This is a genomic window from Chryseobacterium carnipullorum (assembly GCF_900142785.1).
GTDB lineage: Bacteria > Bacteroidota > Bacteroidia > Flavobacteriales > Weeksellaceae > Chryseobacterium > Chryseobacterium carnipullorum.
Genome location: NZ_FRCD01000020.1, coordinates 57,672 through 115,342, shown reverse-complemented (window position 1 = coordinate 115,342; position 57,671 = coordinate 57,672). Strand labels below are relative to the sequence as shown.

The window sequence follows — 57,671 nt, the reverse complement described above, 5'->3', positions numbered from 1 at the left end:
CAATGAGTGCCTGAGGAATGTCTGAAAGCTTGGCTCCTTCTATTTTAGCAATAGGCTGAGTCTGGTTATATCCCCAGATGATGGTTGTTGAAATGCCGTTTCTGGCGGTATACTGCTGCAGATTTCCCTTGTTGTCATATTGATCATAGCTGAGTTCTGTAGAACCTGTAACAGGGTTTTGCAGATCAAATGACAAGGCAGAAGTTGGAAATAAGTGGATTGAACTGTCATATTTTGTTTCGGATTTATTGATCACCTTACCGTTTTCTTTTATTTCTGTCGCCAATGGAATACCTATCATATGAGCATTAATGAGTTTTTGATTTCCCTTTTCATGAGCATAAGCATAACTTGTTTCATTTACTTTTGCATCTGAAAAAGTGATTTTCTGTCTTATTGGACTTAAATGTTTGTAAGTGGGATCATAAAAAAGCTCAGTAAGCTCAGAAATTTGTTGGTTGTTAAAATATGTTTTTGATAACGTTTTTTTCTGCTTTACCCATGTGGAAGAAATCTGATAACGATCTATATAATAATTCGCTCTATAGGAATTTGGCATACCTGTAATCATCACAAATAATGCATAGCTTTTAATCAGAATAAAATAAGGCATTATCACCAAATTGGGATAAGACGGATTATAATCATTAGAAAACTGATTAAAATAATTATCATATTCATACTCAGTGTCAATACTTTTAAGAAGAATACTGGATGAATTGTAATATTCTTTTTTGCTAGGCAATCCTAAAGTAAACTTATTATCAAAATAAGTAAACATAGAAGAGGATAAACCAATTGGATTTTGACCGTTGATGTTTAAATAAGTATCAACAACTTTATAGTTTTCCTGACCACCTAAATATTCTGTCTCAACTTTACTATAAACGATAGGTTTACCATTAATAGTACTGGTATTAAATTTTCCCGTATTGCTTACTACGACTATAGAGCAAACAGTATTTCCTTGGTCATTGATATTTTTTGCTACAGGAGATGAATAGGTATAATCAATATTATCCCCTACATATAAACCTGTTGATTTTCCATTTTCATCTTTATAATTATATTTAACACTACTCGCTATTAAGTTATTTTCATCTTTCTTTACTAGCTTTTTTATTCTTAATCCTCCAACTTTAAGATTTCCTTTTTTAAATTCTGTTTTCTTTTCAAACCATGCTAACTGAATCGAAGCAACATAATCATCTAAATTAATGGGAAATTGACTTGGTCGTTTAACTTTTCTGATTCTTATTTTATAGGATGATTTTTTATCAACTAAAGCAGTACCTGCACCAGTAAATGTAAAACTCGCTAAAATCACATTATTTGGATCAAGAATATCAGCTACAAAGTGAGAGCCTTGGGGTAATACATTTGAGTCATTAGGCGGATTTACCGCACTTTCAAAATTGGTTTCAAATAAAATTTTATCATCATATGGGCTTACAACGTTATTAACTTGAAATTCTGCCACATAATCTACATCACTCCACGTACCCGTATTTTTCTTTTCAAATTTAACAACTTCTGTTTCTCCATAATAATCATCATCTTCGTACTCAATTTCCATACTTCCTCCTGTAGGATACTGAATTTTCTTTAAACTTCCTGAAATTGCATATTCCAGATTAGGCTCTTTATTACTACCGTCACCATATATAACTCCTTTATAATAAGTACTCGGAATTCCTTTATTAGAATCACTTCCGTTATAAAATCCTAGATGATCTGTAGCATCTGAAAATCGGTTCGGTAAGTTATGTTGTTCATGATAAAATAATCTGTATTTTGATCCATCATTTACATTAATAACTTCTTTCAATCTTAATCTCTTTGATAAAGAGGCATCATATACATTAGGACCTTCATTTGTGTTCTCAGGAAAATAGTCTTTGATTAAATTAAATTTTGATATAATATTACCCCCATTTTTAACTGTAATTTCATTTAATGAGAGCCCATTGGTAATATCCTGTCTATCATTAGAATAATTAAATTCAATGCGTTGACTATCAAATTCAATACTATTTATTACACTCTCTCTAAAAACATAAGTAGTGGTGGTATATTCTCTATACACCTTACTTTCAATAATTCCTTGACAATTCTCTGAAATCTCCTGCCTTTTATTATTATTACTCAAATAATTATATTGGGTATTAGAATAATTAAATCTTATACTCTTCCCTGAAGGAAGCTCAATTTTATCAATTTTATAATCTGTTGTTAACAATCTATAATCTTCTGTTTCAGGAATAGATCCTCCAAGACTACGGGTTTGATTAGCTCCTGAAAACATGTATTTAATACCTTGGTCATCTGTAATTTCAAATAATCCCCCCTGCAGTGCAATCTTAATATTATTATAGGGAACTTGAATAACCTGACCTGTACTACTTAAATAAAATTCTCCAGAAAACTTACCTATAGAATATGAATATATATCTGGTTGGGAATCATATTTTTTTTTGGCTGTATTATTTGGATTCATCGCATCAAAACCTGTAATATATGAAGCAAGTCCGTTGTCTGTTTCATTATAATCTGGATGGAATGAGGACGGGTTAACATACGGAATCCAACCTCGGTCATCTCTTCCAAATATTTGTTTGGAAAGAGATATTCCCCCCATGGCTAAAGACCAACCTAAACCTACTTTTGTAGAGACTTCATTTACCCTAATTCCCGAAACATGATATTTTAAATCAACTGGAAGTTGATATTCACCTGTATTTATTGTATAAATAGGAATATTTACCCCTGCTGTTCCAGTAAAAGTTGCATTGGGAATATCTGTAAATTTTGATAACTGACTTGCATCAGGTGTTTTTGGTGTAATTTCAAATTTATTTATATTTGATGTTACGGATTGAGCAAAAACACTTATTGTTATTAAAGTTAATAATAAAAGTATTATCTGTTTTTTCATTATAGTTTCTATTTCTTTATCAATTTAGCATTCGCAGTTTTATTCATATCCGTCTTTATCGTCACCAGATAAGCCCCCTGAATCAGATTCTGGGTATTAATCTTCGTTACTTTATTCTTAGTCTTCAAACTCTGAAGCTGTCGTCCACCCATATCATACAATACAATATCAGCTTCTTTAAAATCAAAGCCAATTTCTACATAAGCATACTCTGATACGGGATTCGGATAGATCTTCATGTTTTGTTTCTCGATTAACTGATCGATTTGTTTGTCGCCAAGCTTCACAATTTTCCAGTTTTCTTTTCCCAATTCTTCTGCACTGGTTCCTGCCAGAATGATGGAACCGTCCCGGTTGAGTTTTAAGTCTGACAGTCTCTCCTCTTTCTGTCTCTTATCTCCTGTCACATGTTTTCTCCATTGCTCATTTCCGTCCTGATTCAGATACAACATCCAGAACGTTTCGTCATCTGTTTCAATCCTTCCTTCTGCCTGTGTATAACCTCCTAAGAGGATTCCTTTTGAAGATTTGTCATCTGCTGAATGTAGTACACTCATTCCCATCAGGATGTCTCTGTTTTTGAAATTGAAAGACTTCTGCCAGATCTCTTCACCTCTTTCGTTTAAAGAAATAAGCCATAGATCCGTTCCTTCTTCAATTCCGACGGTTTTATTGCCTGATCTTTCAGATCTTGATTCACCACCGATCAAAAATCCCGTTGAAGTCAAAGCCAATGTTCTGATATGATCATCACCCTTTCCTCCAAAGTTCTTTTCCCATTCTACTTTTCCATCTTTTGAAAGTTTTATGACCCAATAATCTCCCTCGCCAAAGTTTTCAGTTTTCTTGGGGCCTCCAATGTTACTTCTTGAATAGATTCCCAGCAAAGCACCTCCATCTTTCGTAGGAATCATTTTTTCTACTTCATCCAATCCTTTTCCCCCTAAAATCGATTGAGATAACTCTTTTCCATTCTTATCAAGTTTTACAATCAAAACATCCTTTGAACCATACCCGCTGGTTCCCTGAGGCTCTCGAAGCGAACTCTGTCTATTTCCGGCCACAAAAAATCCCAGATCAGTGGTTTGGATAACAGCTCTGGCTTCTTCGTCTGAAGAAGTTCCCAGGGTCTTTTGCCACAGCTCATCGCCGAATTCATTTAATCTAATCAACCAGATGTCTGATCCACCTTTTGATTCTTCTTTTTTATCAAGACCTTTTCCGGAATACGAAGTACCTGAAACTAAAAAACCTCCGTCCTGCGTAGCAACCGATGCTGATAAATAATCATGATTAGCTCCGGAGAAATATTTCTCCCAAACCTGTTCGCCTTGCTGATTGAGTTTAATGAAGTGAAAATCATACCCATTATTTTGTTTATTGCCTCCAGCCTGAAGCTTATCGCTTTGAATACTGCTTCCCGAAATAAGATATTGCTGATCAATGGTCGTAGTCACCTGGCTTAGAAAATCCTGTGTAGAAGATTGAATGTCTTTCTGCCACAATACTTCCTGCGCAGAAACTGTCAGAAAAGTGCATAGAATACATGCACCATAGTAGAATTTCTTCATCTGTTTGTGTATTTTGAGTTTATGTTAGTTTTAATAAAAGTTGCGCAAATTTAACGATTTTCAACACTCCTTTAATATCTCTTCAATGAGATTTAACCTTATTTTTGTCACTTGCCCGTGTGTTTTTATGCACTGTTAAGTATGACTATAACAAAGATATAATCGGTAGACGACAAATCAGGTCGTATTATTTTTTTAAAGTTTAGTTGATTTTAAAAGATCAATATAATATTTATTTTCATCTTGGAATCATAAACAAAAAATATCCTTTAAAGAGATTTTTGCAAAGAATTTTTTTTGCTGAAAAATGTAATGTTATACTTAATCAGGCACTTATATGATGGAATACATTTAAATTGAAAAGCTTAAATAGCGCTGAAAAGCGGCTGTTAATATCTAATTATTGATGGGAAATTTTTTTATTGGGTAAAAAAGTAGAATTGTTCTGCTTTCCGAGCAGGAAATTCCAATTGGAGAGAGCTACCGGAGCCATCTTCTGAGTAAGATCAAATAAAAAGCGGCTCCCTGGGAAGCCGCTTTTCTATAATTACTTGTTGATTTAATTAATTTTCCTGTCTCTTAATCAGGTTAAGAGCAGAGCCCGCCTTAAACCAATCAATCTGCTGATCGTTGTACGTATGGTTGGCCATAATGATATCTTTCGTTCCGTCTGCGTGAACAAATTCTAAAGTCAGTTGTTTTTCAGGAGCGAATTGATCAAGATCTAAGAAGTTAACGGTGTCATCTTCCTGGATTTTATCATAATCAGCTTCATTAGCGAAAGTAATTCCAAGCATACCCTGTTTTTTAAGGTTCGTCTCATGGATTCTCGCGAACGATTTTACCAGTACCGCTTTTACTCCAAGATGTCTTGGTTCCATTGCCGCGTGCTCTCTGGAAGAACCTTCACCGTAGTTTTGATCCCCAACAACAATAGAAGGGATTCCTGCGGCTTTGTATGCTCTCTGTACAGCAGGAACTTCACCGTATTCACCCGTTATTTCATTTTTAACGCGGTTGGTTTCCATATTATAGGCATTAACAGCTCCAATCAACATATTGTTTGAAATATTGTCAAGGTGTCCCCTGTATTTCAACCATGGTCCAGCCATAGAAATATGGTCAGTCGTACATTTTCCGAAAGCTTTGATCAATACCTTAGCTCCTTCGATGTTTTTACCGTCCCAAGCCGGGAATTCTTCCAACAACTGAAGTCTGTCTGAAGTAGGACTTACGTTCACCACTACTGAAGAACCATCTTCAGAAGGAGCCTGATATCCGTTGTCATCCACTGCGAAACCTCTTGCCGGAAGTTCAGAACCTTTAGGTTCATTCAGCTTCACCTGCTCACCGTTTTCTGCGGTTAATGTATCTGTAATCGGGTTAAAGTCTAATCTTCCCGAGATCGCTACTGCAGCTACCATTTCCGGAGAAGCTACAAAGGCGTGGGTATTTGGATTACCATCGGCTCTTTTGGCAAAGTTTCTGTTGAAAGAGTGGATAATCGAGTTTTTCTCTCCTTTATCAGCGCCTTCTCTGTCCCATTGTCCGATACAAGGTCCACAAGCGTTTGTAAAGATTCTTGTATTCTCAAATTTTCTGAAAGAATCTAAGAATCCGTCTCTTTCTGCTGTAAATTTTACTTGCTCAGAACCTGGATTAATCCCTAATATCGCTTTAGGCTTAACTCCTTTTGCTACCGCATCTTCTACGATGGAAGCCGCTCTTGATAAATCTTCATAAGAAGAGTTGGTACAAGAACCGATCAACGCCCATTCTACCTCTATCGGCCATCCGTTAGCTTCAGCTTTAGCTCTGAATTCAGCTACGGGTGTAGCCAGGTCCGGAGTGAAAGGTCCGTTTAAGTGTGGGGTAAGTTCAGAAAGGTTGATCTCAATTACCTGGTCAAAATACTGTTCAGGATTAGCATAGACTTCAGCATCACCTGTTAAGTGTTCCGCGATCCTGTCAGCAGCATCCACTACATCCTGTCTTCCGGTTGCAGCTAAATATCTTCTCATGGAATCATCATATCCGAAGGTAGAAGTAGTAGCTCCGATCTCAGCACCCATGTTACAGATGGTTCCTTTACCTGTTGCTGAAAGAGATTCTGCTCCTTCTCCGAAATATTCTACAATGCATCCTGTTCCTCCTTTTACGGTAAGGATACCTGCTACTTTCAGGATAACGTCTTTTGCGGATGTCCATCCGCTCATTTTGCCGGTTAATTTTATACCGATAAGCTTAGGCATTTTAAGCTCCCAGGCCATTCCGGCCATAACATCTACCGCATCAGCACCCCCTACACCAATGGCCACCATTCCTAATCCTCCTGCATTCACTGTATGGGAGTCAGTACCGATCATCATCCCTCCAGGAAATGCATAGTTCTCTAAAACAACCTGGTGGATAATACCCGCGCCTGGCTTCCAGAAACCAATTCCATATTTATCACAAACAGAACTCAAGAAGTTGAATACCTCAGAGTTTTTGTTGATCCCTTCCTGTAAATCGGATTCTGCACCTACTCTTGCCTGAATCAGGTGATCGGCATGAGCTGTGGATGGAACAGCTACTTTAGCTTTCCCGGCCTGCATAAATTGTAAAAGCGCCATTTGAGCAGTGGCGTCCTGCATCGCTACTCTGTCTGGTGCGAAATCTACATAGGAGTTGCCTCTTTCATGTGCTGAGGTAGCATTTCCTTCCCAAAGATGGGTGTAAAGGATTTTTTCTGAAAGGGTAAGAGGTTTTCCCACGATTTGTCTTGCCGCAGCAATTCTCTCAGGGTAACGCTCGTACACTTTTTTGATCATATCAATATCAAAAGTCATATCTTAATTTAATTTTTCTTTTTTTTTAATAGACTTTTTCCGTCAATATTTCATATCTACGACGGAAAATATTCTTAGTTACAGCAATCCATCAAATTCTGTTCCTTCAATCTATAAAAGGGATAATTACAATAAATAATCAGGATTTTCTATATCTATTTTATATCTATCAAGTTAAGAAAAAATAGAATTTCTTTTGTCTATTCTATTTAAAATAATTCTCAATCAGTCTTAAATAGAAAGGTTCTAAACAAAAAATGAAAGATTTTAAAACCCGCAGGATCAAAATCTTTCATTTATGTAATATGTAAAATAGCCCTGAGGCTTATCGTCAAACCCGGTTAATGACCAACCTGAACCAGCTCTTTAATAGGTGGAGCGAATTTAGTCAGGTCAATGCCTTCAACGGCAGCTTTGTATTCATCGATATTAGGAATTCTTCCAATGATGGCAGAAAGTACAACAACCGGAGTTGAAGCTAATAAAGATTCTCCTTTTTTACGTTCAGAATCTTCAACTACTCTTCCCTGGAAAAGACGGGTAGAAGTGGCCAATACCGTATCTCCCTTAGCTGCTTTCTCCTGGTTACCCATACAAAGGTTACAGCCAGGACGCTCAAGATACATCATGTTCTTGTACTCCACACGTGCTTCTCCTTTAGGAGCCTTATCGTCAAATTCGAAGCCGGAATATTTTTCTAAAAATTCCCAGTCTCCTTCCGCTTTTAATTCATCAATGATGTTATATGTTGGAGCCGCTACAACTAGAGGAGCGTTGAATTCTACTTTCCCGTGTTGCTTTTCAATATTTCTAAGCATTTGAGAAACGATTTTTAAATCTCCTTTGTGAACCATACAAGATCCAACAAAACCAAGATCTACTTTTTTCTCACCTCCATAGAAAGAAAGTGTTCTGATGGTATCGTGAGTATATCTCTTGGAAACATCATCATTGTTTACATCCGGGTCAGCAATCATAGGTTCTACGATGATATCAAGATCTACTACTACTTCAGCATAATATTTAGCATTGGCATCCGGAGTTAAAGCTGGCTTTTCACCTGATCTGATTTCAGCGATTCTCTTATTCGCTTTATCAATTAATCCCTGAAGAACCTGGTTGTGATTATCCATGCCCTTGTTGATCATAATCTGGATTCTGCCTTTTGCAATTTCCAAGGACTCAATAAGCGTTTCGTCTTCAGAAATGTTGATCGAAGCTTTTGCTTTCATTTCGGCAGTCCAGTCTGTAAAGGTAAATGCCTGGTCAGCAGGAAGTGTTCCGATGTGAACCTCAATGATTCTTCCCTGGAATACGTTCTCTCCGCCAAACTGCTTAAGCATCTGCGCTTGGGTAGCATGAACCACATCACGGAAATCCATGTGTTCTTTCATATCACCTTTAAACGTTACTTTTACAGATTCCGGGATTGGCATAGAGGCCTCACCTGTAGCCAATGCAAGAGCAACAGTTCCTGAGTCTGCTCCGAAAGCAACTCCTTTAGACATTCTTGTGTGTGAGTCACCACCAATGATGATGGCCCACTCGTCAATTGTAATATCGTTAAGAACTTTGTGAATCACGTCCGTCATCGCATGATATTCACCTTTCGGGTCACGGGCTGTGATCAAACCGAATTCGTTCATGAATTTCATTAATTTTGGAATATTAGCCTGCGCTTTTTTATCCCAAACTGAAGCGGTGTGACAACCTGATTGGTAAGCACCGTCAACAATTGGCGAAATGACCGTTGCCGCCATTGATTCAAGCTCCTGAGCAGTCATAAGACCTGTAGTATCCTGAGATCCAACGATGTTTACTTCTACTCGAACGTCAGAACCGGCGTGTAATACCTTTCCTGGGGTTGTTCCAACAGCATTTCTGTTAAATATTTTTTCTACTGCGGTAAGACCTTGTCCTTCGTGAGAAATTTCTTTGGAAGGAGCAAAAACAAGTGGTGTTTCTATTCCTAAAAGTTTCGCCGCAAATGTTTGTAGTTTTTTACCGAATACAATAGCATACGATCCGCCAGCTTTAATGAATTCCAATTTCTGAGGCGTGAATGCCTTGGCAATGTCAATCAGCTCCTGGTCGCCATTGTATAATTTTTTTGTTTTTGTATTGATGGTAAGCACGGTTCCTGTAGCTACTGAATAGGCTTCTTCAAGAATAGGTTCTCCTGCTTCGTTACGAATGGGCTCTCCATTCTCGTCCAGTTTTTTTACCCAGTTTTTAAGATCAAGACCGATCCCTCCGGTAACATCAACTGTAGTAAGGAAGATCGGAGAAATACCGTTGGTTCCTCCAACAATCGGAGCAATATTGACAAATGGAATATACGGGCTCGCTTGTTTACCGGTCCATAGAGCCACGTTGTTTACTCCTGACATTCTTGATGAGCCTACACCCATTGTTCCTTTTTCAGCAATAAGCATAACGCTGGCATCAGGGTGTTGAGCTTGTAAAGCTTTGATTTCTTCCTGTGCCTGAGGGGTGATCATGCATTTACCATGAAGCTCACGGTCTGATCGTGAGTGAGCCTGGTTACCAGGAGAAAGTAAATCTGTTGAGATATCACCTTCACCAGCGATGAACGTAACCACTTTTATTTCTTCAGCAATCTCAGGAAGCTGAGTGAAGAATTCAGCTTTTGCGTAGCTTTCAATGATTTCTTTTGCGATTTCGTTACCGCTATTGAATGCTTCCTTTAGACGATTGGTATCAGCGTCATAAAGGAAAACCTGTGTCTTAAGAACGTTTGCAGCTTCTTTAGCAATAGATGGATTATCACCTAAAGCCAGATCCAATAATACTTCAATAGAAGGACCTCCCTTCATGTGAGATAATAATTCAAAAGCAAAAGCCGGTGATATTTCTTCTACAACGGATTCACCTAGAATGATTTCCTTTAAAAATTGAGCTTTAACACCCGCTGCGGTTGTTGTTCCTGGTAAGGTATTGTAGATGAAAAATTGAAGAGAATCCGATCGATATTCATTACCTGAATCTTTAATTTGCGTGATAATTTCGCTTAATAATTCAGCACCATCAATTGGCTTCGGATGAAGCCCTTGGTTTTTTCTTTCTTCAATCTCTTTGATGTAATCCTTATAAATATTCATATAGAAGTCTTTTCAATATTAAAAGTAGATTAATATAAATCAGTATAATCTACGTTTTTTAAATGTGGGATCATATTTTGTCCCAAAGGTGAGTATAGAGGACTTTTAGAAAATGTAAGTGACTTACCTGTGATCTGTCCAGTCGAAAAACTTGCTATGGGTAACATTCGGACACTTTTTGATCCTGTTAATATCAAAAGTTATATCTCAAACGTTTTTAAACTTATCAAACACTTAAAATGTTCCCAAAATTACGAATTTTTAATATTTTATCAGGATGAAATTATTTAGATTCTTTATAAATATGAATTTGATAATTTCTATTTTTGGCCGTAGTTTTGCACACAAATGGTGAATATGAAAAATATCCTGAATTTTTTCTGCGTATTTATATCGATTTTCGTTTTTTCGCAGACGAAATCTTTGAAGAAACTCCCAGTTAAAAATGGCACAAAAACGACCGAAAAAAAAGAATTTGCAGACACTAAGCCAAATCCTGATCTGGTTATTGTTCATCAGGATCTTCCCGTGTTGATCCCCAAAAAGGAAAATGGGAAATTTGGATATGTCAATCAGAACGGAAAATTCATCATCAAGCCGGAATATCATATAGCGGTCTTTTTTTATGAAGACTGCAATCTACTGAATTCCCCCAATCAAAAAGTACAAAAATTTGGAACGGACGAATATGCAACGGTAGAAAAAGATATGATCTCTTACCGTGTGGACAAAAAAGGGAAAAGAGTGTATCAGTTTAAAGATGCAGATCTCGGAAAGTGCAAGTTTGGAGACTATAAACAACAGCTTTATCAGGCATATGTTTTAAATGGTTTTTACGGAGTCATTGAAAAAGCAAAATTCGTCAATGCAGCCGACTACAGAGATTACAAAATTTATCCCCAATACCAGTATTTATACATTATGGAAGGTGATGATATTGAAAACCCGATGATCGTTGCTTCTCATAATGACAGATTTGGTGTAATTGATGTCAATAATAAAGTGATTATTCCTTTTGAATATTCCAACATCAAAAGAAACTTCAGCTGGAAACTGGGGAGGATGTTTGAAGTCACGAAAGATGGGACAAATTATTATTATATTGATGTAAGAAATAAGACGTATTAGGCAGAAAGCGATAGAGACTTTGATTCTTTATTTTAAAAATACTCTATTCAAAATTCCGGATTGTTCAGCACGGAAATCCCGGATTTCGTAACCCGATGCAGCGCATGCCCCATCTCGCATTTTTTTTGTAATTTCGCGGCTGAAGTAAAGGGGTGCTGTAACAGGCTGAGATTATACCCAATGAACCTGGAACGGATAATGCCGTTTAGGGAATTTTGAAAATGTACCGATAGAACAGGACAACAATACCAACTCTCATTGAAGGACTGTTAAATTAGAAAATTGTTACATTATTTAATCCGCCCCTTTTATTCATTAAATTTTAAAGATTTATAGAATGAAAGGATTATTTTTTTTAGGGCTTACTGTAGGCTCTGCAGCCTTTATCCAGGCTCAAAATAAAGATTCCCTGAAAATCAGGGAAATTGAAGCGGTCAATTTTACCAAAAGACTTCCCGTTGCTAAGGAAATTATCAATGTGCAGAAGGATATTGACAGCCGAAATCTGGGCCAGGATCTTCCGATCCTGTTAAAAAATCAAACCTCTATTATCTCTACTTCTGATGCCGGAAACGGAGTTGGATACACAGGATTCAGGATCCGTGGAGTCTCTGGAAAAGGAATCAATGTGATGATGAACGGTGTTCCTTACAACGATTCTGAAAGTCAGGGAACGTTCTTTGTCAATGTTCCGGATCTTACAAGTTCTGCTTCACAAATCGTTATTCAGAGAGGAGTGGGAACTTCCAATAATGGGGTTTCTGCGTTTGGAGCCAGCATTAACGTGATCTCCAAAGAGCCGGATGAGAAGATGTATTTTAAAACTGATGACAGTTATGGCTCATTCAATACCTACAAGTATTCGGCTGAGGCAGGTTCCGGAAAATTCTGGAAAAACAGGCTTTCCGTGATGGGAAGATATACGCGTATTCATTCTGACGGATATATAGACAGAGCTTCTTCAAATCTGGATTCTTACAATTTCACCGCATTATTTGAAGAAGGGAAAACGAGACTTCGCCTGATGGCTTTCGGAGGGAAAGAGAAGACTTACCAGGCCTGGAATGGAATTGACCGACCTACGTGGGAAACCAATCCAAAATTCAATTATTCAGGACAATATACAGATCTGTTCACCGGAGAAGAGAAGTTCTATGATAATGAGACGGACAACTACAGACAGAATCACTACCAGCTTTTATGGGAGCAGAAATTCAATGATAACTGGAGCTTGGAAACCACTTTCCATTACACAAAAGGAAGAGGATATTATGAAAATTATAAAAGGGTGGATGAAACGGATGTAGATGCAACGCATTATTCCAATTACAATTTGCCTGTACCTATCGTGAACGGATCTGCTGTAGAACAGACTGATTTTATCAGAAAAAAATGGCTGGATAATGATTTTTACGGTGCTGTTTCTACCTTATACGGAAAATTGGAAAATGTGGATCTTAACTTCGGACTAGTCGCAAACCAATATTACGGAAGACACTTTGGGAATGTGACGGGAGTCTATTTTCCAATGGTAAATGAATACGAATATTACAGAAACCGTTCAGTGAAAACTGAGGTGGCGGGTTTTGCGAAGGCTTTATGGAGAACAGGCGAGCATTTTGAATTCTTCGGAGATCTTCAGCTCAGAAATATTGATTATAACACAAAAATTATTACTGCCGGCGACGGGGAGGGAGGAAATCTTGATAAGAACTGGCTTTTCTTTAACCCAAAGGCGGGAGTAAATTACAAGATCGGAAGTGGAAAAGTTTTTCTTTCCTACGCCCATGCCCAACGTGAACCGAACAGAGATGACCTGATGAGCGATAATGATGTGAAAGCTGAAAAACTTCACGATTTTGAAGCGGGTATTGAGAAGCAATTCGGAATTTTATCGGTAACTGCGAACTTATATTATATGTATTATGTCAATCAGCTAGTACTGAACGGGCAATTGAATAATGTAGGGGCATTTATCAGAACCAACTCAGGGAAGAGTTACCGAAGAGGAGTGGAGATTGGAGCATTGGCTAAACTTTCAAAGCAATGGGAAGTGACTGGAAATGTCAGTCTGAGTCAGAATAGAAATCTTGATTTTAATATTAAAAATAATGGAACGCTTCAGAGTCTTGGAGATACCGAAATATCATTCTCTCCGAATGTGATTGCTAATCTTGGACTGAAGTATTTTCCGGACAAAAACTTCCAGTTTGCTTTGATGAACCAGTACGTAGGAAAGCAATATCTGGATAATACAGGAAACAAAAACCTGGAACTGAAAGACTATTTTCTGACGGATTTCAACGCGCAATACCAGTTTAAGATCGCCAGTAATGATATTGCATTAAAATTACTGGTGAATAACCTTTTCAATAAAAAGTATGTAAATAATGGAGCTGTTTACGATGGTGATCCATACTATTTTTCACAGGCAGGAACTAATTTTATGTTCGGGATTAGCTGGAAAATTCAATAATTATTAAAATAATTTACCAAACAGGTTTTAATACATTCAATTTTATACCTATTTGTCAAAAGACTGTTTCGGCAGTCTTTTTTTATATCCGATAAATCTCTTCAAAAAGTCATGAAAAAATTATAAATTTGCTGCCAAATGAATATTTCAGCTTACATTTTAGAATATCTGAAACAATTTGGAACTGTGACGGTTCCGAGCTTCGGTATGTTTTCGCTTAAAAACTCCAAGGCAATTATTAATTCCGAGAACGGGAGCATCCTTCCGCCCGCAAGCGAGATCGTTTTTGCGGTGGATTATGAAATACAGTCTGACGAACTTGCCGCTTTTATAGCAGCACAGAAACAGATGTCTCTGGAAGCTTCCAAAAGTGACCTGAAAATTCAGACCGATTTCTGGAAGAAAAAGCTTCAGGCAGATCAGGTTCTGGAAATTCAGAATCTTGGAGTCATCACTATTGAAAATGATAGGGCACATTTCAAAGGGAAAAGAATAGAATCAGGACATCCGGATTTCTATGGCCTCGAGGAAATAAGACTGTCGGATATCAATAACGGAGAAAAGGTCAGTACTACTGTAAACCGTGAAAAAGACTATCAATTCAAGAAGTCAATTCTTTGGATTTTTCTGCTCGCTGTTCCTGTTTTGGGAATTATTTACCTCGCCTTTACCCAACAGGAACTTCTTTTCGGAAAAAAATCTTTTGATAAAGTTTCTGTACAGACTTCTACCCACAGAATTGTAAAAGATACTGTAAAAGTGATGGTTCATACTCCGCAAACAGCCGTTTCAGATTCACTGAAAAAAGATTCATTATCAAAACCGGTCGGGAAAGGGACACCACCAGCTCCGGCCGCTCAAAACAACACTAAGACTCAATGGCAAAAGTAAAAAAAGCGTCAGAATCCCTGACCATTATGACGAATATTGTTCTTCCGAACGAAACCAACTCTTTAAGAAACCTTTTCGGAGGTGAGCTTCTGGCAAAAATGGACCGTTGTGCTTCTATTTCTGCAGCCAGACACTGCGAAAGAAGAGTGGTAACGGCATCTGTAAATCACGTTTCCTTCAATCATCCGATCCCTGAGGGGGGAGTGGTAGTTCTGGAATCTAAAGTATCCAGAGCATTCTCTACCTCAATGGAAGTCTATGTAGATGTTTGGCTGGATGACCCGATCAATCAGAAGAAAATTCACACCAATGAAGGGATTTATACATTCGTTGCGGTAGATGAATTCAACCGTCCTATTCCGATCCCGGATATGATCCCGGAAACAGAAGAAGAAATACTGAGACATGCGGCGGCCATCAGAAGAAAAGAGCTTTCTCTTATCCTATCAGGAAGAATGAAGCCTCTTGACTCTGTAGAGCTTAAAAAACTGTTTCAGGAGCCTGAAGAAACAAAAGAATCAAAGAAAGATAAGAAATAAATTCTGCCCTTGTAAAGACTTAAACACAAATAACACAAATGTCTGCACAGATTTTCACAAATGAATTGTGCCGAGTAAATGGAAAAAAAATGATAGCATCAGATATTTCAGAAAACGATATATCAAGAATGGTGTATGAAGCAGGATATCGTGTTCATAAAACCTTAGGTCCCGGACTTTTGGAAAGTGCTTATGAAGAATGTATGTTCTATGAGCTTAATAAGCATGAACTTCTGGTAGAAAAGCAAAAGCCAATGCCTTTGGTTTATGATGAAGTAAAGTTGGATGTAGGCTACAGGCTGGATTTCCTGATCGAAAGTAAATTTGTCTTAGAAATTAAATCGGTAGAGTCCCTGAATGATGTACATCTGGCTCAAATTCTGACTTATCTCCGTCTAAGCAACTGTAAGCTTGGAATGCTGATCAATTTTAATACCCTTCAATTTAAAAATGGGGTAAAAAGAGTAACCAATGGGACGCTATGAAATTCACATTTGTGTCATTTGTGAAATAATTAGTGTCATTAGTGTTTAAATTATTCGTGTTTAAAAAATGAAAATTCTCCTTTTAGATAAAAATCATCCTCTTATTACAGAACAGCTTTTAGCTAAAAACTTTGTGCTGGAAGAGGATTTCATGTCTTCCTACGATGAGGTTTGTCGTAAAATTGAACATTATGACGGAATCATCATCAGAAGCAGGATCCCTTTGGACAAAAACTTTCTCGAAAAAGGAAAAAATCTGAAGTTTATCGCCAGAGTAGGAGCGGGGATGGAAAATATTGATATTCCTGTCGCTGAAAAGCTGGGAATAGAACTGATCAATTCTCCTGAAGGTAACAGAGACTCTGTAGCAGAACATGTTGTAGGCATGCTGTTGATTCTCATGAACAGGCTTTTTATTGCTTCTCAGGAAGTGAAAAACGGCATCTGGAAACGTGAAGAAAACAGAGGCGATGAACTGCTTGGAAAAACAGTTGGACTTATCGGATACGGTAATATGGGTAAAGCTACAGCAAAGAGATTTTCAGGATTCGGCTGTAAGGTCATATTTCATGATATTCTTCCAGGACTTTCAGACGAATACGCTTCACAGGTAAGTGTAGAAGAGCTAAAGCAATCTGCAGATATCTTAAGTCTTCATATTCCTCTCACTTCTGAAACTCATTATATTATCGATGAAAAATTTATTTCAGAGATGAAAAAAGACTTCTATTTTGTGAATACGGCAAGAGGAAAAAATGTTGAAACTAAGTATTTAGTTGAGGCGTTGAAGTCAGGAAAAGTAAAAGGCGCTTGTCTTGACGTTCTTGAATATGAAAAGGCCTCCTTTGAAAACCTTGAACACGAAAACGAGGATCTCCAATATCTTCTGGAGTCTGAAAAAACAATTGTAACACCGCATATAGCCGGGTGGACCCATCAAAGTAAGGAAAAACTGGCACAGGTGATCGTTGATAAAATTATAGAAAGGTTTGCAGGCTAGTTAATAATCCTTGCTGAAGTTACTGATCTGTGTTAGAATATAGCTACAAATCTTTTTTTGACGTGATCTTTCCAAATGATTTTCAGTAAATGATATTTTTATTTTCAAATTATACAAAAGCACAGATCTTACGATCTGTGCTTTGCCATTTATTGCCGCAAGCAGTTATATTTATATAGCAAGAGGCTATTTTTTACTTATTGTTTATTTTTTTATGAGCTTGTGTATACTCTCAGATCCGTCGGCTGTTGCAATCTTAATAAAATAGATTCCGGTAGGAATTTTTTGCAGGTTTAATTGATTGGTTTCACCAACTTTATTCAATAATACTTTTCCTGAAGCATCTAAAACCTGTACCGATTTAGTGATGTATTCTGATTTTATAAAGATCATTTCCGAGGCAGGATTTGGGTACAGAAGTAATTTTGTTTTGCCTGATTTTATTTCTTCAACAAGTAACAAAGGCTCCGAGCAGCTTGGAGAAAAACTGTCTCCAACAAATGTCCAGCCCTTGTTGTTAATTAATTGATTACGAAATATTTGGCCACCGTTTCCATAAGTCCTTCCAACTGCTCCGACAAGTCGTCCAAGTGGAGAATTAGGATTTTCAGCCCAGCCTTTTAATGTTGCCCCGTAATTTCCACAATCTAAACCACTATAGCCAAAAATTTCTGTCAAATTGACTATTGGAGAAAGTGTCCAATTGCCTAAATTCTTATTAAAATTATTGTTAGACCAAAACATACGAGACATGTTGGTAACATTAGAAACATCCCAAGAGGAAATATCTTGGTTAAAACTTGGATAAGAAAACATCTGAGCCATATTGGTGACATTTGAAGTATTCCAGTTGTTTAATGGTTGGTTAAACGCCTGAGATGCTTCGAACATCAGTGACATATTCTGAACATTTGAAACGTTCCAATTATTAATATTCTGGTTGAATGCTTTCGCACGATTAAACATTGAACTCATGTTGGTCACATTGGAAACATTCCAACTGCCAATATCCTGATTGAATGCGTCAGCATAAAAAAACATCTGGCTCATGTCTGTTACTTTTGAGGTATTCCAATTCCCAATTGGCTTATTAAAAGCCTTTGCATTAAAGAATAAATTGCTCATATCGGTTACGTTGCCCACATTCCAATTGTTAATATTGTTTACAATTGATAAGTTGGTGCAACCTGAAAAAAACGAGCTGAGATTAGTAACTTGTGAAAAATCTGGAATATCAGTGGCTGTAATTTGAATATTCTCATATCCAGAAAACATTCCTGATAAATTAGTATTCCAGGTAATTTGCCCCCATTGTGTTAGTTCGACAACTTTATCTACATCAGTTCCGGAACTAAGTCTAAAAGTGCCGGTAGGCGTGATTGAAATAGTATATGTTCCTATTGAGGGAACGCTTATTTCTGTTAAACCCGTATTTCCAATTCCATTACCTGTAATAGTAGAATTGTTGGTCTTTACATATGAGTAGTTGTAGATGCCCTGCGTACTTAACTTTATTTTTAGGTTGTTAGCATCGGTCACCAAAAATTTTAATATAAGTGGCGTCTGTGCCCTTAGAGCAGTAATTACCAAAAAGAAGAAAGAGAAAAAGTAAATTTTTTTCAACATATTTTTATTTTTTTATTGAGTGCAAAAATACATATTTCCCACATACAAGACATTAATACAAAAATTAAAAATGCAAATAATCGCCTGAATTCCGTATAAATTATCTTTTGTGCGGGTGGATTTATTTAAAATATGTATTTCTAAAAAACTGTTCTTAGTAAGTTTTTGCAATTTAAAAAATAAGTACTTAATCTAAATTATAAGAAAGTTTCTCAACGTTGAGAAGATTTGCGTCATGTGATTTTATATTCTTCACAAAAGCATTTAATAATGTTAAATAATTCATAATGTATACTGCAGACTAAGAATTTATTTTTGAGTTTTATTAAATTGCTGCTCATTTTTGATACTCATGACGACGCGTAACTTTGTACTTATTGTAACTGTTTTTTTATCCCTTATTTCCTGTAAAAAAAATTCCGAATCCAAAAAGGCTTCCGCTGAAAATACAACCAATCTTCCCAACTACGGAAATGTAGATCTGGACCATGTATTTACCAAAGAAGAAAGCCAGCTTGGGGATAAAAATATAGTAACAGGATATATTGATCAGTATTATAAAAAAATCTGGGAAGGCGGAGACCTGAGTGGGGGAATCCTTGTAGCAAAAGGAGATGATATCCTGTATGAAAACTACAGAGGTTTCGGAAGAGAAGGAGATCAGATGCCTATCAATAAAAATACGCCACTGCATGTAGCTTCAGTATCAAAAACACTGACAGCGATGGCGATGCTAAAACTTGTAGAAGCCGGAAAAATTAAGCTTTCTGATCATTTAACCCAATATTTTCCAGGATTTCCTTATCCGAATGTTACCGTACAGACTTTACTCGATCAGAGAAGCGGTCTTCCGAAATATGAATATTTTATTGCCAAAATACAACCGGTTCCCGCTGAACTTTCAAAGCCATTCATTACCAATCAGGATGTCCTGAATATGATTATTAAATATAAACCAGACCTTGCAAGAGATACCGATACAGGCTTTATGTACTGTAACACCAATTTTGCGATGCTGGCTCTTTTGATAGAGAAGATTACTAAAACTCCTTTTCCTCAGGCGATGAAAGAAATGGTATTTCAGCCTCTGAAAATGGAGCATACCTACATTTTCCAGGAAAAAGATATTCCTACCGCAGCACAGTCTTTTTATTACGGCGGAAGAAAGCTATATCCTCTGGACAGGCTTGATCTTATATATGGAGACAAGAATGTGTATACCACACCGAGAGATCTTTATAATTTTTCCAAGGCTATGTTTTCCAAGGATTTCCTGAAGCCGGATCTGATGCAGATGGTTTTCACGCCCTACAGCAATGAAAAGTCCGGAATGAATAATTATGGATTAGGTTTCAGAATGAAAATCTTTGATAACGGTGAAAAACTTACTTATCACAATGGCTGGTGGCATGGGACCAATTCTGTGTTTGCCCATTTGCTGAAATCTAAAGTGACCATCGTCGCTATTGGGAACAGATATTCAAATAAAGTCTATACCGCCCTGGCGTTATCAGGGTTATTCGAGGATTTTCCGGTTCAGAAAGATAAACTGCACAGTGTAATGAACGATAATAAAGATACTTTAAATACTGGACATGAAGTTTTTGGAGAATAATGTTTAATTTTGCTTAAACATATATGAAAAGACTTCTTCTATTATTCGTTATCTGTTTTCTTGCCCATTCATGTGCAAGAGTCGGAGCTCCTGTGGGAGGTCCGAAAGATACCCTGGCTCCAAAGTTTTTAGGCTCAAATATTGATTCCACCAGAATCAATGTCAAAAGAGATATCCATGAGCTCAGACTGGATTTTGATGAATATATTACGTTAAAGGATATCAATAAAAACCTGATCATCTCGCCGCCTATTAAAAATATAAAGAGGATCCTTCCTTCCAATATCGCGAATAAGTACGTGATGATCCAGTGGGAAGATACGCTTCAGGCCAATACAACCTATAACTTCAACTTTGGAAATTCTATTGCTGATAATAATGAAGCTAATATTCTCCGTTATTTCAATTTTGCATTTTCAACGGGTGATAAGCTGGATGATCTCTACGTAAGCGGGGATATCACAGATGCATTAGCGATTAAAAAGAAACAAGGTGAAAATAAATTTGTGGTAGGACTTTATCAGGTAAAGGATACCATCAATTATAAGCAGAAACCTTACTATATCACCAAAGTGGATGAAGATGGCTATTACGAGCTTAATTACCTTACTCCAGGAAAATATAAGATCATTGCCTTTGAGGATGAAAATGGAAACTCTGTGTATGATCCCGGAAAAGAAAAAATAGGGTTTCAGAAAGAGCCGATAGACATTGAAAAATCTGTTTCAGGATTGAATTTAAAAGTTTACCCTTCCAAAAAGCCTTTGAAATATGGTGAAATGAAAGAAAGTCCGGGAGGAATCACGATGACATTCGAAGGAAATCCAGAGAATGTGAAAGTAGCTTCTATCAACGAAAAGCTTCAGGATATTAAGGTGACTCACCGGCCCAAATCAGATTCTGTCAAGATTTGGTTTGATGCTGTAAAAAGCGATGTAGGGCAGACAGCGAATGATAATCTTAAATTCAGTTACGATACCGGCAGTAAGCAGGATACGGTGTCCGTGTTCTACAAATACAACAAGAAAAACGCCATGGATCTTGAGAGTGATAACGGAGGACCCGGCCTGGCGCCAAATTCTGATTTCAGGATAAAATCGGGATATATCATCGATAAAATCAGTCCTGAAAAATGGGTTCTTAAGAGCGATAGTTTAACGACTCAGGAATTCACAGCAAAAATCTCCGAGACCAATCCTTACCAAATCGTTATCCACTCCGATTTTGTGACAGGGAAAAAATACCAGTTAACCATTCCGAAAGAAACCGTTTCATCATTCTATGCAAAGAATGTACAGTCCAAACGTTTCGATTTTGAGGTAGAGAAAGTTGATCAGTTCGGAAGTCTTGCCTTTACCCTTCAGAATGCTCCGGATACCAGCTATTGGATTCAGCTTCTGGATGCTTCAGATAAGGTGATTTACTCCAGGTATACCAAAGGCAATAATGTGAAATTTGATATCCTTAAGCCTAATGAATATGTTGTAAGAATACTGGTGGATAACAACGGGAATAAGTTCTGGGACGAAGCGGACTTTGAAAAAGAAACTTTTGCGGAAGATTCCTACGTATTCTACAAAAAAGCGATTGTAAGACCGCTATGGGAAACTAAGGAAGACTGGGATTTAAAAGACACCAGAACACTGGATAACCCCAAAGGTAATACGCCTAAACCAGTAGAACCTCCAAAAGAAGATGCGCCGAAAGAAACGGTGACGAAGGAAGTAGAAAAAGAATTGAAATCGCAATCCGGAAATGCTGTATTGACGCCGGTAAAATAAAGAGATGAAAACGGTAAAAAAAGTATTGTTCTGGACGTTGGTTGTTTTTGCGCTGATCCAGTTTATTCCGATTGATAAAGTTAATAAACCTGTTGATAAAGCAGTCAATTTTGTCGATGCTAAAAAGACTCCTGAGAAAATCAGTGGTTTGATAAAAGGAGCTTGCTATGATTGTCATTCCAATGAAACGGTGTATCCAAAATATGCAAATATTGCTCCCATTTCCTGGTCTGTTAAAAGCCATGTGAATGAAGGGAGAGAACGTCTTAATTTTTCTATCTGGGGAACGTATAATAAGGAGTTAAAAGAAAGTATGCTGAATAAGGCATCTCAAAATATTCAAAACAAGCTAATGCCTATGCCCGGTTATATAGTCTATCATAAGGAAGCTAATTTATCCGACGCAGAAAGAACACTGCTGGTTCATTACTTCGAAGATATGCTCAAAACAAAATCTTACTAGACACCACACAGACAATATAAAAATCCCGTAGATCTTACAGGTTCTGTACCCATGATTGATCATGATGCACGAATTGTAGAATCTACGGGATATTTTTTTACTATTATTTAGATATTCTTCAGATATTCCTTAAAAAACTTCTTTTGAGAGTCAAAAGCAATATCATCAAGATCCAATGCATTCAACGGAATCCAGACAGCCTCTGATATTTCCGAAAGTTCAAGGTTGACTTCAAACTTTTCCGGAACATGATATTCATAAAACAGATCAATCGTATTGTAATCAATTTCTTTGTATTGATACACATTAGGAAGACTGGTTACATACTTTAATTTTGAAATATCTATATCAAGCTGAAGTTCTTCAAAAAGCTCCCTTTTAGAAGCTTCTTCTGCGCTTTCCTTTGGGTCTACAAAACCTCCGGCCAGATCGAGTTTTCCTTTTTTAGGATCACGGTTTCTTCTGGTAAGGTAAATTTCGTCACCATATCGGATAACAACAGCTACTGCACCGGCAACATTATTGTAGAGACGGAAATCACATTTCGGGCAACTCCATTTCTTCTCACCGTCCCAGTCGAGGGTCTCTTTGCCACAGCTTGGGCAATATTTCAATAATTTCATCTGTTTACTACTATTATTTTTTCAAAGGTCAGATGGAACTTCTTTTTATTGAACAATATTAATGTTTCTCGGATGGTAATTCAGGATCACATCCCGAAGTTCTTCCGTTTTCAGATGGGTATAGATCTCCGTTGTAGTGATGCTGGAATGTCCAAGCATTTCCTGAATATAACGAAGGTCTGCTCCATTCTGTAAAAGGTGCGTTGCAAAAGAATGTCTGAAAGTATGGGGCGATATTTTTTTGCTTACTCCAGCCTTATCCGTAAGTTCCTTTATAATCAGAAATACGATTACTCTGGACATGGATGTTCCACGGCTGTTAAGAAACAGCGTATCCTCATATTTTTTATTGATCTTGTTGTTCGACCGTACTTCGTTGATGTACGTTTCCAAAAGTTCGGCAGTATAATCAGCCAAAGGAACGAAACGGGTTTTGTTTCCCTTTCCGTTTACTTTAATGTACTGTTCTTTGAAATTGATGTTCGAAATTTTAAGATCAATAAGTTCAGAGACACGCAATCCGCATCCGTAAAGAACTTCAATGATACAATGGTTTCTCTTTCCGAGGTCAGAATTGGCCTCAATGGCTGCGATAATCTTGTTGATATCAGGCAGGCTTAAGGTGTCAGGAAGATATAATCCCAATTTTGGTCCTTCAAGTAAAGACGCAGGATTATCTTCTCTGAACTCGTCCTCAAGCAGAAACTTGAAGAAAGCTTTTATAGAAGAAATCCATCTTGCCTGAGATCTTTCGCTGAATTTTTGTTTGGAAAGATTGAAGATATACTCCTGTAAGTTTTCGTAGCCGATAGCGTCTGGACCGACGTTTTCCAGTTCTACTTCTGCGTAGTCTTTTAATTTTTTGATGTCCCGAATATAGGCATCGAGTGTGTTTTCTGAAAAATTTCTTTCGAAGCGAAGAAATATTTCAAAATCTTTGATCTTTTCATCCCAAGTCATTTGTGCTTATTTTTTTAGTTCACAGTCCGATATTTGTTCTATTTCAATGTTATGATTTCTCAAGAACGCTATTCCGTCGTCGTCTGAATACTCATTAATATACACAAGTCTTGTAATTCCTGCCTGCAGAATCAGTTTACTGCATTCTTTGCATGGCGACAGCGTTAAATATAACGTGGCACCTTTTGCAGACTGAGTGGAAGCGGCCAGCTTTAATATCGCATTGGCTTCCGCATGAAGTACATACCAGTGTGTTTTACCCTCTTCATTTTCACAGCAGTTTTCAAACCCCGAAGGAGTTCCGTTGTAACCATCTGAAATAATCATCCTATCTTTTACGATAAGAGCTCCTACCTGTTTTCTCTTACAGTAGGAAAGTTTTGCCCACTCTTGGGCCATTTTTAGATAAGCTTTATCAAACTTATTCATACCGCAGCATTAGTTTTTTCGAAATAATTTGGATTAAAAATCTTAGAAGTTTGGCTTTCTTTTCTCTATAAAAGCAGTAACTCCTTCTTTCTTGTCTTGCATTTCAAAAAGCTCTCCGAAATACTTGATTTCAGATTCAAAACCTTTATCCGTATCAGACAAGTTGACGGCTTGGATAGCCTTCGATATAGCCATTGGTGAGTTATGGGCTATAATACTCGCTAATTCTTTTGTTTTGGTTAATAGTTCTTCAATAGGGTATACTTCATTCACTAATCCGATTTCTTTTGCTTTTTGGGCAGGAATCATCTTAGCGGAGAAGATCATTTCGTTGGCGATGCCTTTTCCTACCAGTTTAGGAAGTCTTTGTGTTCCTCCATAACCTGGAATTAATCCAAGCGTTACTTCCGGAAGTCCGAGTCTGGCATTCTCTGATGCATATCTGATATGGCACGCCATGGCAAGCTCTAAACCTCCTCCTAAAGCGAAACCATTAACGGCTGCAATAACAGGTTTAGATGTATTTTCAATTTTGTTGAACAGGGTATTGTGCCCGTTTCTGGCCAGTTCTTCGGCTTTTTCCTGTCCAAAATCACTGAATTCTTTTATATCGGCTCCGGCTACGAATGACTTTTCACCGCTTCCTGTAATGATAATAACTCTACAGGTTGGGTCAGCATTAAGTTCATCCATTGCTGAGCTTATCTCTTGAATCGTTTTTGCGTTTAAAGCATTTAAGCTTTGAGGTCTGTTTATTGTGACAACAGCTAATTTGTCTTCTTTTTCTAATAATATATTTTCGTAACTCATTTTTCCACTTTAAAATATTATTTTCTGCAAATTATAAATTTTTTACAAAAAAAAGGAAAAAATATTGGTTTTTTTTCCTTTTTTTTGATTTATCTTTCAAAATACTATTTCGAATGATTCATCATATTCGCATCTATATTGATATTCAGCTGTGATGCCACTTTCATGCCAAGCTCAATATTAGCCCTGAAAAAATGACATAACTGACGGTTGATAATCTCCTCTCTTTTGGGTCCCGTAATTCCTTTCATGCTTCCGATAATATTGCTGATCAGATGCTCTCTGTCTTCAGAGGTCATGGATTTTGTATACAGTAATCCCGGCTGGGTGTAATGATCGTCGTCATTATCATTTCTATTATAACTGGCAACATGGGCGCTGTCCAGCTCATATTCATAATTCTTATAGGAAGGATCAGGTTTTACATCATCAAAGCTGTTGGGGAAATAATTAGGTTTGTCCTGATATTCACTGGAGTCCGCCATAAAGCCATCTCTCTGATAATTATTGACGGCAAAAGGACATCGGTTCACTTCCAGTTGGTGAGCATTCACTCCAACTCTGTATCGGTGTGCATCAGGATAAGAGAACAATCTTCCCTGAAGCATTTTATCCGGAGAAAAGCTTATTCCGTTAACAAGACTGCTTGGTGAGAATGTAGATTGCTCTACATGGGCAAAATAATTAACCGGAACTTCATTTAGTTCCATTTCCCCGACCTCAATCATCGGGAAGTCATCATGGAACCATACTTTGGTGACATCAAAAGGATTCCATCTGAAATCTTTTGCCTGTTCTTCCGTCATGACCTGGATAAACATCGTCCATTTTGGAAAATCTCCGTTTTCTATAGCGTTGCAAAGATCTTCCTGTGCAAAATCCGGGTTTTCTCCTGCCATCTTTACAGCTTCCGCATCAGTGAAATTTTTAATTCCCTGTTTTGTTTTAAAATGGAATTTCACCCAAACTCTTTCGTTTTTATCATTGATCATTGCGAAAGTATGTGATCCGAATCCATGCATATGTCTGTAGCCATGCGGAGTTCCCCTGTCCGACATCAAGATAAGAACCTGGTGCAGGGATTCAGGATTGTGGCTCCAGAAATCCCACATCATCGTCGCGCTTTTTAAATTGGTTTTCGGAACCCTTTTCTGAGTGTGGATAAAGTCCGGGAATTTTTTGGCATCCTTTATGAAAAATACAGGCGTATTGTTTCCTACCATATCCCAGTTTCCGTCTTCCGTATAGAATTTTAAAGCAAAACCTCTGGGATCTCTTGCGGTGTCTGCACTTCCTTTTTCTCCACCCACGGTAGAGAAACGGGCAAACATTCTGCATGAGTTTCCAACTTTTGAAAATAATTTCGCTTTGGTATACTGACTGATATCGTGAGTGACCGTAAAGGTCCCGTAAGCACCACTTCCTTTAGCGTGTACAATTCTTTCAGGAATTCTTTCCCTTACAAAGTGTGCTAGATTTTCCTGAAGAATAAAATCCTGTAAAAGCACAGGACCTCTCGGACCTACGGTTTGTGAGTCCTGATGTTCAAAATAAGGAGCGCCATTGCTGAGCGTTAATTTTTTAGAATCCATATCGTTATGATTTGTATGATTGATTTCCCTCGTAAACGTCTTACGCAGACGTATTAAATATCAAATTTACTTGAATTTTTGATTACTAATAGCAAAAACCTTTTATCTTTGTAATAGATAATATTAATCAGATGAACATTCAGCAACTGGAGTATCTTATCGCTGTAGATAAGTACAAACATTTTGGTAAAGCGGCTCAGGCATGCTTTATCACGCAGCCCACGTTAAGCGCGATGATACAAAAATTTGAGGATGAACTGGATGTGAAGGTTTTCGACAGAACTACACACCCTATCCGTACCACAGATGTGGGGCTTCAGATCATTGATCAGGCAAAGGTAATTATAGAATCTGTCAATGAGCTGAAAAATAAAGCCAATCTTTTAAATAATATTTTGGGCGGAACGATCAATCTGGGAATTATTCCTACCGTTTCCTCGTTCATTTTGCCTACAGAAATCTTTAAGTTTTTGGAAGAGAATCCAAAAATCCAGATGAATGTCAAGGAAATGACCACAGATAATATTATCAAAGCTTTAAAAGCCGGTGAATTGGATGCAGGGATTATTTCTACTCCTTACGATACGGCAGATGAATTTTATCAGGACTTCCTGTTTAATGAAGAACTGATGATCTACAGTTCCAATACAGAAGCGAATAAAAAGAATTCTTACATCATTCCTGAAGAACTGAATGTTGAAAAAGTATGGCTTCTGGAGGAAGGAAATTGCCTCAGAAACCAGTTTGAAAATATCTGCCATCTGAAAGAGAATACGTTGAAACCTAAAAATCTGGATTTCCTGGCGTCCAATATTCAGACATTGGTGCATATGGTAGATAAAGTTGGGGGAATCAGTATTTTGCCCGAACTGGCACTGAGCCAGCTTTCCGATGAACAGAAGGAGAATGTTTTCAGATTTAAAAAACCTTTCCCTTACCGAGAGATCAAAATCATCTATTATAAGCCGACCTTTAAGCAGAAAATTATTGACGAATTATCACATTCTATCAAAAGTTCCTTAGAGCTTAAGCTGAATTATCATATCAACCCGAAGGAATTTGTGAGCATCAAGCCGCAATGAACTAAGAAGTCCGCTAAGTGATATAAATCATTAATTTTAAGAAAATTATAATTAGTCAGCAAAATTCTTTAGTATTAAAAAAATAGTCCTTAAATTTGCAGACGTTTATCAACGAGGAAAAATTTGACCTGATTGCAACCTCTCTAAAAATATGCTAAAACAGTATTCTTTTTTCTGGGCAATTATTCTTATTTTTCTTCACTTATTTTAATCTAAAAAACAAAGAATAATATGTCTTATCTATTTACATCTGAATCAGTTTCAGAAGGACATCCGGATAAAATTGCCGATCAAATCTCCGATGCATTAATCGATCATTTTTTAGCATACGATAAAAACTCTAAAGTAGCGTGTGAAACTCTTGTTACTACCGGACAGGTTGTGCTTGCGGGAGAAGTAAAGTCTGATGCGTATCTTGATGTGCAGACTATTGCAAGAGATGTTATCAACGGAATAGGCTATACCAAAGGAGAATATATGTTCAATGGTGATTCATGCGGAGTTATCTCTGCCATCCATGAGCAGTCTCCGGATATTAATCAGGGGGTAGACAGAGCGGTAAACGACGAATCTTTCGAAGCTAAAGCAAACGCACAGGGTGCTGGTGACCAGGGGATGATGTTCGGGTATGCAACGAACGAGACAGCTAATTATATGCCTCTTGCTTTAGATCTTGCCCATACTATTCTTAAAGAACTTTCTGTATTGAGAAGAGACGGAAGCGAAATCGCTTACCTTCGTCCGGATGCAAAAAGCCAGGTAACTATTGAATATTCTGACGATCACAAGCCGGTAAGAATTGATTCTATCGTAGTTTCTACACAGCATGATGATTTCGGAACTGAAGAAGAAATGCTGAACAAGATCCGTGAAGATATCAAAAGTATTCTGGTACCTAGAGTTATAGCTCAGCAAACTGAAGAAATCAAGGCATTGTTCAACGACCAGATTAAATATCACATCAACCCGACAGGTAAATTTGTGATCGGAGGTCCTCACGGGGATACTGGCCTTACAGGAAGAAAGATCATCGTAGATACTTATGGAGGAAAAGGAGCTCACGGTGGTGGTGCTTTCTCTGGAAAAGACCCTTCAAAAGTAGACAGAAGTGCAGCTTACGCAACAAGACACATTGCAAAGAACTTAGTGGCTGCTGGTGTGGCGGATGAAGTTCTGGTGCAGGTTTCTTATGCTATCGGTGTTGCTGAGCCTTGTGGTTTATACATCAATACATACGGAACTGCGAAAGTAGATCTTAATGATGGTGAAATTGCCAAGAAAGTATCTACCATCTTCGATTTAAGACCTTATGCGATTGAGCAGAACCTAAAACTAAGAAATCCAATCTATCTGGAAACGGCTTCTTACGGACACATGGGAAAAGAACATTATACCGCTGACAAAACATTCAATAAAGGTCAGAAAAATGAGATCACCCTTACAGGTCTTGAGTTCTTTACCTGGGAAAAACTGGACAAAGTAGATGAAATTAAAGCTTCTTTCGGAATTTAATTTCGCTTAAGAAATAATAAATAGACTGCTTTATCTTTCGATAAGGCAGTTTTTTTTAATTTTACACCTTAAATAATTTAAAGATGATGAATTTTAGATCAGCAGTTACTGTCCTTTTTATATTTTTCCTGAGCATAGTGGCGAAGGCACAGTACACCATGCACAAAATGGTCAGCGTGGGGTATACCTATCAGAACCAGAGCTTTGGAGAAGTGGGAGGGAAGCTGCTTTTCCTGAAGAATGATGATGTCATTTACAGGCTGGGAGGATCTGCTTTAATGGGTTCTGCCAGTTCTAAATTTGCCATCATGCCTAAACTGCAGGCAGATGTGCTCCTTAATTTTGAGAAAAATGTAGATTTTTATCATTCCTACTATCTTTTAATAGGCGCAGAAGGCACCAATAAATATATTGCTCCGAAAATTGGAGTTACGCTTTTCGGACTTTTAGACCTTGCCGGAGGGTATGCTTTTCCGATTGGAGATGCCCGTTTGAATGGAAAAGAGATGAAAGGGCTGAATGTTAATTTAACATTAAATATCCCAACAGTCTTTATTCATGATATGTTTAAATAAGTTTTTTTAAATTTTTCTCGTAAAAATTTAATAATTGGTTAACAGTTATTAAAAAATTATTATATTTACACCATATAATAATTGTACTGCCTATTGATTTTACTTTACTCTAAAGAACTGTTTTGTATTTACAGCTAGGGCCAGATAAAATATCTGGAGAATTGCTGGTCTGCAAATTTTTTATTATTGAGAAGAGTTATGAAATTAAAAACGGACAGCCTACTAATTTCCCTTTACCAGAAAGGAGACGAAGAAGCCCTATCAGCCCTTATTCATCGTCATCAGAGAGAACTGTTTACATTCATTTTTTACAAAATTAATGATGAAGACCTTGCCAATGATGTTTTTCAGGATACATTCATGAAAATCATCCTGATGCTGAAAGAAGGACGATACAACGAAGAAGGTAAATTTATTCTTTGGGCAAAAAGAATTGCACACAACCTTATCATCGATCATTTCAGACTAAAAGCGAAAAATGTTAAAGTTTCGGAAACTACTTTTGAAACAGACGAGTATTCTATTTTTGATCTGATCAGAGAACCATCAGAAAATATTGAAGATCAGCTTGTAACGATGCAGATTCAGGAAGATCTGTTAAAGATGCTTCAGTTTCTGCCACAGAACCAGCAGGAAGTCATTAAATTAAGATTTTTTGACGGTCTGAGCTTCAAAGAAATTGCGGATCATACCAATATGAGTATCAATACTACATTGGGAAGAGTAAGGTATGCACTCATCAACCTGAGAAAAATCATGGATGAAAATAACATTGTATTGACACGATAGGATAATATTTTTAAAAAATTCACGTTTAAAGGAAAACATACTTTTCGCCTATGAAAAAAAATGATTCCTTAAAAGTGAAAACTTTGAAACCTAAGAAACAAACAATTGATTTTTTATTGAATTACTCAAAAAGTCTTGAAGTGGTAACAACCAAAAGCAAGAATTTCCCGATTTCCAAAAATTAAAATTATTAATTTTGTGCTGTATGAAAATTCAGCACATTTTTTTTGACCTGGACAATACGCTCTGGGATCACCGTAAGAACGCTTACCTTACCATCAAAGACCTTTTTGAAAAGCAGGAAATCACTTTACACTATAATATCGACTTTGAAGAGTTTCATTCCGTCTATCATGACATCAATGAAAGCCTCTGGGAAAAAATCAGAGACGGTATCATCGGTAAAGAATATCTGAGGAAGCACCGTTTCTATGATAGCTTCAAGCATTTCGGATTGGATGATGAAGTGCTTTCCCAGTATTTTGAAGAACATTTTCTGGATAAGATCCTTAATTACAATGAATTGGTAGAGGGAGCAGAATATATTTTGGAGTATCTTAAATCCAAACACTACACCCTGCACGTTATTTCCAACGGATTTCAGGAAGTGACGGAAAGGAAATGCATCCTGTCCGGAATCGATAAATATTTTAAGACCATTACCAGTGCAGATTCTGTTGGGGTGAGAAAACCCAATCCAAAGATCTTTGACTATTCTTTAGGGCTTGCAGAGGCCAAAAAAGAAGAGAGTATAATGATTGGTGACGACTGGATTGCAGATGTGGTAGGTTCCCAAAAATACGGACTCGATGTGATCTTTTTCGATGTTTATAAAGAAAATAGACAGGAAGAAGGCTTGAAAGCAATAACCCATCTTTTACAGATTAAAAATTATTTATAAAATTTGCGTTTTCAGGAGCAATAAAAAGCTGAAAATTTTTCTTGAACCATTAAGATTATTGAAGAAGTTTAGGATAATTAAGGGGAGATCAAACGTTTTTTTTTAAGTATTAAAGTTTAGAGGAAAACCTTCTTAATACTCTTACAACCTTCAATAATCTTAATGGTTTAAATATTTTTTCACTCTTCACTTTTAATTACTTTATTTTCTCACTCATTCCGCTTTTCCTAATTCTTTCCTAAATTGATTCTGACCTTTGCTTTATAACAATGACAGAAAAATTTAAGAGTATGAAAAATTTTAGAAAAATCACCGGAGCGCTTGTTTTTATTTTCTTATTGGCAGGCGGATTTATTTTTGCACAGGATAAAGCAATCAACGCAAATCAGTTACCAAAAACTGCAAAAAATTTCCTTGCCACCCATTTTAAAGGGATTGCTGTGGGGTCTGCTCTTGAAGACAGAGAGATTTATGGCGTGGACGAATATAAAGTCTATCTGGCTAATGGCGTGAAGGTAGAGTTCGACAGCAGTGGAAACTGGAAAGAAGTGGATGGGAAACACCAGAAGCTGCCTTATGGATTTATTCCCGTATCGATCAGAAATTATGCAGCTAAGAATTTCCCAAATACGTATATCATTAAGATAGAAAAAGAAAGATGGTCTTATAAAGCCGAACTTTCAAACGGACTGGATCTTGAATTTGATAAGAAAGGAAATTTCAAAAGAATTGATGACTAATTCACTTTAAAAGTATACATAAATACCTTAAATCTTAATAGGATGGTTAACTGGAATATCATTACCAGCAGTGAAGGAAGTCACTCCTCCCAAAAGATAAGAAAATGGATGGTTTCTTTTTAACAAGACATTATCCAAGTAGGGTACTTTGAAAACAGAAAAGCAAGGGAAATGAGAGGTTAAGGGCGTCAATCGTCCGGAAATAACTTCTGGTCTCCCAACCTTCCTTCCTAATTTCATATATTTGATAAGCCAATATTGCGGAATGAAGATATTAATTGTAGAAGATGAACCGGAACTGAAAGACACTGTTCAGACTTTTCTGGAAGCAGAGCATTTTATTGTGGAATTTGCCCTTACCTACACAGCCGGGCTGGAAAAAATAATTTCATATGAATACGACTGCATTCTTCTGGATATTATGCTGCCGGACGGAAACGGCATTGATTTACTACGAGAGATCAAGAAAATGCATAAAAAAGATCCTGTGATCATTTTATCGGCTAAAGATTCTGTGGATGATAAAGTGGCCGGATTAGAGATCGGCGCAGATGATTATCTGGCAAAACCATTCCATCTTGCCGAACTGATGGCCAGAATCCGATCGGTCATCAGAAGAAAGAATCAGGATGGCGAAAATACCATTGCCTACAAAAACATCAGTATTGATCCGGAAAACAGGACCGTTAAAGTCGGGAAGGAAGATCTGATCCTTAACCGTAAGGAATATGATCTTTTGTATTATTTTGTGATCCATCCGGAAAAAACATTACAGAAAACTACTTTGGCTGAAGCGATCTGGGGAGACTATATCGATCAGGCAGACAGTCTTGATTTTATTTACTCACAGATTAAGAATCTTCGTAAAAAATTAAAAAGCCTCAATGCAGAAGCCGATTTCCAGGCTGTTTACGGAATAGGTTATAAATTCATCTAATGAAAGTTTCGTTAAAATACTACACCATCAAATACATGATCGTGATCCTGCTGCTCATTATTGCAGTCTGGGCAGCGCTCTTTTACGCCTATATTCTGGACGAAGTATATGACAATGTAGATGACGGGCTGAAAGACAGGAAGATACAGATTATTAAAGCAGTTTACCATGATCCGGAATTATTGAACAGTACAGATTTTGGATTTAATGAATTTAAAATCAAGCCCATTTCAGAATCCGGCTATAAAGAGAAGAACAGACTCTATAATAAGATGTTTTATATGGAGTATGACGATAAAGACCAGCCTTACCGTGTACTTGAAACCGATTTTATAGATCAGTTCGGAAAGAGGCAAAGACTTGAAATACGGACGTCTACCGTAGAACAGGATGAGTTGGTGTACGACCTCACAACGGCTTTAATTGTATTGTATATTTTGCTTGTCATAAGTATTTTGGCCGTGAATGGGTATATGCTGAATAAGGCCATGCATCCTTTTTATACGATCCTGGATAAGCTTAAGAAATACCAGTTCGGAGTTTCTTCTCAGGAAGAACATCAAAGTTATTCGATCAAAGAATTTGAAGAACTGAATGTTGAAATAGTGGAAATGATTGAACGGAATGAGCTTGTTTTTCATCAGCAGAAACAGTTTATTGAAAATGCTTCGCATGAACTTCAAACCCCGCTGGCGATTATGATCAACAAGATCGATCTGGTGATCCAGAATGAAGATCTTGACAAAAAAAATCTGAATTTTATTTCAGAATTAAAAGGAGACCTGAGGAGAATGGCGGGATTGAATAAATCTCTGCTCATGCTTTCAAAAATAGAGAACAGCCAGTTTAATAAAACCTCAAAGGTTGATTTCAATGAAATGATTACGGAGCTGGTCAAAAGCTATGACGATTTTATTGAGTTTAAGAGGATTCATGTTACTATTGCTGAGAAAGGATTCTTTGGGGCAGATTTTAATCCAGATCTCGCGGGTATCCTGCTCTCTAACCTGCTTAAAAATGCAGTGAAATACAATAATCAGGAGGGAAATGTTGACATTATTATAGAAGACAATAGATTAATCTTCAAGAATAGTGGAAGTGGTATTCCTCTTGACAAAGCACAGATTTTCAACCGTTTTTACAAACAGGGAGCAGATCACAGCTCTACCGGTCTCGGACTTTCTATCATCAGGACGATCATAAAACAGTATCCGGGATGGGATATTGTGTATGAGTTCGAAGAGGGGATGCATTGCTTTATTCTTTCAAAATAAAAAAAGCCTTTCAAACTGAAAGACTTTCATATGGTTGGAAAGGAAAAATTAAATTCCCAGGCTTGCTCTTACTTTTTTGATGGTTTCGGTAGCAACCACTCTTGTTTTTGCTGCACCTTCCTGAAGTTTAGCCTCCAGTTCGTCCAGATTGTTCATATAATACGCGAACATTTCTCTTTCTTTTGCAAAACGCGTCAAGATCAGATTTAACAGCTCTAATTTGGCATGTCCGTAACCGAAGTTTCCGGCCAGATATTTCGCTCTTAATTCCTCCGTCTGCTCAGGAGTGGCGATCAGTTCGTAAATGGCAAAAACCTTATCTGTTTCAGGATCTTTTGGCTCTTCCAGACCCTTAGAGTCGGTTTCTATACTCATCACCTGTTTCTTCAGCTCCTTTTCAGGAAGGAAAATGTTGATGATATTTCCCATGGATTTAGACATTTTACGGCCATCTGTTCCTGGAACATATTTCGTGTCTTCCTGAAGTTCAGACTGAGGAAGTACGAAAACTTCTCCCATCTGATTGTTGAATCTTGAGGCTACATCACGGGCGATTTCCAGATGCTGAAGCTGATCTTTTCCTACAGGAACGATTTCTGCATTATACAGTAAAATATCAGCCGCCATCAGAATAGGGTAGGTAAACAGACCTGCATTCACGTCCTGAAGCCGGTCTGCCTTATCTTTAAATGAGTGGGCAAGTGTTAGTCTCTGATAAGGAAAAAAACATGATAAATGCCAAGAAAGTTCACAGGTCTCAGGGATATCACTCTGTCTGTAAAAATATGTTTTTTCTGTATCCAGCCCACAAGCAAGCCAAGCCGCAGCGATCTCGTAGGTATTTTGTTTTAAAACCTGCGCATCTTTAATCTGGGTAAGAGAATGAAGATTCGCGATGAATAAAAATGATTCATTTCCTTCCTGCTTGGAAAGTTCAATAGCAGGAATGATCGCCCCAAGGAGATTTCCAAGATGGGGTGTTCCGGTGGCTTGAATGCCGGTAAGAATTCTTGACATTTGTTTAAATTATTTATAAAAATTAATGAATTGCAAATTTAATTAATTCTCCCGCAGAATACACAGATGTTTGCTTAAAATTAAAATCCGGAAAAGTTTTCGTAAAAAAAAGACTGGGAAATCTTTTTGAATAATCATCTTACATCTGCTTTATCGGCAAGAAAAAAATTAAGGGATCAAAATCTTTTCTCCTCCAAACTTCGGTTGTACTCCGAAAAGTAAGTCCCAGTAGACTTTAGTCTTGGCCAGATATTCTCTCAGATTTGTTTTTAATCCGGCGTATTTATTCACATCATTGGCATTGTACCCGAAAGCTTCTATTGCATTCTTTCTCGCCAGAAAAACAGCTCTTTCATTGTGGAATTTTTGTGAAATAATCACCAGCTTAGTCTGTCCGAAGATATCCTTAGCCCTGACTACAGAATCCAGGGTTCGGAATCCGGCATGATCCATCACGATTCTTTCTTTCGGAATACCGTATTTCATTAAAGTCAGCTGCATGTCTTCAGGTTCATTATAGTCTTTGCTGCTGTTGTCTCCGCTTACAAGGATGTACTTTATTTTTCCGCTTTTGTAAAGATCTATAGCGGCCTGTATTCTGTTGTAGAAATAAGCGTTGGGCATTCCGTTGCTTAATGTTTTTCCCGTTCCAAGCAGCAAAGCCACCTTGGTTTCCGGTACATCAGCAATCCTGTAAGAAACAAAATCACGGCTTTCTTTTCTGATGCTGTAATTGGCCCAGGCTATAAAAATAATTCCCACCGCAAGAAGCAGCAGGAAAAATTTAAAAATATTTTTGATTACTTTTTTCATCCGGAATACTGTTTCTAAAACTCAAGTCCGTTCGGAAAAGCTTTTTTTCTGAATATTAATAGAAATGCAGCGCCTACGGTAATCGCAGAATCAGCCACATTGAAAATATACTTAAAGAATTCTAGGTGTTTACCACCGATTAAAGGGATGTTTTCAGGAACATACCAGTCTACAATAGGAAAGTGAAGCATATCTACGACACAACCTTTCATAAAGGAAGAGTAGCCCTGTCCTACAGGAACAAACTTTGATATTCCGCCATATCCGATCCATCGGTCGATACTTTGGTCATACACCGTTCCGCTGTCGAAGATCAGCCCATAAAACATACCGTCAATAATATTTCCGATCGCACCGGCAAAAATAATAGCCATGGGAATCAAAAGGTAATTGGAAGCTCCTTGCTGTAGCCATTTCCTGAACATATAAACCATTCCTCCAATCAGGAAAAGTCTCAGGATTACCAGAAAATATTTCCCGATGATTCCTCCGAAATGAAGCCCGTAAGCCATTCCCGGATTTTCTACGAAAGTCAGTTTAAAACCTGGAAGAACAGTCACACTGTCATCCAGATTGAAATGGGTTTTGATATAAATTTTCGAAGCCTGATCAATTAACAATACTAAAAATGTTATAGCTAAGATCTTTTTCATTACAATCCTTTTGGTTTAGAAGGTTTCTCAGGATTTTTCTTGTCGAAAATTTTCTTGGTCACTTTTTCTGTATGGAAAGTATTTTTGGTGTGAGCTCTCTCGTATTTGATGTTCATATCTTTCAAAACACTTTTCAGTGCACTCAGTTCCATAGGGTTTTTAGGATGTACTATGATCGATTCCATTTTCTTATCTATTTAAAATTTTACATTTTGGACAGTTCATCGAGTCTTTTCCTGTCTTTTGGAGACAAGTCGCTGATCCCGTTTTTGCCCATCTTACTCAGAAGTCTGTCGATTTCTTTTTCTCTCTCGCGTTTATCAGAATTAAACTGATCATCGATGGTGTAGTTTCTGCGTTCATCAGGAAAGAATCTGTTTTTGATCCATGCTCTGTTGAAAAACAGCAAAACTGCGGCCACGATGATGCCTAAAATTAATACTCCGCTCATGGGTATACATTAAAAATTAGGTTTATAAAGTATTCATGAATACCATATAAACCCAATATTATTTTTACAAACCTTTAATGGTTTATTTTTGCATGTTTTTCGCTTCAATGCTTAACGTAGCATGAGGAACAGCCAATAATCTTTCTTTAGGAATCAGCTTTCCTGTTACTCTGCAAACACCGTAGGTTTTATTCTCAATTCTGATCAAAGCATTTTTAAGATCACGAACGAATTTTTCCTGACGTCCTGCCAGAATAGAGTTCTGTTCCTTACTTAAAGTTTCAGCTCCTTCCTCGAATGCTTTGAATGTTGGAGAAGTATCGTCTGTTCCGTTATTCTGGTCGTTGATGAAACTTTCTCTGATCAGTTGCAAATCCTTTTCAGCCTTCTCTATTTTTTCTTTAATGATCGCTTTAAACTCTTGTAAATCAGAATCATTATATCTTACTCTTTCGTCTGACATGTTCTTTTCTCTTTTTTAATAAAATTATGAAATGGAATTTAAAAAACAATAACTATATGTTAATTTTTTTCAATATTTATCTTAAAATTAACCTCATCTATTTCGATTTCGTTAAAATTTGAAAGTGAAGATACAATTTCTATTTTATTTGACAAGACCTCAGAAGAAATATATTCTTCATTTTTCCTAACATCTTCAATGAAAGGTGAATTTTCTTCAATGGAGATTTTTATTCTGTCCGTCAGTTCAAAGTCCTTCTCTTTTCGCAGGTTCTGAATTCTGTTGATAAACTCTCTTGCGATCCCTTCAGATTTTAACTCATCTGTTAGCGTCAAATCTAATGCCACAGTTGTTTTTCCGTCAGAAGTTACGGTCCATCCCGGGATATCTTTTGTAGAAATTTCTACATCAGCAAGGGTGATTTCGTAACCTTGAACGTCTATTTTTCCTTCTTTTTCAAGACTGGCGATCTGTTCTGTGTTCAGATTGGCGATTTCTCCGCCCACCGTTTTCATGTCTTTTCCTAATTTAGGACCCAGCGCTTTGAAATTCGGTTTGATCTGTTTTATAATTAAATGAGAAGCTTCTTCTGAATTAATCAGCTGAAGTTCTTTAACATTTACTTCCTGCTTGATCAGATCTGCAACAGCTAAAATCTGTTGTTCCGTTTTAGCATCCAGAACCGGAACCAATACTTTTTGTAACGGCTGGCGAACTTTTACATTTTCTTTCTTTCTTAACGAGAAAACCATACTGGTGATGTTCTGCGCCAAATGTGTTTTTTCCACAAGATCCTGATCAATCAGACTTTCATCTGCTACAGGAAAATCTGTTAAATGCACAGATTCACAGTTTTCTTTTCCGGTTACCTTATTCAGATCCTGATACAATTGATCCATAAAGAACGGAGCAATAGGTGCTGATAATTTTGCCACGGTCTCAAGACACGTATACAACGTCTGGTAAGCAGAGATCTTATCATCAGAATAATCTCCTTTCCAGAAACGTCTTCTGCATAATCTTACGTACCAGTTGCTCAGGTTATCATTCACAAATGTGCTGATTGATCTGGCTACTCTTGTCGGTTCGTAATCTTCGTAGAATGCTTTTACTTCTTTAATTAATAAATTTAATTCAGAAAGAATCCATCGGTCGATTTCAGGTCTGTTTTCAACCTCTTTTTCAGAATAATTGAATCCATCCACATTAGCGTATAAAGCAAAGAATGAATACGTATTATAAAGGGTTCCGAAGAACTTTCTTCTGACTTCGTCGATTCCTTCGATGTCAAACTTCAGGTTTTCCCAAGGATTCGCATTTGAGATCATATACCATCTCGTAGCATCTGGTCCATAAACGGCTAACGTTTCAAACGGATCAACTCCATTTCCTTTGGATTTTGACATTTTCAGTCCGTTTTTATCCAGAACAAGCCCGTTACTCATTACATTTTTATAGGCAACTGAATCAAAAACTGCGGTTCCGATCGCGTGAAGGGTATAGAACCATCCACGGGTCTGGTCAACGCCTTCCGCGATAAAATCTGCCGGGAATGCTTTATGATTGTCAATTAATTCTTTATTCTCAAAAGGATAATGCAACTGAGCATAAGGCATCGAACCTGAATCGAACCAAACGTCGATCAAGTCGCTTTCACGCTTCATGGCTGCTCCTGAATCTGAAACAAGAATTACTTTGTCTACTACATTCTTGTGAAGATCCACCAGTTCATAATTCTGCTCAGACATATTTCCTATAATAAAGCCCTGGAAAGGATTTTCTTTCATCAATCCTGCAGCAACAGACTTTTCGATCTCATTATATAACTCCTCTACAGATCCGATGATCTTTTCTTCTTTCAGATCTTCCGTTCTCCAGATCGGTAAAGGAATTCCCCAATATCTTGAACGCGAAAGGTTCCAGTCGTTTACATTTTCAATCCAGTTCGCAAAACGTCCTTCTCCTGTTGACTTAGGCTTCCAGTTGATTTCTTTGTTTAAGTCTACCAGTCTGTCTTTCACAGCAGTCATTTTCACAAACCAGGAATCCAGCGGATAGTACAATACAGGCTTGTCAGTTCTCCAGCAGTGCGGATAACTGTGAACATATTTCTCTACTTTGAAGGCTTTATTTTCTGTTTTTAATAAAATGGCCAGTTCTACATCCCATGATTTTTCAGGCGCAGTACCCTCATCGTAATATTCGTTCTTGATGTATTTTCCTGAGAATAATTCAGGAACATTTTCTCCCTTGATAAATCTTCCCTGTAAATCTACCAGGGGAACCAGATTGTCATTTTCGTCTTTTATCAACATAGGAGGAATGCCGGCTTCTTTGGCCACTCTTGCATCATCTGCACCAAAAGTAGGAGCGATGTGAACGATACCTGTTCCGTCCTCAGTCGTTACAAAATCTCCTAAAATTACTCTGAAAGCTTTTTCAGGAGCGTCGTTTGGAGTAAACCAGGGAACTAATTGCTCGTATTGAGTTCCGGTTAATTTTACTCCTGTAAATTCTTTTAAAATTTGATAAGGAATCGTTTTACTTTCTGACGTATAATTCGCGAGATCTTCATGAGTTCCTTCCACATATTTTTTACCAAAGTTCTTTTCTAAAAGGACTCTCGCTAAAACAACCGTGATCGGTTCAAAAGTATATTGATTAAAGGTTTTAACTAAAACATATTCAATGTCTCTTCCTACAGCCAATGCGGTGTTGGATGGCAAGGTCCATGGAGTCGTCGTCCATGCAAGAATGCTTACGTCTCCTTCCACATCACTAAATAAGTCAGAAGATTCTTTCTTTACTTTAAACTGTGCTACTACTGTAGTGTCAGAAACATCGTGATACGTTCCAGGCATATTTAATTCCGCAGAAGAAAGTCCTGTTCCTGCTTTTGGAGAATAAGGCTGGATCGTGTAGCCTTTGTACAATAATTCTTTATTATACAACTGCTTCAGCAACCACCAAACGGTCTCCATATATTTTGACTTGTAGGTGATATACGGATCTTCAAGATCTACCCAGTATCCGATTTTTTCCGTAAGGTCATTCCAAACGTCTGTATATCGCATGACTGCTTCACGGCAGGCTTTGTTGTAGTCTTCAATAGAGATTTTTTTGCCAATATCCTCTTTAGTAATTCCTAATTCCTTTTCTACGCCCAGTTCTACAGGAAGTCCATGTGTATCCCAGCCTGCTTTACGGAAAACCTGTTTTCCGTTCTGAGTCTGGTAACGACAAAAAATATCCTTTAATGCTCTGGCCATAACGTGGTGAATTCCGGGCATACCGTTTGCTGAAGGAGGTCCTTCATAAAAAACAAACTCGGCATTACCCTCGCGAATCTCAACACTTTTACTGAACGTTTTATTCTGTTTCCAAAACTCCGATACATTCTCGGCTATGTCAATAAGGTTGAGGTTTTTGTATTCTTTAAATTGGCTCATTGTAAATATCTCAATATCGTTGATTAATTAAGTCTGCAAATTTACTAAATTTTGTCGGTTTATAATATATGTTTTATTTAGCTTATATCTATTAAAAAGTTCAATTTCAGAAATATAAATTGGGAAAGGAGACATAAGTGAATTGTGAATGATGAATGTGTCAATTTTTTTTCACTGTTTTTATCAAATTTTTACAACCATTTTGTTCAATGGGAGTGGGTTTTAACCCGTTTTAAAAAGGCAGGCTTCATCCTCTGGCTTTGGCCAATATCTAAATAATAAACAATTCTGTCATATCATTATTTAAAATGTTGTAAATTGAAGTGAATCCCCAAACGAAACAATGCATGAAGATTTTCCACAAACTTCTATTCATTCTTTTTTTCATTAACGCCATTACAGCACAGGCTCAGAATACCTATCTGCAAAATTATTTCCGGAACCCTTTAAATATTCCCATGCAGCTGGCCGCCAACTTTGGGGCAGTCCGTACCAATCATTTTCACATGGGCCTTGATCTGCGCACGAACAGCCAGGAAAATTTAACGGTTGTGGCTGCAGCAGACGGTTATGTAAGCAGGATAAAAGTGGAGCGATATGGTTTTGGAAATGCAGTTTATATTACCCATCCGAATGGATATACCACTTTATATGCTCATCTCAATAAATACTATGACCAACTGGATGAATATGTTAAAGAAAGACAGTATAAAGATGAAAAGTGGGAGCAGGATATCACTTTCTCTCCCGGACAGTTTCCGGTAACCAAAGGGCAGCTCATTGCTTTAAGCGGAAATACGGGAGGTTCAGCCGGCCCGCATTTACATTTCGAGATAAGAGATACAAAAACTGAAGAATGTATCAATCCGTTGCTTTTTGGGTTTAATATTCCGGACAGCATTGCGCCTGTTATCAGCGGGCTTTACTGGTATGACCGCCGATTCAGTACTTATGAGCCAGGAGCCAACGGAATTGCTGTTAAAAAGATGGGGAATATGTATACCACAGATGTAATTCAGGTCAGTTCACCAACGATTAGTTTGGCAATTAAAGCATTTGATAAAGCCAACCAGGGATTTAATCTTGGAATTTATCATGCAGAATTACTGATGGATGATGAGGTGATGTACAGCTTTTCTATTGATAAAGTGAGTTATGATGACACCCGCTATATCAATGGATGTATAGACTATCCTAAGTTGATACAAGATAAAATGAGCATTCAGCACTTATCTTCTTTGCCGAGTATGAAACTGAAAAATTACAGCCCGTCGGATTTAAACGGAATCATTAATCTTAAGGACGAAAATGTACACTCTGTCGAAATTATATTAAAAGATGTCAATGGAAATACCAGCAGGCTAAAAACAAAAGTTAAACTCAGTAAAACTTCAGATCAGATCTCTTCTACCAATACAACGGTAAAAGTTAATGAACGTAAAACAATCACGACTGAAAATGCAGAAATCAATCTTAGCAAAAATGCAGTTTATGATGCCGTGAATTTTCAAATGTCTGAAAAATCAAGCACTAACAGAGATGCCGTTTCCAATACCATCGTTTTACATTCACCATATATTCCCGTTCATGATAATTATACTTTAAAAATAAAACCCAACAGGAAATTAACCAATGAAGAAAAAGGAAAAGTGGTCGTTCTGCTAGACTACGGAAGCGATACAAATGTTGGCAAAGGAAAGTGGAACGGAGACAGGGTGGAATCAGAATTTAACCGGTTGGGAACGGCAACACTTCTGCTGGACCAGAGTATGCCATCTGTTTCTCCGGGATGGAAAGAGGGAGCACTGATCACTGGCAGTACTCTGCGATTGAAAGGAGCCGCTACAATCGGCGATATTGTTGCATTTCGTGCAGAACTTGACGGAAAATGGCTGCGTTTCGCCCGTATGAAAGATGATTTTGTTTATATTTTTGATGAAAAATGTCCCAGAGCATCAGGTTCACATACTTTAAAAGTAACTACAGTGAATGCAGCAGGAAATAAGAATACACAGACTTTTACCTTTCAGAGATAAGATTATTCCGGTTGCCAATTTTTTAATCTTTTAATCATTCAATCTTTTAATTTTAATTAAATAAATTTGTTCCTTAAAATTAAATCATTGGAATTCTATCCGGACATCGAAAGATCAGACCTTCAGGACATCAAAAAGTTTCAGGAGCAAAAGCTTCAGGAACTTCTGGTTTATCTTGAAAACAATTCACCTTTTTATCAAAAGCTGTTTAAACAGAACAGTATCAGTATATCGGATATTCAGACGCTGGACGACCTGCGGAAAATTCCCACCACCACAAAAGATGATCTGCAGCAGTATAACGACGATTTTTTCTGTATTTCACATGATAAAATCGTCGACTACAGCACCACTTCGGGAACTTTAGGTGATCCGGTTACTTTCGGATTGTCTGACGGTGATCTTGAAAGGCTGGCTTATAATGAAGCGATTTCTTTTGTCTGTGCAGGAATCCGGAAAGGAGATGTGGTTCAGATGGTCACCACCATTGATAAAAGATTTATGGCTGGTCTGGCTTATTTTCTGGGATTAAGAAAAATGGGAGCCAGTGTGGTAAGAATGGGGCCTGGTGTTCCGGAGCTTCAATGGGATTCTATATTCAGATATAAACCTAAATACCTGATCACTGTTCCGTCTTTCCTCTTAAAAATGATCGACTATGCTGAAAAAAACGGAGTGGATTATAAAAATTCCAGTGTTTATGGTGCAGTATGTATCGGGGAAAGCATCAAAAACCAGGATTTCACAGACAATATTCTTTCACAGAAGATCAAAGAGAAATGGGATATTAAGTTATTCTCAACCTATGCCTCTACAGAAATGAGTACAGCTTTCACGGAATGCGAATTTCAGATCGGAGGGCACCATCATCCGGAATTGATTATCACAGAAATTCTTGATGATGACGAAAATCCTGTCGGGGAAGGAGAAAATGGTGAGCTTACCATTACTACTTTAGGCGTAGAAGCGATTCCCTTACTTCGGTTCAGGACGGGGGATCTTGTGAAAGCTCATGATGAACCGTGTGGATGTGGGAGAAACACCATGAGACTTGGCCCTGTTGTCGGGAGAAAGCAGCAGATGATCAAATATAAAGGAACCACACTCTATCCTCCTGCAATGAATGATATTTTAAATGATTTCAATACGATTTTGTGCTATCAGATCGTTATTCAGTCTGATGAAATCGGATTGGACGAAATTATCATCAAATTAAGTACAGAGCAAGATCATGAGACCTTTGTGAATGAAGTCCGTGATCATTTCCGGGCAAAACTCAGGGTAAGTCCTAAAATTGAAATCATTGATTTTGATATTTTGTCGAAAACTGTTTTTAACCCGAATAGCAGAAAACCTATCACTTTTATAGATTTGAGATAATTTCTCATTTAAAATAAAACAAAAACGGTCTGAATGTTCAGACCGTTTTTTTATGATTGTTCCTGTTGCTGTTTTTCAAGCTTAATAAGATTTGCAAGGTTTTTAATAACCGTATCATGTTTCTTTACAAAAGGATTATCTTTATTCCAGACATATCCTGCGAGTACGGCACATATTTTTCTTTTTACATCTTCGTTTTCAGGCCTGTGGAAGAAAAGTTCCTGAAGATTGCCGGTGTACCACTCCTTTACATAGGTGGTAAAAACATCGACACCATAAAGGATGTAGTCCGTATAATCTTTCTGCCAGTCGATCTTTTCACCGTTAAGCTGTCTCAAAGCAAGTTTAGCAGCAAGCATTCCCGATTCCGTGGCAAAGGCCATTCCCGATGAGAACACAGGATCAAGGAATTCAGAAGCATTTCCTGTCAGGGCATATCCGTCTCCGAATAATTGCTTTACCGAACATGAATAATCTTTCAGATGTCTTGGCTCAAAAAGGAAATCTACATCTCCGAAACGTTTTACATAATATTCTGAAAGAGAAATTGCTTTTCTTAACGCTTCTGCGGGATCGCCATTTTCAGAAAGCTGATCTATATATTCTGTAGGACCAACAATTCCAACGCTTGTATTTCCGTTCGAGAAAGGAATGACCCAAAGCCATACCTCCGTTTCAATAATATCAAAGGATATAAGTGTTCCTTCTTCACCTTCCCCCCTGTTCGTATCTTCTACATGAGAGAAAATAGCGGAATGGGGAGCTAGTTTTGAGGGTTTTTCAAGATCAAGAAGTCTTGGGAGTACTCTACCGTACCCACTTGAATCGATGACAAATTTGGAGTGAATTTCTTTAGTGTCACCATCCTTGGTTCTTACAGTCGTTATAGAATCTGTACCGTTAAATTGAATATCAATTACCTCAGTTTCAAATTCCAGATCGATGCCTTTATTGATCACTTCCTGGGCCAGGGTATTATCAAAATCAGCTCTTGGAACCTGCCAGGTCCAGTCCCAGCCTTCTCCGAATTTATCACTAAAATCAAAAATGCAAACCTCGTCGCCTCTTAAAAAACGGGCTCCCAGTTTTTTTTCAAAGCCCATTTTATCCAAAGCAGGGAAAAGTCCAGCCTCGTCAAAATGATCCATTACTCTGGGAATTAAGCTTTCACCCACTACCAGTCTTGGAAATTTTGTCTTTTCAACAACTTTTACGTTGATATTGTTCTTCTTTAAATAGGAAGAAGATACGCATCCGGAAGGCCCAGCCCCGATTACGAGAACATCAACAAATTCTTTGCTCATCTTGATTTTTTATTTTAATAATAACTTCTATCTTTGCCGCAAAATTAGTGACAATTAATTAATATTTTACAAAATTAGCAACTATTACTTTTAATTGATGAAAATAAATAACTTTTTAGAACTGAAGGATTTTCATAAGATTATCATTGAGAACGAAAAAATAGAACTGGAAGGAGCGCTTTTAAACAGAGTAGAAACAAGTTTTCAGTTTTTAAAGGAATTTTCACGAAATAAAGTAATATATGGTGTGAATACTGGCTTTGGGCCAATGGCTCAGTTTAAAATCAGTGATGAAGATACCCACCAGCTTCAGTATAACCTAATTAGAAGTCATTCTTCTGGAATTGGAAATCCATTACCCGCTCAGGAAGTAAAAGCCTGTATGCTGGCAAGGCTCAATACCCTTTCACTCGGAAATTCAGGCGTTCACCAATCGGTGGTTCATTTGCTTAAAGAATTGATCAACAGAGATATTACACCTTTGATTTTCGAACACGGAGGAGTAGGAGCCAGTGGTGATTTGGTACAGCTTGCCCACCTGGCTTTGGTTTTGATCGGAGAAGGAGAAGTATTTTATAAAGGTGAAAGAAAACTGACCAAAGACGTTTTCGAAACAGAGGGGCTGGAACCTATCAAAGTAGAGATCCGTGAAGGACTTGCTTTGATGAACGGAACTTCCGTTATGTCAGGAATAGGAATCGTTAATGCTTACAAAGCGAACCAGTTAACGGATATTTCAATTAGACTTTCATGCGCCATCAATGAGATTGTTCAGGCATATGATGACCATCTTTCAGAAGCTTTGAACGGCACGAAAAAACATTACGGCCAGCAGAAAGTGGCAGAAAGAATGCGTGCTCATCTGGCGGATAGCAAACTGATCAGGAAAAGAGAAGACCATCTTTATACCCACTTTGAAGAACAGGAAAAAGTATTTAAGGAAAAAGTTCAGGAGTACTATTCCTTACGATGTGTTCCGCAGATTTTAGGTCCTGTTTTAGATACGCTGGAATACACTGAAAATGTTCTTGAAAATGAGATCAATTCAGCCAATGATAATCCAATCATCAATGTTGAGGATAAGCATGTATACCACGGTGGAAACTTCCACGGAGATTATATTTCGCTTGAAATGGATAAACTAAAGATTGTTGTTACCAAGCTTACGATGCTTGCTGAAAGACAGTTGAACTACCTTTTAAATGCAAAGATCAACGAGATTTTGCCTCCTTTTGTAAATTTAGGTAAATTAGGCTTTAATTTTGGAATGCAGGGCGTTCAGTTTACAGCAACCTCTACAACGGCAGAAAGTCAGATGCTTTCCAATTCCATGTATGTACACAGTATACCTAATAACAATGATAATCAGGACATTGTAAGCATGGGGACCAATGCAGCAGTGATCTGCAGAAAGGTAATCGAGAATGCTTTCGAGGTATTGGCGATTGAAGCCATTACCATTATTCAGGCTGTGGAATATCTTGGTTTTCAGGACAAAGTTTCGTCTTCTACCAAAGAATTGTATGACGAGATTAGAAAGATCATTCCTGCTTTTTCTGATGATATGGTGATGTATCCGTATCTGGAGGAAGTGAAAAAATATTTAAAGGCAATGTAATTACATATCGTAAAGAATTGTTATACACTTAAGGATTAAAAATTATACTTAAAAAAACTAACTAAACACTAACACATGAAATGTGCAATTGTCACAGGTGGCTCCAGGGGAATTGGCAGAGCAATCTGTATAAAACTGGCTGAAGAAAAAAATTACCATATACTCATCAACTACACTTCCAATGAAGCGGCAGCGAAGGAAACTCTGGCTAAAGTTCAGGAACTGGGTGCTACTGGAGAGATCCTGAAATTCGACGTTGCCAGTGCTGAAGAAAGCCTTGGTGTTTTGACGGAGTGGCAGGATCATAATCCTGATGCGATCGTTGAGGTCATTGTAAACAATGCCGGTATCACAAGAGACGGATTATTCATGTGGATGCAGAGCGAGGATTGGAACAGTGTGATCAACACAAGCCTTAATGGCTTTTTCAATGTAACCAACTTCTTTATCCAGAAGCTTCTTCGAAATAAATACGGAAGAATCATCAATATGGTTTCTGTTTCCGGAGTAAAAGGAACAGCGGGACAAACCAATTATTCTGCAGCGAAAGGCGCTTTGGTAGGGGCTACAAAGGCACTTGCACAGGAAGTGGCCAAAAGAAATATCACCGTAAATGCAGTCGCTCCGGGATTTATCAGAACAGATATGACTCAAGACTTCAATGAGGACGAGCTTAAAGCAATGATTCCGGCCAACAGATTTGGGGAAGCAGAAGAAGTTGCGGATCTGGTAGCATTTTTAGCATCCAGAAAAGCGTCCTATATTACCGGGGAAATTGTGAATATCAACGGCGGAATCTACTCTTAAAAATAAAAAATAATATAACAATATAGCAATGTACCAGTGTAACAATTTGGCTTTGACCTCAGTATGATTGTTACATTGTTATACTGATACATTGTTACATTTAAAGATAAAAACATGGAAAATAGGGTTGTAATTACCGGAATGGGAATTTATTCTTGCATCGGGACCTCTTTGGAAGAAGTCAGAGAATCCCTATATCAAGGAAAATCCGGTATTGCTTTAGTACAGGAAAGAAAAGAATTCGGATTCAGGTCTGGCCTTACAGGGGTAGTCCCGAAACCGGATCTTAAAAATCTACTCAACAGACGCCAGCGTGTAAGCATGGGTGAGGAAAGCGAATACGCTTACCTTGCGACCATTGATGCATTGAAACAGGCTGGTGTTGATCAGGATTTCCTTGACAGCAATGAAGTAGGTATTCTATACGGAAACGACAGTGTTTCTCAGGCAGTAGTAGAATCTATCGATATTGCCAGAGAAAAGAAAGATACTACATTGATGGGATCGGGTGCGATCTTTAAATCAATGAATTCTACAGTAACCATGAATCTCTCAACGATTTTCAAACTGAAAGGAATCAATCTGACCATCAGTGCAGCGTGCGCCAGTGGCTCACATTCTTTAGGGCTTGCATATATGATGATCAGCAATGGTTTTCAGGATATGATTATTTGTGGGGGAGCGCAGGAAACCAATAAATATTCAATGGCTAGTTTTGACGGACTGGGTGTTTTCTCCGTAAGAGAAGATGAACCCACCAAAGCCTCAAGACCTTTTGATTCCGGAAGAGACGGATTGATCCCAAGCGGAGGAGCGGCCAGCCTTGTGGTGGAAAGTTTAGAATCTGCCCAAAGAAGAGGAGCCACCATTCTGGCAGAGATTGTAGGCTACGGTTTTTCTTCAAATGGCGGACATATTTCAACACCGAATGTAGACGGCCCGGCTCTGGCTATGCAGAGAGCTTTGAAACAGTCTGGGTTAAAAGTGGAAGACATAGATTATATCAACGCCCATGCGACATCTACCCCCATCGGGGATGCCAATGAAGCCAAAGCAATCTATGAGATTTTCGGAAGTGAAATTCCGGTAAGTTCTACAAAATCTATGACCGGACATGAATGCTGGATGGCAGGAGCAAGCGAAGTAGTGTACTCGATTCTGATGATGCAGAATGATTTTGTAGCACCGAATATCAACCTGGAAAACCCTGACGATGAGGCAAAAAGGATAAATTTGGTCTCAAAAACGAAAACTCAAAAAATTGACGTATTTTTGTCAAATTCTTTCGGATTTGGGGGAACCAACTCCGCATTAATAGTTAAAAAATTTGATTAAAAACATGGAAAGGAAAAAAATTATTGACATCGTTAATGATTTCTTAATAAACGAATTCGAGGTAGATGGCGATGAAATCAGTAATGACGCCAACCTGAAAAAGACACTCGGGCTGGACAGCCTAGACTATATCGATATGGTAGTCGTGATCGAATCTAATTTCGGAGTGAAATTGGGAGAAGCAGATTTTAAACAAATGGTGACATTTGATGATTTCTATACGACTATTGAAAATAAAATTGCCGCAAAAAACGCATAACTATCGATTGAACTTTATTCTTTTTAATAATGTAACAATAAAAAAATATACCAGTGTAACAATGACTTCAACCGAAAGATTGTTACACTGGTATATTGATAAATTGGTAAACTGTATATATGAACAAATGGAAAGGTAAATCTAAAGGAACCATAACCGGATATAAGATATTCGTCTGGTGTATTAGAAATATCGGAATCCGGAGTTCATATGTTGTGCTCTATTTTGTTGCTTCCTATTATTTTTTATTTCTTAAAAAAAGCAATCGCTACATTTCTTATTATTTTCAGAAAAGACTGAACTATGGCTATTGGAAATCAAAAGCTTCCGTATTCAAAAGCTATTTTACTTTCGGTAAGGTTTTGATTGATAAAACTGCTATTTCTGCTGGTTTAAGGGAGAAATACACCTATGAATTTGACGGAATAGAAAATCTCAGAAACCTTTTAGCAGAAAAAAAAGGAGGCGTTCTCATCAGCGCCCATATCGGGAATTTTGAAATTGCAGAACACTTCTTTGCTGATATTGATTTTGATTGTCAGATCAATCTTGTGACCACAGATCAGGAGGTGACCATCATTAAAGAATATCTGGAAAGCGTTGCCGTTAAACAAAGCAATATCAAATTCATCTACGTCAAAGAAGATATGTCTCATATTTTCGAGATCAATCAGGTATTATCAAATAATGAGCTGATCTGCTTTACAGGAGACCGTTATTTCGAAGGTTCAAAATATCTGGAGGCTGATTTGCTGGGAAAAAGCGCTAAATTTCCCGCCGGCCCCTTTTTGATCGCTTCACGGCTTGGTGTTCCTGTAGTCTATGTGTATGTGATGAAAGAAAAAAATCTTCACTATCACTTATATGCAAGGGTAGCGAAAAATATTAAAAACCGTGATTCTCAGGGACTTCTCAATTCTTATGTACAGAACCTGGAATCAATGATTACAAAATATCCTCTTCAATGGTTCAATTATTTCGATTTTTGGGATGATATTGATTAATTTTTCTAATTTTATCACCGAAAACTGATAATAATTCAGAATTAAACCTGATGAGAGAGTTAAGATGGTTTTAAACCCAACCGTATTTGTTGATTTTGCGCCCGTATGTTTTAAAAAAACAGCTACTCAATAACAACCATTTGCGTCTTTGTGTTTAATCTTTCTATAATGCTTAATCAAAAAAACACACAATTTTTCTCCTATTGAAAAAAGAATACGACATACTGGTGATCGGTAGTGGATTGGGAGGCCTTGTTTCGGCTCTGATTTTGGCGAAAGAAGGCCTGAAAGTCTGTGTACTGGAGAAAAATAACCAGTATGGAGGAAATCTGCAGACCTTTTCACGGGACAAGCTGATTTTCGATACCGGAGTTCATTATCTGGGAGGTCTTTCGGAAGGACAAAATCTTCACCAGTTCTTTTCCTATCTTGACATTATGGATGAGCTGGAACTTCACAAAATGGATGAGGATGGCTACGACAGAATTTCTTTTGGAAATGAAAGAATAGAATATCCTCATGCGCAGGGGTATGAAAACTTTGTCGAACAGCTCACTGCCCATTTTCCTGATGAAAAAGAGAACTTAGAAAACTATTGTGAAGAAATCCAGTACGTTTGTGCGCAGTTTCCAAGATATCAGGTAGTTGGGAAGGATACTTATAATGAAGAAATTCTTCACCTCAATACCAAAAGATTCATCGAGTCTGTTACTCAGGACAAAAAATTACAGGCAGTACTGCTTGGTTCCAATTTTTTATATGGCGGAGATTCAGAAAATATACCGTTCTACGTACATGCTCTTACAGTAAATTCTTACATTCAGAGTGCTTACAAATGTATAAAGGGCGGAAGTCAGATTACAAAACTCCTGATCAAAAAGCTTCGCCAGTATGGAGCAGAGGTACACAAGCATTCTGAGGTTTCCGAATTTATTTTTAATGAAAACAATATTCTGTCTTCTGTAAAAATAAAGTCAGGCAAAGAATATATTGCCGGTAAGTTTATTTCAAACATAGAAATCCGTTCCGTCATGAAACTGATCGGGGAAGAAAGACTGAGAAAATCTTTTTCCAACAGGGTGATGAGCTGGGAACCGGTTTCCTCATGTTTCAGTGTGTATCTGGTTTTAAAACCTCAAACTTTCCCTAACTTCAATTATAATATCTACCACTATTCATCAGAAGAAATGGTCTGGAATGCATTCCGTTACAGCAGAGAAAACTGGCCTGAAACCTATATGCTCTCTTCTACAGCCTCAAAGCATCATCCTGACTATGCTGAAAGTCTTACAGTGATCTCTTATATGGATTTTGATGAGGTGAAATCTTGGGAGAAAACCATCAATACAGTGGCCGAAGAGCACGAGAGAGGATTGAAGTACGAAGAATTTAAAATGGGAAAGGCGGAAAAAATGATCTCAGCACTGGAAAAGAAAATTCCTAATCTCAGACATTCCATACAAAATATCTACACTTCATCACCGCTGTCTTACAGGGACTATATCGGCAGTTTTGAGGGAATATGTACGGTTACATGAAAAACTCAGACAATCCTCTTAAAACAATGGTTTCGCCCCGTACAAAGATTGATAATTTCTTCCTTACGGGACAGTCTGTCAATATGCACGGAATTCTTGGAGTAACCATAGGTGCATTCAATACCTGTGCAGAAATTCTCGGAAAGGAACTTATAGATAAGCGTCTGAAACAAATGATCAAGATGAATGAAAAAAAATAACCGGCTTGCTACAGTACCTGGGGGAATTTATTTGTTCCTGATTCTTTCCCTTATTTCATGCGGAGTTTCAAAATCGGTCAGACATATTCCCGATATCAGTGCTTATACGGTGGAAACTCCAAAGGTCAACAAGATCAATGATTCTACATTCAGCTTTAATCAGAATTATCTGACAAAGAATAAGCAACAGCTTTGGGAGCTCTATATCAAAGGAAACCCGCTGCAACTTGGATATAACAACGGAGCACTAACCCAAGTCCTGATGCAGCAGCAGGAAGAGATCTTCTTTTCCAAAGTCGAAGGTTTTGTTCCGTCAAAGTTTAAACAGAAGGTCCTCAGAGGATTTCTAAAATGGTACAACAGGAAAATGTACCTGAATGTCCGGGAAGATTATCAAACAGAATTATACGGTTTGTCCCGATATTCTTCAGATCAGTACAATTTTATTGCTCCCAAATATCTCAGGAGCCTGTATCTTCACGGAGCCCACGACATCGGCCATGCCATGCAGGATCTGGCCATGGTAGGATGTACTTCCCTGGCAGTATGGGATGAAAATACGGAAGATGGAGACTTGCTGATCGGGAGAAATTTTGATTTTTATGTAGGAGATGATTTTGCTAAAAATAAGCTCATCGAATTTGTAGAGCCGGAAACCGGAATTCCTTATATGTCTGTAAGCTGGCCCGGAATGATAGGCGTAGTGTCCGGAATGAATAAAGAAGGGATTACAGTAACCATCAATGCCGGGAAATCTAAAATTCCTCTGACTGCCAAGACTCCGATCTCTCTTGTGACCCGGGAAATTCTACAGTATGCGAAAAATATTGACGAAGCTATCGCCATCGCAAAAAAAAGAAAAGTGTTTATTTCCGAATCCATTCTGGTAGGAAGTGCTCATGATAAAAATGCGGTGATCATTGAAGTTTCACCTAAAAATTTCGGAGTTTACAGGGTTGAGAATACAGGCAGGATGTTCTGTACCAATCATTTTCAATCAGAAGCGTATAAAGATGATAAAAGAAACCAAAAACAGATTTTAGAAAGTCATTCCGAATACCGGTACGAAAAGCTTCAGGAACTTTTGGAGGAAAAGAAAAAACTGAATCCTGAAAAAATGGCCGCTGTTTTAAGAGATAGATCCGGTTTAAAAGACCGGAAAATAGGCTACGGAAATGAAAAAGCAATCAATCAGCTTCTGGCACACCACGCCGTTATATTTTCCCCTGAAAAAAGGCTCGTCTGGGTTTCTTCCAATCCTTATCAACTGGGAGAATTTGTATGCTATGATCTCAATGAAATCTTTTCCGGTAAAAAGGCAGTGGAAAGCTTTCAGGCAAAAACAGCACTGAATATTCCCAGAGATCCTTTTGCAGATTCTGAAGAATTTGAAAACTATCAGGTATCTAAATTAATGGGTGAAGATTTAAGTATGGCCCTAAAGGATAAAGACATCGCAATGACAAATGACCTTATTCCCAACTATCAATCCATGAACCCTGATTACTGGCTGGTCTATTATCAGGCGGGCAAATATTATTTCAGCAGGAATGAGTTTTCAAAGGCCAAAAATGAATTTGAAAAAGCACTGACCAAAGAAATTACTACAGTTCCGGACAGGCAAAATGTAGAAAAATATCTGAAGAAAACTTTAAAGAAACTAAAATGATCCCTAAACATATAAAATTACTGTTCTGTATTCCTTTCATTATTATTATCGGTTATACCGCTTATTTGCTTACTCAATATAGTTCTATTCCTGACATTATCCCTATTCATGGGTATGGAGGAAAGAATGATGGCTATGGAAGTAAGGCATTTCTTTTTGTACCTATCGCCTTGAATCTTGCTATCTTGACCTTTATCTGGATGACAATCAAAAGACCGGACAAGATTAAATTTACTTTTGAAGTGAAGGAAGAAGATCAGGCAAAAACCTATTATCAGTACCAACTGGTTTTGATCATCCTTGCAATTTTTGTAACCTTGATGATGAGTCCGTTATCTTTTTCGGATGTAGTCTTTAAATAATTAATTATGAAAAAACTTTTAACCCTATTTCTAATTGTATTGTCATTCCTGTCATTTTCTCAAAGCAGAAAAGACATCGGAGCCCAATTTATCAGGACTTTATTGGTTGATAAAAATCCAGAAAAAGCCCATTCATTTTTTGATGCTTCCGTAGCCGGAGAGATCAAAGCCACAGACCTTGCCATGGTTACTGAGCAGCTTCAGGGGCAGTTGGGTGCATTTAAAAACATTCTGGAGGTAAATAATGAAAAAGATTCCTATTACTATTATTCTGAATTTGAAAAATCTAAACTGGATATCCAGATTACTTTTACCAGCGGTGATAAGATGATCGGTTTCTTTCTGGTTCCTCATAAAATGTTTGATCAGCCGGATGATAAAAATACATTAAAGATGACCAGTGATGATATTGAACTGAAGGGAACTTTGCTTGTTCCGGCAAATGGTAATAAGAAAAAGCTAGTCATTTTTGTTCATGGATCCGGAGCAAGCGACAGAGACGAGACCTTAGGTGAAAATAAGCCTTTCAAAGATATTGCAGATGAGCTTTTTAAAAATGGAATTGCTTCATATCGATATGACAAAAGAACCTATTCCAATCCGGAAACTTTCACTGAAAAGTCAACAGCAGAACAGGAAACAATCAATGATGCAGTCAATGCAGCAGCATATTTTAAAAATAATGAGAATTTCAAAGGGTATCAGATCATCATGTTGGGACATAGCCTGGGCGCTTATCTGATGCCGAAGATCGCAGAGAAAGCTCAGATTTCAAAATATGTTTTTATGGCCGGTAATGCCAGACCGCTTCAGGAAGTCATAATGGATCAGCTTGAATACCTTCACAAAATTGACCCTTCAAAAATTTCAACCGAAACGGTAGATACCATCAAAAAGCAAGTGGCTTTTTTACAATCAGATAAATTTGATCTGAATAGTCCGGACTCAGAACTTCCCCTGGGACAGTCTGCTTCCTATTGGAAATATCTTTTAAACTATAAACCGCTTGATGAAGTTAAAAACATCAAGTCACCTCTGTTTTTTGCACAGGGTGGAAGAGATTATCAGGTGACAGAAAAAGACTTTGCCCTTTGGAAAAATCAGTTGAAAACCAATAAAATGGCAACTTTTAAATGGTATCCTTCACTGAATCATTTGTTTATTAGGGGTTCAGGGATTCCATCTCCGGGAGATTATGAAGTCAAAGGAAATGTAGATGAGGAGTTTTTAAAGGACCTCGTTCAGTTTATTGTGAAGTAAAATTTAATTTTAAAATAATGAAATAAGTTGAGCATTTTGTTTTGTAAAATGCTCTTTTTCGTGGTATAAAATAATTATTATTAACCCATTGGTATCGATAATGTAACATTTTGTTGTTTTTGCTACTAACTAGGGAAGTAAATTAAATCAAAGTAAAAGATATGAAAAGAATTCGACTAAGTGTTAAGTTTTTATTGCTTTGTTCTTTTTTCGGTTATAGCGCTTTATCTGCTCAGAAACATGAGCAGGTGATCAAAGATTACGTTAATGCTGAAAAGACATTTCAAAGAATAAATCCTGAGCTGAAAGCATTTACCATTGTGAATGTTGACCCTTCAAAAAGTCTGAAAGGTGATGTGGTAGGAATACAGCAAACCATCAATGGTGTTCCGGTTTTTGGAAGTTCTGCCAATGTTTTGGTAAGAGAAGATAAAGTGCTGAGCTTTGCTGATACTTTTGTGAAAACGTATCCTTCCCTGATAAAAGGAAAGGAGAGTGCCCATAAGGAGTCTCTGGTAGCAGAAGCAGCCAGGAAACTGAACGGCTTGACTACCGTTAAAAACAGTCAGGGAAAAGAAGAATCTTTAAAAACTAAACTTGTTTACTTCTCTAAAGGCGGAGAATTGATCCTTGGATACCAGTTCGACTTGGAAGAGAAAGGGACAGGCAACCTGTGGACTTTAATCATCAGCACAGATGACGGTTCTGTACTATACCGCGAAAATCTTACAATTTCATGTGATTTCCATGATGGCGCTCACGAGCACTTTCCAACAGAATTACCGAAAACAGAACTCAATATTCAACCTTCTATACTTCCTGTTTCTGTAAAGCAGGAAAACAGCAACCTTAACAAAAATTTTGTTTTGGCTCCTGATAATGCCTCTTATAACGTTCTGCCATTCCCTGTGGAAGCTCCTTCTTTTGGAAGCAGAGCATTGCTGAATAATCCGTGGGACTTAACAGCTTCTCCGGAAGGATGGCATTCTGATGGTACCAATCATTATACGAACACCAGAGGAAATAATGCGTACGCATATACGGATGAAAACAATACCAATACGGTTCAGTTTTCTGCCGATGGGGGAGCGGCAAGAGCTTTTGATTTCCCTATGGATGTAACATTACCTCCACAGAACTATACTTCTGCGGCGGTGACCAATTTATTTTATGTCAATAATAAAATGCATGATGTATTTTATAAATTTGGATTTACAGAAACAGCCAGAAATTTTCAGACCACTAATTTCAGTGGCTCCGGTGCAGGCAATGATGCTGTTTTGGCAGAAGCCAGAGACGGAGGAGCTTATAATAATGCGAACTTCCAGTCACCGGCAGACGGATCTGCCCCCAGAATGCAGATGTA

48 protein-coding genes (2 of these 48 cut by a window edge) are annotated in these 57,671 nt (G+C 37.6%); 30 read left to right on the top strand and 18 right to left on the bottom strand.

Features of this window, described 5'->3' with window-relative positions; genetic code table 11:
- The 4 genes from BUC06_RS19990 to BUC06_RS19975 form a co-directional block, all read right to left on the bottom strand.
- A protein-coding gene (locus tag BUC06_RS19990; RefSeq protein WP_073335820.1) for a hypothetical protein crosses the window boundary here: on the bottom strand, positions 1-2,935 show its 5' portion. Its footprint begins 284 nt before the window's first position; the window shows 2,935 of its 3,219 coding nt (coding positions 1-2,935); its start codon is at positions 2,933-2,935; the stop codon falls past the left edge of the window.
- 8 nt (positions 2,936-2,943) lie between these two features.
- Positions 2,944-4,506, bottom strand: a complete 1,563-nt coding sequence (locus BUC06_RS19985) for a T9SS type A sorting domain-containing protein (protein WP_073335818.1) — start codon at positions 4,504-4,506, stop codon at positions 2,944-2,946.
- A gap of 563 nt (positions 4,507-5,069) precedes the next feature.
- Positions 5,070-7,337 (bottom strand): aconitate hydratase, encoded by a 2,268-nt coding sequence (locus BUC06_RS19980; protein ID WP_073335816.1) that lies wholly within the window; start codon positions 7,335-7,337, stop codon positions 5,070-5,072.
- A gap of 341 nt (positions 7,338-7,678) precedes the next feature.
- Positions 7,679-10,459 (bottom strand): bifunctional aconitate hydratase 2/2-methylisocitrate dehydratase, encoded by a 2,781-nt coding sequence (locus BUC06_RS19975; RefSeq protein ID WP_073335814.1) that lies wholly within the window; start codon positions 10,457-10,459, stop codon positions 7,679-7,681.
- Positions 10,460-10,882: 423 nt separating this feature from the next.
- On the opposite strand from BUC06_RS19975, the gene BUC06_RS19970 reads away from it, so the two are divergent.
- From BUC06_RS19970 to BUC06_RS19945, 6 genes are all read left to right on the top strand, one after another.
- The gene (locus tag BUC06_RS19970) at positions 10,883-11,587 is read left to right on the top strand and encodes a WG repeat-containing protein (RefSeq protein ID WP_228423849.1); all 705 of its coding nucleotides are present in this window, start codon (positions 10,883-10,885) and stop codon (positions 11,585-11,587) included.
- 337 nt (positions 11,588-11,924) lie between these two features.
- Positions 11,925-14,063, top strand: coding sequence for a TonB-dependent receptor (locus BUC06_RS19965; protein ID WP_073335812.1), 2,139 nt, complete (start codon positions 11,925-11,927; stop codon positions 14,061-14,063).
- 138 nt (positions 14,064-14,201) lie between these two features.
- On the top strand, positions 14,202-14,954 hold the full coding sequence (locus BUC06_RS19960) for an HU domain-containing protein (protein ID WP_073335810.1): 753 nt from the start codon (positions 14,202-14,204) through the stop codon (positions 14,952-14,954).
- Entirely contained in the window at positions 14,942-15,493 is a 552-nt protein-coding gene (locus tag BUC06_RS19955; RefSeq protein WP_073335808.1) for an acyl-CoA thioesterase, read from the top strand. Before BUC06_RS19960 ends, BUC06_RS19955 begins: the two co-directional genes overlap by 13 nt.
- Before the next feature lie 89 nt (positions 15,494-15,582).
- Positions 15,583-15,978, top strand: a complete 396-nt coding sequence (locus BUC06_RS19950; RefSeq protein WP_083564143.1) for a GxxExxY protein — start codon at positions 15,583-15,585, stop codon at positions 15,976-15,978.
- Between the two features lie 67 nt (positions 15,979-16,045).
- Positions 16,046-16,978 (top strand): 2-hydroxyacid dehydrogenase, encoded by a 933-nt coding sequence (locus BUC06_RS19945; protein ID WP_073335807.1) that lies wholly within the window; start codon positions 16,046-16,048, stop codon positions 16,976-16,978.
- A 204-nt stretch (positions 16,979-17,182) separates the two neighbouring features.
- On the opposite strand, the gene BUC06_RS19940 is transcribed toward BUC06_RS19945, so the two are convergent.
- The gene (locus BUC06_RS19940) at positions 17,183-18,604 is read right to left on the bottom strand and encodes a BspA family leucine-rich repeat surface protein (RefSeq protein ID WP_073335805.1); all 1,422 of its coding nucleotides are present in this window, start codon (positions 18,602-18,604) and stop codon (positions 17,183-17,185) included.
- Positions 18,605-18,956: 352 nt separating this feature from the next.
- Here BUC06_RS19940 and BUC06_RS19935 point away from each other — a divergent pair, with 352 nt between their 5' ends.
- From BUC06_RS19935 to BUC06_RS19925, 3 genes are read left to right on the top strand one after another with little or no spacing between them, the layout of a single operon-like run.
- On the top strand, positions 18,957-20,219 hold the full coding sequence (locus tag BUC06_RS19935) for a serine hydrolase domain-containing protein (RefSeq protein WP_073335803.1): 1,263 nt from the start codon (positions 18,957-18,959) through the stop codon (positions 20,217-20,219).
- Positions 20,220-20,242: 23 nt separating this feature from the next.
- Positions 20,243-22,000 (top strand): Ig-like domain-containing domain, encoded by a 1,758-nt coding sequence (locus tag BUC06_RS19930; protein ID WP_073335801.1) that lies wholly within the window; start codon positions 20,243-20,245, stop codon positions 21,998-22,000.
- 4 nt (positions 22,001-22,004) lie between these two features.
- Positions 22,005-22,463 (top strand): heme-binding domain-containing protein, encoded by a 459-nt coding sequence (locus tag BUC06_RS19925; RefSeq protein ID WP_073335799.1) that lies wholly within the window; start codon positions 22,005-22,007, stop codon positions 22,461-22,463.
- 107 nt (positions 22,464-22,570) lie between these two features.
- On the opposite strand, the gene BUC06_RS19920 is transcribed toward BUC06_RS19925, so the two are convergent.
- The 5 genes from BUC06_RS19920 to BUC06_RS19900 all read right to left on the bottom strand — a co-directional run bounded on the left by BUC06_RS19920 (position 22,571) and on the right by BUC06_RS19900 (position 26,877).
- Positions 22,571-23,086 carry an NUDIX hydrolase gene (locus tag BUC06_RS19920; protein WP_073335797.1) on the bottom strand — a complete coding sequence of 172 codons (516 nt, stop codon included), beginning with the start codon at positions 23,084-23,086 and terminating at the stop codon, positions 22,571-22,573.
- A gap of 45 nt (positions 23,087-23,131) precedes the next feature.
- Positions 23,132-24,046 carry a site-specific tyrosine recombinase XerD gene (gene xerD, locus BUC06_RS19915; RefSeq protein WP_073335795.1) on the bottom strand — a complete coding sequence of 305 codons (915 nt, stop codon included), beginning with the start codon at positions 24,044-24,046 and terminating at the stop codon, positions 23,132-23,134.
- Positions 24,047-24,052: 6 nt separating this feature from the next.
- Positions 24,053-24,475, bottom strand: a complete 423-nt coding sequence (locus tag BUC06_RS19910) for a deoxycytidylate deaminase (protein WP_073335793.1) — start codon at positions 24,473-24,475, stop codon at positions 24,053-24,055.
- Positions 24,476-24,517: 42 nt separating this feature from the next.
- On the bottom strand, positions 24,518-25,285 hold the full coding sequence (locus tag BUC06_RS19905; protein ID WP_073335791.1) for an enoyl-CoA hydratase/isomerase family protein: 768 nt from the start codon (positions 25,283-25,285) through the stop codon (positions 24,518-24,520).
- A 104-nt stretch (positions 25,286-25,389) separates the two neighbouring features.
- A complete protein-coding gene (locus tag BUC06_RS19900; RefSeq protein ID WP_073335789.1) occupies positions 25,390-26,877 on the bottom strand; it encodes a catalase in 1,488 nt (495 codons plus the stop codon).
- A gap of 131 nt (positions 26,878-27,008) precedes the next feature.
- On the opposite strand from BUC06_RS19900, the gene BUC06_RS19895 reads away from it, so the two are divergent.
- From BUC06_RS19895 to BUC06_RS19860, 8 genes are all read left to right on the top strand, one after another.
- Complete coding sequence (locus BUC06_RS19895; RefSeq protein ID WP_073335787.1) at positions 27,009-27,959, top strand: LysR substrate-binding domain-containing protein; 951 nt, start codon at positions 27,009-27,011, stop codon at positions 27,957-27,959.
- A gap of 231 nt (positions 27,960-28,190) precedes the next feature.
- Positions 28,191-29,471 carry a methionine adenosyltransferase gene (gene metK / locus BUC06_RS19890; RefSeq protein WP_073335785.1) on the top strand — a complete coding sequence of 427 codons (1,281 nt, stop codon included), beginning with the start codon at positions 28,191-28,193 and terminating at the stop codon, positions 29,469-29,471.
- Positions 29,472-29,554: 83 nt separating this feature from the next.
- On the top strand, positions 29,555-30,046 hold the full coding sequence (locus BUC06_RS19885) for a hypothetical protein (protein WP_073335783.1): 492 nt from the start codon (positions 29,555-29,557) through the stop codon (positions 30,044-30,046).
- A 198-nt stretch (positions 30,047-30,244) separates the two neighbouring features.
- Complete coding sequence (locus tag BUC06_RS19880) at positions 30,245-30,835, top strand: RNA polymerase sigma factor (protein ID WP_073335781.1); 591 nt, start codon at positions 30,245-30,247, stop codon at positions 30,833-30,835.
- Positions 30,836-31,040: 205 nt separating this feature from the next.
- On the top strand, positions 31,041-31,736 hold the full coding sequence (locus BUC06_RS19875; RefSeq protein ID WP_073335779.1) for a YjjG family noncanonical pyrimidine nucleotidase: 696 nt from the start codon (positions 31,041-31,043) through the stop codon (positions 31,734-31,736).
- A gap of 290 nt (positions 31,737-32,026) precedes the next feature.
- Positions 32,027-32,476, top strand: coding sequence for a PepSY-like domain-containing protein (locus tag BUC06_RS19870; protein ID WP_073335832.1), 450 nt, complete (start codon positions 32,027-32,029; stop codon positions 32,474-32,476).
- 265 nt (positions 32,477-32,741) lie between these two features.
- Positions 32,742-33,413, top strand: coding sequence for a response regulator transcription factor (locus tag BUC06_RS19865; RefSeq protein WP_073335777.1), 672 nt, complete (start codon positions 32,742-32,744; stop codon positions 33,411-33,413).
- On the top strand, positions 33,413-34,687 hold the full coding sequence (locus BUC06_RS19860; RefSeq protein WP_073335775.1) for a sensor histidine kinase: 1,275 nt from the start codon (positions 33,413-33,415) through the stop codon (positions 34,685-34,687). The genes BUC06_RS19865 and BUC06_RS19860 overlap by 1 nt, the downstream gene beginning before the upstream one ends.
- 48 nt (positions 34,688-34,735) lie before the next feature.
- On the opposite strand, the gene trpS is transcribed toward BUC06_RS19860, so the two are convergent.
- From trpS to ileS, 7 genes are all read right to left on the bottom strand, one after another.
- Complete coding sequence (gene trpS, locus BUC06_RS19855) at positions 34,736-35,704, bottom strand: tryptophan--tRNA ligase (RefSeq protein WP_073335773.1); 969 nt, start codon at positions 35,702-35,704, stop codon at positions 34,736-34,738.
- A gap of 168 nt (positions 35,705-35,872) precedes the next feature.
- Positions 35,873-36,517 (bottom strand): SanA/YdcF family protein, encoded by a 645-nt coding sequence (locus BUC06_RS19850; RefSeq protein ID WP_073335771.1) that lies wholly within the window; start codon positions 36,515-36,517, stop codon positions 35,873-35,875.
- Positions 36,518-36,531: 14 nt separating this feature from the next.
- The gene (locus BUC06_RS19845; RefSeq protein WP_073335769.1) at positions 36,532-37,170 is read right to left on the bottom strand and encodes a lipoprotein signal peptidase; all 639 of its coding nucleotides are present in this window, start codon (positions 37,168-37,170) and stop codon (positions 36,532-36,534) included.
- Positions 37,170-37,355: a DUF2683 family protein gene (locus BUC06_RS19840; RefSeq protein WP_073335767.1), complete on the bottom strand. Its 186-nt coding sequence runs from the start codon at positions 37,353-37,355 to the stop codon at positions 37,170-37,172. Before BUC06_RS19840 ends, BUC06_RS19845 begins: the two co-directional genes overlap by 1 nt.
- Positions 37,356-37,375: 20 nt before the next feature.
- Positions 37,376-37,621, bottom strand: coding sequence for a DUF6576 domain-containing protein (locus BUC06_RS19835; RefSeq protein ID WP_073335765.1), 246 nt, complete (start codon positions 37,619-37,621; stop codon positions 37,376-37,378).
- Positions 37,622-37,703: 82 nt separating this feature from the next.
- On the bottom strand, positions 37,704-38,084 hold the full coding sequence (locus BUC06_RS19830; RefSeq protein WP_034740299.1) for a TraR/DksA family transcriptional regulator: 381 nt from the start codon (positions 38,082-38,084) through the stop codon (positions 37,704-37,706).
- 59 nt (positions 38,085-38,143) lie between these two features.
- Positions 38,144-41,533 carry an isoleucine--tRNA ligase gene (gene ileS / locus BUC06_RS19825; RefSeq protein ID WP_073335763.1) on the bottom strand — a complete coding sequence of 1,130 codons (3,390 nt, stop codon included), beginning with the start codon at positions 41,531-41,533 and terminating at the stop codon, positions 38,144-38,146.
- Between the two features lie 347 nt (positions 41,534-41,880).
- Between ileS and BUC06_RS19820 the strand changes: the two genes are divergently transcribed.
- Complete coding sequence (locus BUC06_RS19820; protein ID WP_073335761.1) at positions 41,881-43,569, top strand: M23 family metallopeptidase; 1,689 nt, start codon at positions 41,881-41,883, stop codon at positions 43,567-43,569.
- A gap of 87 nt (positions 43,570-43,656) precedes the next feature.
- Positions 43,657-44,949: a flexirubin biosynthesis putative acyl-CoA ligase FlxY gene (locus tag BUC06_RS19815; protein WP_073335759.1), complete on the top strand. Its 1,293-nt coding sequence runs from the start codon at positions 43,657-43,659 to the stop codon at positions 44,947-44,949.
- A 50-nt stretch (positions 44,950-44,999) separates the two neighbouring features.
- Here BUC06_RS19815 and BUC06_RS19810 read toward each other — a convergent pair whose 3' ends face one another.
- The gene (locus BUC06_RS19810) at positions 45,000-46,253 is read right to left on the bottom strand and encodes an NAD(P)/FAD-dependent oxidoreductase (RefSeq protein ID WP_073335757.1); all 1,254 of its coding nucleotides are present in this window, start codon (positions 46,251-46,253) and stop codon (positions 45,000-45,002) included.
- A gap of 97 nt (positions 46,254-46,350) precedes the next feature.
- Between BUC06_RS19810 and BUC06_RS19805 the strand changes: the two genes are divergently transcribed.
- The 11 genes from BUC06_RS19805 to BUC06_RS19760 all read left to right on the top strand — a co-directional run.
- The gene (locus tag BUC06_RS19805; RefSeq protein WP_073335755.1) at positions 46,351-47,871 is read left to right on the top strand and encodes a flexirubin biosynthesis tyrosine ammonia-lyase FlxA; all 1,521 of its coding nucleotides are present in this window, start codon (positions 46,351-46,353) and stop codon (positions 47,869-47,871) included.
- 75 nt (positions 47,872-47,946) lie between these two features.
- Positions 47,947-48,678 (top strand): flexirubin biosynthesis SDR family reductase FlxB, encoded by a 732-nt coding sequence (gene fabG / locus BUC06_RS19800; protein WP_073335754.1) that lies wholly within the window; start codon positions 47,947-47,949, stop codon positions 48,676-48,678.
- 114 nt (positions 48,679-48,792) lie between these two features.
- On the top strand, positions 48,793-50,013 hold the full coding sequence (locus tag BUC06_RS19795) for a beta-ketoacyl-[acyl-carrier-protein] synthase family protein (protein ID WP_073335752.1): 1,221 nt from the start codon (positions 48,793-48,795) through the stop codon (positions 50,011-50,013).
- A gap of 4 nt (positions 50,014-50,017) precedes the next feature.
- Positions 50,018-50,272: an acyl carrier protein gene (locus BUC06_RS19790; protein WP_073335830.1), complete on the top strand. Its 255-nt coding sequence runs from the start codon at positions 50,018-50,020 to the stop codon at positions 50,270-50,272.
- 119 nt (positions 50,273-50,391) lie between these two features.
- Complete coding sequence (locus tag BUC06_RS19785) at positions 50,392-51,276, top strand: LpxL/LpxP family acyltransferase (protein ID WP_073335750.1); 885 nt, start codon at positions 50,392-50,394, stop codon at positions 51,274-51,276.
- Between the two features lie 203 nt (positions 51,277-51,479).
- The gene (locus BUC06_RS19780) at positions 51,480-52,814 is read left to right on the top strand and encodes a phytoene desaturase family protein (protein WP_317041439.1); all 1,335 of its coding nucleotides are present in this window, start codon (positions 51,480-51,482) and stop codon (positions 52,812-52,814) included.
- Positions 52,811-53,014 carry a hypothetical protein gene (locus tag BUC06_RS24390; protein ID WP_317041438.1) on the top strand — a complete coding sequence of 68 codons (204 nt, stop codon included), beginning with the start codon at positions 52,811-52,813 and terminating at the stop codon, positions 53,012-53,014. Before BUC06_RS19780 ends, BUC06_RS24390 begins: the two co-directional genes overlap by 4 nt.
- Complete coding sequence (locus tag BUC06_RS19775; protein WP_073335748.1) at positions 53,001-54,683, top strand: C45 family autoproteolytic acyltransferase/hydolase; 1,683 nt, start codon at positions 53,001-53,003, stop codon at positions 54,681-54,683. The genes BUC06_RS24390 and BUC06_RS19775 overlap by 14 nt, the downstream gene beginning before the upstream one ends.
- A complete protein-coding gene (locus tag BUC06_RS19770) occupies positions 54,680-55,045 on the top strand; it encodes a DUF1648 domain-containing protein (RefSeq protein ID WP_073335746.1) in 366 nt (121 codons plus the stop codon). Before BUC06_RS19775 ends, BUC06_RS19770 begins: the two co-directional genes overlap by 4 nt.
- Before the next feature lie 6 nt (positions 55,046-55,051).
- Positions 55,052-56,305, top strand: a complete 1,254-nt coding sequence (locus tag BUC06_RS19765) for an alpha/beta hydrolase (protein ID WP_073335744.1) — start codon at positions 55,052-55,054, stop codon at positions 56,303-56,305.
- Positions 56,306-56,466: 161 nt separating this feature from the next.
- Positions 56,467-57,671: the 5' portion of a T9SS-dependent M36 family metallopeptidase gene (locus BUC06_RS19760; protein ID WP_073335742.1), read on the top strand. Its footprint extends 1,468 nt past the window's final position; only the first 1,205 of its 2,673 coding nucleotides appear in the window; the start codon lies at positions 56,467-56,469; its stop codon lies off the right edge, out of view.

What these genes read in the sequence shown, in the direction of transcription:
- BUC06_RS19985 (WP_073335818.1), bottom strand. Translation starts at nt 4,506, where the DNA reads ATGAAGAAATTCTACTATGGTGCATGTATTCTATGCACTTTTCTGACA.
- BUC06_RS19980 (WP_073335816.1), bottom strand. Translation starts at nt 7,337, where the DNA reads ATGACTTTTGATATTGATATGATCAAAAAAGTGTACGAGCGTTACCCT.
- BUC06_RS19975 (WP_073335814.1), bottom strand. Translation starts at nt 10,459, where the DNA reads ATGAATATTTATAAGGATTACATCAAAGAGATTGAAGAAAGAAAAAAC.
- BUC06_RS19965 (WP_073335812.1), top strand. Translation starts at nt 11,925, where the DNA reads ATGAAAGGATTATTTTTTTTAGGGCTTACTGTAGGCTCTGCAGCCTTT.
- BUC06_RS19960 (WP_073335810.1), top strand. Translation starts at nt 14,202, where the DNA reads ATGAATATTTCAGCTTACATTTTAGAATATCTGAAACAATTTGGAACT.
- BUC06_RS19955 (WP_073335808.1), top strand. Translation starts at nt 14,942, where the DNA reads ATGGCAAAAGTAAAAAAAGCGTCAGAATCCCTGACCATTATGACGAAT.
- BUC06_RS19950 (WP_083564143.1), top strand. Translation starts at nt 15,583, where the DNA reads ATGATAGCATCAGATATTTCAGAAAACGATATATCAAGAATGGTGTAT.
- BUC06_RS19945 (WP_073335807.1), top strand. Translation starts at nt 16,046, where the DNA reads ATGAAAATTCTCCTTTTAGATAAAAATCATCCTCTTATTACAGAACAG.
- BUC06_RS19940 (WP_073335805.1), bottom strand. Translation starts at nt 18,604, where the DNA reads ATGTTGAAAAAAATTTACTTTTTCTCTTTCTTCTTTTTGGTAATTACT.
- BUC06_RS19935 (WP_073335803.1), top strand. Translation starts at nt 18,957, where the DNA reads ATGACGACGCGTAACTTTGTACTTATTGTAACTGTTTTTTTATCCCTT.
- BUC06_RS19930 (WP_073335801.1), top strand. Translation starts at nt 20,243, where the DNA reads ATGAAAAGACTTCTTCTATTATTCGTTATCTGTTTTCTTGCCCATTCA.
- BUC06_RS19925 (WP_073335799.1), top strand. Translation starts at nt 22,005, where the DNA reads ATGAAAACGGTAAAAAAAGTATTGTTCTGGACGTTGGTTGTTTTTGCG.
- BUC06_RS19920 (WP_073335797.1), bottom strand. Translation starts at nt 23,086, where the DNA reads ATGAAATTATTGAAATATTGCCCAAGCTGTGGCAAAGAGACCCTCGAC.
- xerD (WP_073335795.1), bottom strand. Translation starts at nt 24,046, where the DNA reads ATGACTTGGGATGAAAAGATCAAAGATTTTGAAATATTTCTTCGCTTC.
- BUC06_RS19910 (WP_073335793.1), bottom strand. Translation starts at nt 24,475, where the DNA reads ATGAATAAGTTTGATAAAGCTTATCTAAAAATGGCCCAAGAGTGGGCA.
- BUC06_RS19905 (WP_073335791.1), bottom strand. Translation starts at nt 25,285, where the DNA reads ATGAGTTACGAAAATATATTATTAGAAAAAGAAGACAAATTAGCTGTT.
- BUC06_RS19900 (WP_073335789.1), bottom strand. Translation starts at nt 26,877, where the DNA reads ATGGATTCTAAAAAATTAACGCTCAGCAATGGCGCTCCTTATTTTGAA.
- BUC06_RS19895 (WP_073335787.1), top strand. Translation starts at nt 27,009, where the DNA reads ATGAACATTCAGCAACTGGAGTATCTTATCGCTGTAGATAAGTACAAA.
- metK (WP_073335785.1), top strand. Translation starts at nt 28,191, where the DNA reads ATGTCTTATCTATTTACATCTGAATCAGTTTCAGAAGGACATCCGGAT.
- BUC06_RS19885 (WP_073335783.1), top strand. Translation starts at nt 29,555, where the DNA reads ATGATGAATTTTAGATCAGCAGTTACTGTCCTTTTTATATTTTTCCTG.
- BUC06_RS19880 (WP_073335781.1), top strand. Translation starts at nt 30,245, where the DNA reads ATGAAATTAAAAACGGACAGCCTACTAATTTCCCTTTACCAGAAAGGA.
- BUC06_RS19875 (WP_073335779.1), top strand. Translation starts at nt 31,041, where the DNA reads ATGAAAATTCAGCACATTTTTTTTGACCTGGACAATACGCTCTGGGAT.
- BUC06_RS19870 (WP_073335832.1), top strand. Translation starts at nt 32,027, where the DNA reads ATGAAAAATTTTAGAAAAATCACCGGAGCGCTTGTTTTTATTTTCTTA.
- BUC06_RS19865 (WP_073335777.1), top strand. Translation starts at nt 32,742, where the DNA reads ATGAAGATATTAATTGTAGAAGATGAACCGGAACTGAAAGACACTGTT.
- BUC06_RS19860 (WP_073335775.1), top strand. Translation starts at nt 33,413, where the DNA reads ATGAAAGTTTCGTTAAAATACTACACCATCAAATACATGATCGTGATC.
- trpS (WP_073335773.1), bottom strand. Translation starts at nt 35,704, where the DNA reads ATGTCAAGAATTCTTACCGGCATTCAAGCCACCGGAACACCCCATCTT.
- BUC06_RS19850 (WP_073335771.1), bottom strand. Translation starts at nt 36,517, where the DNA reads ATGAAAAAAGTAATCAAAAATATTTTTAAATTTTTCCTGCTGCTTCTT.
- BUC06_RS19845 (WP_073335769.1), bottom strand. Translation starts at nt 37,170, where the DNA reads ATGAAAAAGATCTTAGCTATAACATTTTTAGTATTGTTAATTGATCAG.
- BUC06_RS19840 (WP_073335767.1), bottom strand. Translation starts at nt 37,355, where the DNA reads ATGGAATCGATCATAGTACATCCTAAAAACCCTATGGAACTGAGTGCA.
- BUC06_RS19835 (WP_073335765.1), bottom strand. Translation starts at nt 37,621, where the DNA reads ATGAGCGGAGTATTAATTTTAGGCATCATCGTGGCCGCAGTTTTGCTG.
- BUC06_RS19830 (WP_034740299.1), bottom strand. Translation starts at nt 38,084, where the DNA reads ATGTCAGACGAAAGAGTAAGATATAATGATTCTGATTTACAAGAGTTT.
- ileS (WP_073335763.1), bottom strand. Translation starts at nt 41,533, where the DNA reads ATGAGCCAATTTAAAGAATACAAAAACCTCAACCTTATTGACATAGCC.
- BUC06_RS19820 (WP_073335761.1), top strand. Translation starts at nt 41,881, where the DNA reads ATGAAGATTTTCCACAAACTTCTATTCATTCTTTTTTTCATTAACGCC.
- BUC06_RS19810 (WP_073335757.1), bottom strand. Translation starts at nt 46,253, where the DNA reads ATGAGCAAAGAATTTGTTGATGTTCTCGTAATCGGGGCTGGGCCTTCC.
- BUC06_RS19805 (WP_073335755.1), top strand. Translation starts at nt 46,351, where the DNA reads ATGAAAATAAATAACTTTTTAGAACTGAAGGATTTTCATAAGATTATC.
- fabG (WP_073335754.1), top strand. Translation starts at nt 47,947, where the DNA reads ATGAAATGTGCAATTGTCACAGGTGGCTCCAGGGGAATTGGCAGAGCA.
- BUC06_RS19795 (WP_073335752.1), top strand. Translation starts at nt 48,793, where the DNA reads ATGGAAAATAGGGTTGTAATTACCGGAATGGGAATTTATTCTTGCATC.
- BUC06_RS19790 (WP_073335830.1), top strand. Translation starts at nt 50,018, where the DNA reads ATGGAAAGGAAAAAAATTATTGACATCGTTAATGATTTCTTAATAAAC.
- BUC06_RS19785 (WP_073335750.1), top strand. Translation starts at nt 50,392, where the DNA reads ATGAACAAATGGAAAGGTAAATCTAAAGGAACCATAACCGGATATAAG.
- BUC06_RS24390 (WP_317041438.1), top strand. Translation starts at nt 52,811, where the DNA reads ATGAAAAACTCAGACAATCCTCTTAAAACAATGGTTTCGCCCCGTACA.
- BUC06_RS19775 (WP_073335748.1), top strand. Translation starts at nt 53,001, where the DNA reads ATGAAAAAAAATAACCGGCTTGCTACAGTACCTGGGGGAATTTATTTG.
- BUC06_RS19770 (WP_073335746.1), top strand. Translation starts at nt 54,680, where the DNA reads ATGATCCCTAAACATATAAAATTACTGTTCTGTATTCCTTTCATTATT.
- BUC06_RS19765 (WP_073335744.1), top strand. Translation starts at nt 55,052, where the DNA reads ATGAAAAAACTTTTAACCCTATTTCTAATTGTATTGTCATTCCTGTCA.